The 57,671-nt window shown below is 53.7% G+C and carries 50 protein-coding genes (1 of these 50 running past the window's edge); 7 read left to right on the forward strand and 43 right to left on the reverse strand.

The window, feature by feature from the left end; translation table 11 throughout:
- Positions 1-278: 278 nt before the first annotated feature.
- The 4 genes from G5B47_RS22535 to deoC form a co-directional block, all read right to left on the reverse strand.
- Entirely contained in the window at positions 279-2,261 is a 1,983-nt protein-coding gene (locus G5B47_RS22535; RefSeq protein WP_165103149.1) for a heavy metal translocating P-type ATPase, read from the reverse strand.
- A 547-nt stretch (positions 2,262-2,808) separates the two neighbouring features.
- Positions 2,809-3,777, reverse strand: a complete 969-nt coding sequence (locus tag G5B47_RS22540) for a hypothetical protein (RefSeq protein WP_165103152.1) — start codon at positions 3,775-3,777, stop codon at positions 2,809-2,811.
- A 172-nt stretch (positions 3,778-3,949) separates the two neighbouring features.
- Positions 3,950-5,254 carry a homocysteine synthase gene (locus G5B47_RS22545; RefSeq protein ID WP_165103155.1) on the reverse strand — a complete coding sequence of 435 codons (1,305 nt, stop codon included), beginning with the start codon at positions 5,252-5,254 and terminating at the stop codon, positions 3,950-3,952.
- A gap of 169 nt (positions 5,255-5,423) precedes the next feature.
- Entirely contained in the window at positions 5,424-6,101 is a 678-nt protein-coding gene (gene deoC / locus G5B47_RS22550; RefSeq protein ID WP_165103157.1) for a deoxyribose-phosphate aldolase, read from the reverse strand.
- 307 nt (positions 6,102-6,408) lie between these two features.
- On the opposite strand from deoC, the gene G5B47_RS22555 reads away from it, so the two are divergent.
- Together G5B47_RS22555 and G5B47_RS22560 are read left to right on the forward strand one after the other, a co-directional pair.
- The gene (locus tag G5B47_RS22555) at positions 6,409-6,750 is read left to right on the forward strand and encodes a hypothetical protein (protein ID WP_165103160.1); all 342 of its coding nucleotides are present in this window, start codon (positions 6,409-6,411) and stop codon (positions 6,748-6,750) included.
- Positions 6,751-6,763: 13 nt separating this feature from the next.
- Positions 6,764-7,753 (forward strand): ketoacyl-ACP synthase III, encoded by a 990-nt coding sequence (locus G5B47_RS22560; protein ID WP_235957316.1) that lies wholly within the window; start codon positions 6,764-6,766, stop codon positions 7,751-7,753.
- Positions 7,754-7,863: 110 nt separating this feature from the next.
- Here G5B47_RS22560 and G5B47_RS22565 read toward each other — a convergent pair whose 3' ends face one another.
- The 4 genes from G5B47_RS22565 to G5B47_RS22580 all read right to left on the reverse strand — a co-directional run bounded on the left by G5B47_RS22565 (position 7,864) and on the right by G5B47_RS22580 (position 12,122).
- Entirely contained in the window at positions 7,864-8,694 is an 831-nt protein-coding gene (locus tag G5B47_RS22565) for a prohibitin family protein (protein WP_165103163.1), read from the reverse strand.
- A 199-nt stretch (positions 8,695-8,893) separates the two neighbouring features.
- Complete coding sequence (locus tag G5B47_RS22570; RefSeq protein WP_165103166.1) at positions 8,894-10,345, reverse strand: SulP family inorganic anion transporter; 1,452 nt, start codon at positions 10,343-10,345, stop codon at positions 8,894-8,896.
- Between the two features lie 263 nt (positions 10,346-10,608).
- Positions 10,609-10,896 carry an HPr family phosphocarrier protein gene (locus tag G5B47_RS22575; RefSeq protein ID WP_165103169.1) on the reverse strand — a complete coding sequence of 96 codons (288 nt, stop codon included), beginning with the start codon at positions 10,894-10,896 and terminating at the stop codon, positions 10,609-10,611.
- Positions 10,897-11,042: 146 nt separating this feature from the next.
- Positions 11,043-12,122, reverse strand: a complete 1,080-nt coding sequence (locus G5B47_RS22580) for a bifunctional 3-deoxy-7-phosphoheptulonate synthase/chorismate mutase (protein WP_165103172.1) — start codon at positions 12,120-12,122, stop codon at positions 11,043-11,045.
- 528 nt (positions 12,123-12,650) lie between these two features.
- Between G5B47_RS22580 and G5B47_RS22585 the strand changes: the two genes are divergently transcribed.
- The gene (locus G5B47_RS22585; protein ID WP_165103175.1) at positions 12,651-13,283 is read left to right on the forward strand and encodes a LysE family translocator; all 633 of its coding nucleotides are present in this window, start codon (positions 12,651-12,653) and stop codon (positions 13,281-13,283) included.
- On the opposite strand, the gene G5B47_RS22590 is transcribed toward G5B47_RS22585, so the two are convergent.
- On the reverse strand, positions 13,280-14,722 hold the full coding sequence (locus tag G5B47_RS22590) for an amino acid permease (protein WP_165103178.1): 1,443 nt from the start codon (positions 14,720-14,722) through the stop codon (positions 13,280-13,282). The genes G5B47_RS22585 and G5B47_RS22590 overlap by 4 nt on opposite strands.
- Positions 14,723-14,910: 188 nt before the next feature.
- Here G5B47_RS22590 and G5B47_RS25765 point away from each other — a divergent pair, with 188 nt between their 5' ends.
- On the forward strand, positions 14,911-15,081 hold the full coding sequence (locus G5B47_RS25765; protein WP_165103181.1) for a diguanylate cyclase domain-containing protein: 171 nt from the start codon (positions 14,911-14,913) through the stop codon (positions 15,079-15,081).
- Between the two features lie 108 nt (positions 15,082-15,189).
- Here G5B47_RS25765 and G5B47_RS22600 read toward each other — a convergent pair whose 3' ends face one another.
- From G5B47_RS22600 to G5B47_RS22680, 17 genes are all read right to left on the reverse strand, one after another.
- Positions 15,190-17,445, reverse strand: coding sequence for a PAS domain-containing hybrid sensor histidine kinase/response regulator (locus G5B47_RS22600; RefSeq protein ID WP_165103184.1), 2,256 nt, complete (start codon positions 17,443-17,445; stop codon positions 15,190-15,192).
- Positions 17,446-17,634: 189 nt separating this feature from the next.
- Positions 17,635-18,042 (reverse strand): response regulator, encoded by a 408-nt coding sequence (locus tag G5B47_RS22605; protein WP_165103187.1) that lies wholly within the window; start codon positions 18,040-18,042, stop codon positions 17,635-17,637.
- A gap of 137 nt (positions 18,043-18,179) precedes the next feature.
- Positions 18,180-18,854, reverse strand: a complete 675-nt coding sequence (locus tag G5B47_RS22610; RefSeq protein ID WP_165103190.1) for a Na-translocating system protein MpsC family protein — start codon at positions 18,852-18,854, stop codon at positions 18,180-18,182.
- Between the two features lie 274 nt (positions 18,855-19,128).
- Positions 19,129-20,193: an ABC transporter substrate-binding protein gene (locus G5B47_RS22615; RefSeq protein WP_165103193.1), complete on the reverse strand. Its 1,065-nt coding sequence runs from the start codon at positions 20,191-20,193 to the stop codon at positions 19,129-19,131.
- A 50-nt stretch (positions 20,194-20,243) separates the two neighbouring features.
- The gene (locus G5B47_RS22620) at positions 20,244-20,576 is read right to left on the reverse strand and encodes a 4Fe-4S dicluster domain-containing protein (RefSeq protein WP_165103195.1); all 333 of its coding nucleotides are present in this window, start codon (positions 20,574-20,576) and stop codon (positions 20,244-20,246) included.
- Complete coding sequence (locus G5B47_RS22625; protein ID WP_165103198.1) at positions 20,573-22,180, reverse strand: FAD-dependent oxidoreductase; 1,608 nt, start codon at positions 22,178-22,180, stop codon at positions 20,573-20,575. Before G5B47_RS22625 ends, G5B47_RS22620 begins: the two co-directional genes overlap by 4 nt.
- Before the next feature lie 39 nt (positions 22,181-22,219).
- Positions 22,220-23,098: an ABC transporter permease gene (locus tag G5B47_RS22630; RefSeq protein WP_328804633.1), complete on the reverse strand. Its 879-nt coding sequence runs from the start codon at positions 23,096-23,098 to the stop codon at positions 22,220-22,222.
- A gap of 23 nt (positions 23,099-23,121) precedes the next feature.
- The gene (locus G5B47_RS22635; protein ID WP_165103204.1) at positions 23,122-23,919 is read right to left on the reverse strand and encodes an ABC transporter permease; all 798 of its coding nucleotides are present in this window, start codon (positions 23,917-23,919) and stop codon (positions 23,122-23,124) included.
- A 68-nt stretch (positions 23,920-23,987) separates the two neighbouring features.
- On the reverse strand, positions 23,988-24,764 hold the full coding sequence (locus G5B47_RS22640) for an ABC transporter ATP-binding protein (RefSeq protein ID WP_165103207.1): 777 nt from the start codon (positions 24,762-24,764) through the stop codon (positions 23,988-23,990).
- A 298-nt stretch (positions 24,765-25,062) separates the two neighbouring features.
- Complete coding sequence (locus tag G5B47_RS22645; protein WP_165103210.1) at positions 25,063-26,307, reverse strand: radical SAM protein; 1,245 nt, start codon at positions 26,305-26,307, stop codon at positions 25,063-25,065.
- Complete coding sequence (locus G5B47_RS22650) at positions 26,258-27,658, reverse strand: nitrogenase component 1 (protein WP_165103212.1); 1,401 nt, start codon at positions 27,656-27,658, stop codon at positions 26,258-26,260. The genes G5B47_RS22645 and G5B47_RS22650 overlap by 50 nt, the downstream gene beginning before the upstream one ends.
- Position 27,659: 1 nt before the next feature.
- Complete coding sequence (locus G5B47_RS22655; protein WP_165103215.1) at positions 27,660-29,072, reverse strand: nitrogenase component 1; 1,413 nt, start codon at positions 29,070-29,072, stop codon at positions 27,660-27,662.
- A gap of 11 nt (positions 29,073-29,083) precedes the next feature.
- Entirely contained in the window at positions 29,084-29,950 is an 867-nt protein-coding gene (locus G5B47_RS22660; RefSeq protein WP_165103218.1) for a nucleotide-binding protein, read from the reverse strand.
- Positions 29,951-30,014: 64 nt separating this feature from the next.
- Positions 30,015-31,241 carry a methionine adenosyltransferase gene (metK, locus tag G5B47_RS22665; RefSeq protein WP_165103221.1) on the reverse strand — a complete coding sequence of 409 codons (1,227 nt, stop codon included), beginning with the start codon at positions 31,239-31,241 and terminating at the stop codon, positions 30,015-30,017.
- A gap of 355 nt (positions 31,242-31,596) precedes the next feature.
- Positions 31,597-32,532, reverse strand: a complete 936-nt coding sequence (locus G5B47_RS22670; protein ID WP_165103224.1) for an aminoglycoside phosphotransferase family protein — start codon at positions 32,530-32,532, stop codon at positions 31,597-31,599.
- Between the two features lie 96 nt (positions 32,533-32,628).
- Positions 32,629-33,492, reverse strand: coding sequence for a fumarylacetoacetate hydrolase family protein (locus G5B47_RS22675; RefSeq protein WP_165103227.1), 864 nt, complete (start codon positions 33,490-33,492; stop codon positions 32,629-32,631).
- A gap of 18 nt (positions 33,493-33,510) precedes the next feature.
- Positions 33,511-34,284, reverse strand: coding sequence for a Cof-type HAD-IIB family hydrolase (locus G5B47_RS22680; RefSeq protein ID WP_165103230.1), 774 nt, complete (start codon positions 34,282-34,284; stop codon positions 33,511-33,513).
- Positions 34,285-34,468: 184 nt separating this feature from the next.
- Here G5B47_RS22680 and G5B47_RS22685 point away from each other — a divergent pair, with 184 nt between their 5' ends.
- Together G5B47_RS22685 and G5B47_RS22690 are read left to right on the forward strand one after the other, a co-directional pair.
- Positions 34,469-35,563 carry an LLM class flavin-dependent oxidoreductase gene (locus tag G5B47_RS22685; RefSeq protein WP_165103232.1) on the forward strand — a complete coding sequence of 365 codons (1,095 nt, stop codon included), beginning with the start codon at positions 34,469-34,471 and terminating at the stop codon, positions 35,561-35,563.
- Between the two features lie 173 nt (positions 35,564-35,736).
- On the forward strand, positions 35,737-36,954 hold the full coding sequence (locus tag G5B47_RS22690; RefSeq protein WP_235957306.1) for an N-acetylmuramoyl-L-alanine amidase: 1,218 nt from the start codon (positions 35,737-35,739) through the stop codon (positions 36,952-36,954).
- A 97-nt stretch (positions 36,955-37,051) separates the two neighbouring features.
- Here the strand turns inward: G5B47_RS22690 and G5B47_RS22695 are convergent, their stop codons facing one another.
- The 6 genes from G5B47_RS22695 to G5B47_RS22720 form a co-directional block, all read right to left on the reverse strand.
- Complete coding sequence (locus G5B47_RS22695; RefSeq protein ID WP_165103235.1) at positions 37,052-38,080, reverse strand: NADH:flavin oxidoreductase/NADH oxidase; 1,029 nt, start codon at positions 38,078-38,080, stop codon at positions 37,052-37,054.
- A 323-nt stretch (positions 38,081-38,403) separates the two neighbouring features.
- Positions 38,404-41,646: a cellobiose phosphorylase gene (locus tag G5B47_RS22700; RefSeq protein ID WP_165103238.1), complete on the reverse strand. Its 3,243-nt coding sequence runs from the start codon at positions 41,644-41,646 to the stop codon at positions 38,404-38,406.
- Between the two features lie 329 nt (positions 41,647-41,975).
- Positions 41,976-42,983, reverse strand: coding sequence for a LacI family DNA-binding transcriptional regulator (locus G5B47_RS22705; RefSeq protein WP_165103241.1), 1,008 nt, complete (start codon positions 42,981-42,983; stop codon positions 41,976-41,978).
- 236 nt (positions 42,984-43,219) lie between these two features.
- Positions 43,220-43,843, reverse strand: a complete 624-nt coding sequence (locus G5B47_RS22710) for a hypothetical protein (protein ID WP_165103244.1) — start codon at positions 43,841-43,843, stop codon at positions 43,220-43,222.
- A 368-nt stretch (positions 43,844-44,211) separates the two neighbouring features.
- Complete coding sequence (locus G5B47_RS22715) at positions 44,212-44,559, reverse strand: hypothetical protein (protein WP_165103247.1); 348 nt, start codon at positions 44,557-44,559, stop codon at positions 44,212-44,214.
- A gap of 173 nt (positions 44,560-44,732) precedes the next feature.
- Positions 44,733-45,224 carry an NUDIX hydrolase gene (locus tag G5B47_RS22720; RefSeq protein ID WP_165103249.1) on the reverse strand — a complete coding sequence of 164 codons (492 nt, stop codon included), beginning with the start codon at positions 45,222-45,224 and terminating at the stop codon, positions 44,733-44,735.
- A gap of 287 nt (positions 45,225-45,511) precedes the next feature.
- Between G5B47_RS22720 and G5B47_RS22725 the strand changes: the two genes are divergently transcribed.
- Positions 45,512-46,537, forward strand: coding sequence for an aldo/keto reductase (locus G5B47_RS22725; protein WP_165103252.1), 1,026 nt, complete (start codon positions 45,512-45,514; stop codon positions 46,535-46,537).
- A 60-nt stretch (positions 46,538-46,597) separates the two neighbouring features.
- Here the strand turns inward: G5B47_RS22725 and G5B47_RS22730 are convergent, their stop codons facing one another.
- The 11 genes from G5B47_RS22730 to G5B47_RS25775 all read right to left on the reverse strand — a co-directional run.
- On the reverse strand, positions 46,598-46,996 hold the full coding sequence (locus G5B47_RS22730; RefSeq protein WP_235950253.1) for a MerR family transcriptional regulator: 399 nt from the start codon (positions 46,994-46,996) through the stop codon (positions 46,598-46,600).
- A gap of 110 nt (positions 46,997-47,106) precedes the next feature.
- The gene (locus tag G5B47_RS22735) at positions 47,107-48,531 is read right to left on the reverse strand and encodes an MFS transporter (RefSeq protein WP_165103255.1); all 1,425 of its coding nucleotides are present in this window, start codon (positions 48,529-48,531) and stop codon (positions 47,107-47,109) included.
- 171 nt (positions 48,532-48,702) lie between these two features.
- Entirely contained in the window at positions 48,703-49,287 is a 585-nt protein-coding gene (locus G5B47_RS22740; RefSeq protein WP_165103257.1) for a TetR/AcrR family transcriptional regulator, read from the reverse strand.
- Between the two features lie 82 nt (positions 49,288-49,369).
- On the reverse strand, positions 49,370-49,825 hold the full coding sequence (locus G5B47_RS22745) for a nuclear transport factor 2 family protein (RefSeq protein ID WP_165103260.1): 456 nt from the start codon (positions 49,823-49,825) through the stop codon (positions 49,370-49,372).
- Positions 49,826-50,618: 793 nt separating this feature from the next.
- Complete coding sequence (locus G5B47_RS22750) at positions 50,619-51,095, reverse strand: DUF4274 domain-containing protein (RefSeq protein ID WP_165103262.1); 477 nt, start codon at positions 51,093-51,095, stop codon at positions 50,619-50,621.
- 25 nt (positions 51,096-51,120) lie between these two features.
- Positions 51,121-51,639 (reverse strand): SecY-interacting protein Syd, encoded by a 519-nt coding sequence (locus tag G5B47_RS22755; RefSeq protein ID WP_206107503.1) that lies wholly within the window; start codon positions 51,637-51,639, stop codon positions 51,121-51,123.
- 85 nt (positions 51,640-51,724) lie between these two features.
- A complete protein-coding gene (locus G5B47_RS22760) occupies positions 51,725-52,225 on the reverse strand; it encodes an Imm6 family immunity protein (RefSeq protein ID WP_165103265.1) in 501 nt (166 codons plus the stop codon).
- A gap of 12 nt (positions 52,226-52,237) precedes the next feature.
- On the reverse strand, positions 52,238-54,682 hold the full coding sequence (locus tag G5B47_RS25770) for a hypothetical protein (RefSeq protein WP_235957308.1): 2,445 nt from the start codon (positions 54,680-54,682) through the stop codon (positions 52,238-52,240).
- A gap of 103 nt (positions 54,683-54,785) precedes the next feature.
- A complete protein-coding gene (locus G5B47_RS22770; protein ID WP_165103268.1) occupies positions 54,786-54,947 on the reverse strand; it encodes a hypothetical protein in 162 nt (53 codons plus the stop codon).
- 1,178 nt (positions 54,948-56,125) lie between these two features.
- Positions 56,126-56,593: a DUF600 domain-containing protein gene (locus G5B47_RS22775; protein WP_124697102.1), complete on the reverse strand. Its 468-nt coding sequence runs from the start codon at positions 56,591-56,593 to the stop codon at positions 56,126-56,128.
- Positions 56,594-56,604: 11 nt separating this feature from the next.
- Positions 56,605-57,671 carry the 3' end of a DNA/RNA non-specific endonuclease gene (locus tag G5B47_RS25775; RefSeq protein WP_235957310.1) on the reverse strand. Its footprint extends 1,327 nt past the window's final position, so 1,067 of the gene's 2,394 nt are visible here — the last part of the coding sequence; the start codon falls outside the window, past its right edge; it ends in the stop codon at positions 56,605-56,607.

The raw sequence follows: 57,671 nt of genomic DNA on the forward strand, positions 1-57,671 counted from the left end.
ATAGAAGTGCGAGCTCGTAAAATAGTACAATCTATAAGCTGCGCGCTTACCCTTGGCCTTATATTTCTACAGGAAAAGAACGCCTGAAGGCGATGCGGGATCGCCGGCTTCGGAAGCTTGAGTACAAAGGACGGCAGGGTGTTCCTCTTATTTAGAATTATTATAATGTAGAACCAATTATGATTGATACGGGTGAAATTGTCAATATGCCAGACTTGTCATCCGGGAACTATTTTGTGAACAATTTAATTTTTAAAAACTTTTGCTCCATCGATTCATTACCGCAGCAGCCGCAGTCCGTTCAAAATGACGAGAATGGTGCTGCCCTCATGACCGACGACGCCGAAAGGAAGCGCGATTCCCTCGGTAAAGTTGCTGATAATCAGCAGTGCGATGACGCTGATGGCAAAGGTCATATTCTGCTTCACGATCCGCTGGGAGCGGCGGGCGAGCGAAATGGTCGACGCAATCTCTTCAATATTGTCGTTCATCAGCACCACATCCGCGACTTCAAGCGCCGCGCCGCTGCCCTTCATGCCCATCCCCATGCCTACTGTCGCCTGCGCGAGTGCCGGTGCGTCGTTAACCCCGTCGCCGACCATGACCGTATGGCCGTACTGCTCACGCAGCGCGGCGATATGCTTCACCTTGTCTTCCGGCAGCAGATCGGCAAAGACGAGATCAACGCCCGTCTTCACACCGATGGCCTGAGCCGTGGCCGCCCGGTCGCCGGTCAGCATCGCCACCTTGATGCCCAGCTCCTGCAGCTTACGAACCGCTTCCTCCGCCTGCGGGCGCATCGTATCCATAAGCGCGACCATGCCGGCAATTTGGTCTCCGTCCAGAATAACGGATACGGTCTTGCCGTCTTTCTCGAGGGTCGCACGCTGCTCTCTCCAGAATGCCAGATCTTCTGCCCGCAGCGCAGGCTTACCGTCCTCCGTGCCCGCTTCATCCAGGATATTGGATTTGCCGACCTTCCACAGCTTTCCGGCAACGACGCCTTCGACCCCCCACCCGGTCAGAGAGCGGGAATCCTGTACGCTCCACATCTCCAGGCATTCATTCTCGGCTTCGCGTACAATCGCTTCGGCCAGAGGATGGCGGGACATGCTCTCGATGGAGGCGCTCACTCTCAGCAGCTCCAGCCGGTGGTATCCTTCACCGACGATAAAATCGGTAACTTCCGGTTTGCCCTCCGTCAACGTCCCCGTTTTGTCAAAAGCGACGACAGCGGTGCGCGCCATATTTTCCAGATGCGCTCCGCCCTTGAACAGAATGCCTTTGCGCGCGCTCCGAGAAATCGCGGACAGCATCGCGGGCATAATGGACGATACCAGCGCGCACGGCGAGGCGACAACGAGGAAGACCATCGCTTTATAGAACGTGTCGCTCCAGGACCAGTTCAGGACAAAAGGAGGCAGGAAAATAAGTGCAAGCGTCAGCGCGACTACGATCCGGGCGTAAATCGCCTCGAACTTCTTGATGAAACGCTGGCTCTCCGGAACCTCGGACTCAGCGTCCTCCACCATTTTGACGATTTTGGCAAACAGCGTATGCTCTGCTGATTTCGTGACTTCGATATACAGCGCGCCTTCGCCGTTCAGCGTACCCGCAAATACCTCATCCCCGTAATACTTCTCAACAGGCACCGATTCGCCTGTAATCGACGCCTGGTCGACCGACGATTCGCCCCGGTACACGGTACCGTCGGCGGGAATCAGCTCGCCCGGGCGCACCAGCAGCAGATCGCCGATGACCAAGTCGTCTATCGCCACTTCGTTCATAGCTCCCTGCTCAATGCGCAGCGCTGTCGCCGGCTTGAGCGCCATCAGCGAAGAGATGTCCTTACGGCTGCGGTCCATCGTATAGCTCTCCAGAGCACCGCTAAGGGCAAAGATAAAGATCAGCATCGCCCCTTCGTTCCAATATCCGATCGACGCCGCCCCAAGCGCCGCCGCGATCATCAGCAGGTTAACGTCGAGATCATGTTCCTTGACGAGGGTCTTCACTCCCTCCTTGGCTTTGATCCAGCCGCCTATCGTATAGGAGACGACATACAGGCAGACGGACAGCGCCGGCGACCAGCCGCTAAGGATCCAGGCCAGAAGCATAAGCAGCCCGCTTCCCAGCGCAGCCTGCATTTCTGTATTTTGAAGCATCGCCTTCGGATCGAATTTTCTTCCTTTGGGCGCTCCCGGTTTCTTGAACTGCTCGTCGTACGACGAGATGCGCGGCATGGATTTCGTAGCTTCTTGCATCGCAGACACCTTCCTTATGAATTGATTTGGATATTGGACTTTAGGGCTAATGATAATGAAAGCCATTCTTACAGCCCTTATAATGACACATGCTGCCCCGGCTCCGCCGGGACAGCATGGTGAATGAGAATGATAATCATTGTTTCTTCAGCACAAAATGTTTTCCTTGATGCAACTTTATAGTTATCATATACCCCGCCCTGGAAAATGTAAACCGGTGTACAAGCCCGAATTTTGCGGAGCCTCCCGAACAACGCGCTTCCGGGAGGCGTTTACAATGCGGCGGCTGCCTTAGCTAAAAGCGCTTAAACTTTGCTTGAACACTCCCCTCTGGCGGTCCCGGAAGTAGATGTTCTGGCCCGATGGAAGAACGCAAAAATGACCTCAAGCCTCCACAATCATGTGGAGGCTGAGGCCCTTTTAGACAGCCAAAATTCTCGTTTAAAGCGTGGGGCCAATCCTCCAAAAATGACGTTGGGGACAGCCCCTGCCCTTTGAAATTTACGCAGAAGGAAAATATGATCACCGCGGTTCCGGGCACCGCTTGTTACAGCCTGCCGGCGGCCGCATCCGTGCTCTCATGCCGGTCCATCCAGACCAGGCAAGCCGCCCGAAGCAGCGCCTCGGTCCGATGGGCGGCGCCGCAAAAAATCCCGTTCAGCCCGATCCGGTACAGATCGGCCAGCTCCGCCGCCGCCGGACCGCCCGCGGCGAGCACAACCGCCGCCGGCTTGATGCTCCGCACGGCGGCGAGGATGCGCTCCGCCGCGGGAGCGAAGCCCGCGGCGCTCTCCTCCGGCGCGGACCGGTCCACCGCGCCGTCCAGCACGAGGAAATCGGCGATGCGCCCGATTTCCGCCGCGGCGGCGGGATGGACATCCGGGGCGATCAGCGCCCCGATGCGGCACGCCGCCGCGAATCGGTGGCCGAGGGTCTGCTCGGCCACCGACTCCATGAATTCGCGCGCAGCGGCGAATTCGGCCGGGCTGGCGGGATACGGCGCCAGCAGATCCAGGCGGCAGTCGCCGCCCTCGCGCTGCCGGTCCTCCAGCGCCGTGAAAAGCGCTTCCAACAGTGTGTCCTGAAGCGCGGCGAGCCGGTCCGGGCGGGAGTCAAGCTCCGGGACGACGGGCAGGCTTACCGCCACCCATTCCCCGTCCGCCGATCCCAGCAGCGAGGCGGCTTCGTCGCGCAGCAGGTAATGGACCCGGCGAAGCGCCAGATCCGCTTCCGGTCCGGCCCCGCCGGCCAGCCAATCGCCAAACAATGAAGATAAAGGCGTCAGCCAGTCCTCGCTTCGGATCAGGCAGGGCCCTGCAGGAGCCGAGCCCGGTTCGCGGGTTAACGGCCGATCCTCCCGGCCCTCCGGGAGTACAAGGAAAGCCGGACGGGCTCCACGTAAAAAAGGCGGCAGATACGGGTCTTCCGTGCCAGCCGGCATTTCCGCAGCCGTTCCGGATGAATACGGGTATTCCACGCCTTTTCGTACACTATCCTGCCGTTGTTTATCCCCCATCTTTGCACCTACCTTATCGGTTATGGTTTGTAGCCGGACGCCGCCTAAGCGGCCATCCGGCTGTTATCCTTCTTGCGGTCTCTCTACATGAATACGGAGACGGAGCATGAAATATGCAAGTACGGGTCTTCCCTTTAAGGGTGATTTAACATCCGGCCGGCAGGCGTCTATCTTATCCGGCGATTACTCCCCGGCTGGCTGCAATCGCCTGCTGCAAATCGCCTAAAATGTCTTCAATCGCTTCCGTGCCGATCGACAGGCGGATCAGCTCGGGGGTCACGCCCGCCGACAGCTGTTCTTCGCTGGAAAGCTGCTGATGGGTTGTACTCGAGGGGTGAATGATCAGCGACTTGGAATCGCCGACATTCGCCAGGTGCGAGAACAGCTTCACATTCTCGATCACTCTGCGGCCCGCTTCGCTTCCTCCCTTGATGCCGAAGGTCAGGATCGCTCCCTGGCCTTTGGGCAAATACTTCTGCGCAAGCTCATAGGAAGGATGGCTCGGCAGCCCCGGATAGCTTACCCATTCCACATCCTCGTGGGCTTCCAGGAATTTGGCCACCTGCAGGGCGTTCTGGCTGTGGCGCTCCAGCCGCAGATGCAGCGTCTCGAGGCCTTGCAGCAGCAGCCAGGAATTAAATGGCGAGATCGAAGCGCCGATATCGCGAAGCAGTTGGACGCGCGCCTTGATGATATAGGCGATGGGGCCCAGGGCATCGGTATAGACCAGTCCGTGGTAGCTGGGGTCGGGCTCCGTCAGACCTGGAAATTTGCCGCTGGCTTTCCAGTCGAATTTGCCTCCGTCCACGATTACGCCGCCGATGGAGGTACCGTGGCCGCCGATGAACTTCGTTGCCGAATGAACGACAATATCGGCTCCGTGCTCGATCGGCCGAAGCAGATACGGGCTTGGGAACGTATTGTCGACGATGAGCGGTATGCCGTGCTCATGCGCGATGGCTGCCACCGCTTCGATATCCAGCACATCGCCCCGCGGGTTGCCGATCGTTTCCGCATATAGCGCTTTGGTATTCTCGGTGATGGCGCTGCGGAAATTGTCCGGGTTAGCCGAATCGACGAAATGGACATTGATGCCAAGCTTCGGAAGCGTCGTGGAGAACAGGTTGTAGGTCCCCCCGTACAGGCTTGAAGAGGATACGATTTCGTCTCCGGCTCCGGCGATGTTCAGAATAGAGAAGGAAATCGCAGCAGCACCCGAAGCGGTCGCAAGAGCCGCCGCGCCGCCTTCCAGCGCCGCAATCCGCTGCTCGAACACATCGGTCGTCGGATTCATCAGGCGCGTATAAATGTTACCGAATTCCTGAAGCCCGAACAGATTGGCGGCATGCTCCGCATCGCGGAAGCCGTAAGAGGTGGTTTGATACAGCGGAACGGCGCGGGAAAATGTAGTCGGGTCGATTTGCTGTCCGGCATGGACGGCTAGGGTTTCAAATGAAAGGCTGTTTTGTTCTGGCATATTCGATTCCTCCCTTTTTTTCCCTATTCTCTCACAAAGAATTCCGTTTGAAAAGACTTATTCTTATTATCCCGCTGAGAATTATAAGAAAAGTTACAAATTATAAAAAAAGCCGCGGCCAAAGAGGCTTTTCCTCTTATAGCCGCAGCTTGTCCAGCGCGTAAAACGATCAATATCCGGCAATATTCTGCTCGCCTTTGGCAATCGCGACGCCGCCGCTCGTTCCGATCCGGCTGGCTCCCGCTCCGACCATCGCCAGGGCGTCTTCCGCGCTGCGAACTCCGCCGGAGGCCTTGACCCCGATGTCCGGCCCAACGGTTCTGCGCATGAGCGCAATATCCTCCTTGGTCGCGCCGCCGGTGGAGAAGCCGGTCGATGTCTTCACATAATCAGCTCCGGCTGCCACCGACAGCTTGCAGGCGCGGACCTTCTCTTCTTCCGTAAGCAGACTGGTCTCGATAATGACCTTGGTCAGCGCCTTTCCGCGGGCGGCTTCCACCACGGCGGCGATATCGCGCTTCACCAGCTCGTCGTCACCGTCTTTAAGTGCGCCGATATTGATGACCATATCGACCTCTTCCGCTCCGTTAGCGATAGCGTTCGCCGTTTCATAAGCCTTGGTCTCCGGCGTCGAAGCTCCCAGCGGAAAGCCGATTACGGTGCATACCTTCACCTCCGGCGTATCCTTGAGCACTTCATGGGCGACGGAAACCCAGGCCGGATTGACGCATACGGAGGCGAACTTGTAGCTTTTGGCTTCCTCGGCCAGTTTTACAATATCTTCTTTACGGGCATCCGCTTTAAGCAGCGTATGATCGATCATCCGAGTCAGGTTGGTTACACTCATATACAATTTCCTCCATAACGTAGATAGTGATTTGCTCACTCCCTGTAATCATACCAACTAGGCTCCTTTTTGCAAAGCAGACGGCTTTGAAGGACAGCTCGCCAGGCACTTTATCCCGGATTATCAAAACCGATGGATAAAACGGCCCAGAGAAATTAGCAAAATTTCGACTGAAATGAATTTTTTGTTAATTGTTGTCTTTTCCGAATTAGAAAATATAGGTATAATGTAGCAAGTGTCCTCAAATTTTCGATATATTTCAATTTTTAATTCTATTTTTAATAGAGAGAGGAGATTGTCACATCAAATGGGAAGCTTTAAATTCGAAACCAGTCCGGCTTCGCGCGCGCTGAATGTTGTCGTGGAAGGTTCTTTCTCACAGGAAGATGCCGCACGTTTCGTTGCTGCCTACAACGATTCCGTAAGCAAGTTCAATCCTAAAGATTACGATATCGTGCTGGATTGCACGACGCTGAACGTCACCGCTCCCGGGGTCGTCCCCATGCTGGAACAGTGCTACTTGATGTACAAGGAATCGGGCTTCAAGAACGTCGTCTTTACGATTGCCAAAAATCCTGTTCTCAAAATGCAGCTTGGCCGTATAGCGCGTACGACTAACCTTGCGAATTACGAGATCAGAGAGGTCTAGGGAGGTGTTTCCTCTGGAGCATATTGCGATTCGCCAGGCCGCCTATTATCACCCGGAAAAAGTCGTGCACAACGATTATTATTTGAATCATTTTAAAAGCAGAGGCAAGGATATTGCCCGCTTTTTGCAAGTGATGGGCAGGGAGCAGAGATATATCGCCGCCGAAGGAGAGAACGCGCTGACCATGGGGTATCAGGCTGCGAGGAAGGTGCTTTCGGATGCCGGAATTGCAAGCGAGGACCTTGATATGATTGTCTTCTCGTCTCAGACGCCGGAATATACATATCCTACCAACGCGCTGCTGCTGCATCATATGCTTCGCGGCAAATCCCGCACGATTACACTCGACTCCAACGCGAACTGCGCTGGCATGGTGGCTGCGGTAGAACAGGCTAGCCGTTATATGCAGTCGAACCCCCATGTTCGCTATGCTCTGGTCGTAGGAAGCGACCTCAGCTCGGTGAACTGCAACCCCGAAGATGAAATCACATTACCCAATTTCGGAGATGCCGCGGCAGCCGTCATTTTGGAGCGCCGCGCCGAAGGACCGGGCTTCATTGACTCCTTGTACTATACCGATTCCGATGACTGCGAGAATATCATGTTCCCGGCATGCGGCCTGTCCAATATCTATAACCCCGAAATGACACCTGAGCAAATACGGATTTCCTGGAAGCCGTTTGACGGCACCTGCGTGGTTGAACCGGCAGCGGCCGATATCGAGGAAGTGATGCGGCGCAACGGGCTGACTCTGGACGACATTGCAGCCTTCTGCCTGTCGCAGTTCTCGCTGAAAAATATCGAGCTGATCTGCGAAAAGCTGGGCGCCGATATGGATAAATTCATCTATGTGGGAGACGAGTTTGGCTATACGGGGACAAGCAGCCCTTTTATTGCGCTGCAGCGGGGCATTGAACACGGGAGCATCAAACGGGGCGATTACATTTTCTTCTGGTCGGTGGGAGCCGGCTGGCAGCTTCCGACCGTTCTTTTTCAATATTAAATGGCCTTCTACAACTATTAACAAAGAACCTCCGGCGGCGTCTAGCCGTTATCGGAGGTTCTTTGTTTAGGGTCAAAGCCGGGGGAATAACGCACCGGACTTATACCGGATTATTTTCCGGCCAGAGAATTGAGGTCAATAAACGGAGTCGCGCCTCCGGTAACGGACGGCAGTTTCCCGTCCCATTTATCGAGCGCTTTTTCCTGGACCTCGATCTGCTTCAGCTGTACCAGCTCGGGCGTCACTTCCTGCTTCTTCAGTTTAAGCGACTGGGCTTCGGCCTGAGCCTGGGCGATTTTTTGCTTGGCCTCGATTTCGATCCGCTTCAGATCGTTCTCCGCTTTCAGCGCCTGCTGCTGGGCCACCTGTTTTGCTTCAATCGAATCGTTAAACGCTTCGGAGAATTTGAAATTGACAATGTTGATGTCGTTCACAATCAAATCGTATTTTGCCAGCCGGTTCTTCAAATGATCGCTAATCTCGCCGGCAACCACGTCGCGGCGGGTAATAAGGTCCTCCGCAGGATACCTGGCCGTAACTTCCTTGACGATTTCCTGAATGGCCGGATTGATGATCACCGAATCGAAGTTGCCGCCGATATTGTTCATCAGATTGTACGCCGACTCCTTGTTCACCGAATAGTTCACCGCTACATGCGTTGATACGGGCTGAAGATCCTTCGACGAAGCCGAGGTGTCGGTTTCCGCCTTGGTTACCTGCGTGTTGACCTGGATGATGGTCTGGATAAACGGAAGCTTGAAATGAATCCCCGGTGATAAAACATTGTCGTTCAGCTTCCCGAACGTCTTGTACAGCCCTACATGCCCGTATTCGACCGAGGAAAATGCATTCCCCCCGATCAGCAGCACGATAAGCCCGGCCGCGACAGCGCCGATGATTCTTCCGGAACGAAACGATCGCAGCTTTGGATTGGTTGCCATATTCACAAACATTCCCCCTAATGTTTTGCGGGAAGCCCCGAAGCGGGATGCTGTTTCGGCGTCCAAAGTCACTCTGCCCGGTTCTGCCGGCCTTCCGCTATAACCAAGTATACGACTGGGATGAGTAAAAGGTCGCATTCTGTGTATGACAAAATTAAAAAAACGCCCCTATAAAGGGACGTCGTTGGTACAACTAACGTTAGTGGCCGCCAGTCATCCGTAATCCTACCCGGCTTACGAGCCTGGAGCTTTCTTCGTTCATGCCTACGATCATTACTTTTTTACCGTGCTGTTCATACTTCTCCATGGTCCTTGCGATGGCGTTCACCGCCGATTGATCCCAAATATGCGAATGCGAGAAATCGATGACAATGTTGTCCGGATCGGTCTCATAACCGAATTCATTGATAAAATGACTCATCGTGCCGAAGAACAGCTGACCCGATACGGTGTATGTCCTCGTGCCGTTATCCGTTCCTACCATCATGCGGATGGAAGCCATCTTCCAGGCAAAAGTCAGAGCGCTCAACAGCACGCCGAGAAGCACGCCGATGGACAGATTATGCGTAGCCACAACCGATATGACGGTAACGAGCATGACGAGCGCATCGCTCAGCGGAACGCGGACAAGTGATTTCAGCGAGCCCCACTCAAAGGTGCTCACCGACACCATGATCATGACACCGACCAGCGCGGCCATCGGGATCTGCTTGACCACATCCCCAAGCACCAGAATCAGGAAGAGCAAAAAGATGCCCGACACAAAGGTGGACAGCCGCGTGCGGCCGCCGGATTTCATATTGACCATCGACTGGCCGATCATGGCGCAGCCCGCCATTCCTCCGAAGAAGCCAGTCACGATATTCGCCAGGCCCTGACCCTTGGCTTCCCGGTTCTTGTCGCTCCCGGTACTGGTGATATCGTCTATAAGCGTGGCTGTCATCAGCGATTCAAGCAGCCCTACGACTGCAAGCGACAGGGAATACGGCAATATAATGAGCAGCGTATCCAGCGTAAGCGGCGCCTGCGGAAGATGGAACAGCGGCAAGGACGCCGTTATATGCCCCATATCTCCCACCGTATTGACATCAAGATGCAGAAAGATGGTCAGCGAGGATACGATAATAATCGCGATCAGAGCCGAAGGCACAGCCTTCGTCAATCTTGGCGCAGTATAGATAATAATAAGGGTCAGGGCAACAAGAATATACATAAGCGGGCCCTGTCCGCTGAAATGGGTCAGCTGCGACATAAAGATAAGAATGGCCAGAGCGTTTACGAAACCGGTCATTACCGGCTGCGGCAAAAACGTAATAAAGCGTCCCAGCTTCAACATACCCATCAGAATCTGAAAAATGCCGCAGAGAATCGTGGCCGCGAACAAATACTCGATTCCGTGATTCAGGACAAGGCTGCCGACCAGCAGCGCCATCGCTCCCGTCGCGGCGGAGATGATGCCGGGCCGTCCTCCCGCGATTGCCGTTACGACAGCAATACAGAACGACGCGTATAAGCCCACCATCGGACTGACTCCCGCCAAAATCGAAAAGGCGATAGCCTCCGGTATAAGCGCAACGGCTACCGTCATTCCCGACAGAATATCGGTTCGGGTATTCGATAACCAACCATTATTCAATTTGCTTTGCTTCAATGAAAAGGTTCCCTCCTGCAGTTTAAATTTTTGAGTTTAACAGGTCCGGTGCAACGCTAATACCGTTCATTATACCGGACCCGCCATTACAGCCACAATCAGAGGCCGTTCCATTGTAAGCGTTCGTTTCAGGGTTTCCCTTTCATTTTCACCAGTTTTCTGCCGTATCCGACAAATTTAAAAAAAGAGGCCCCCGCAGCCATTTCATGGCTTGCAGGGACCCTCTTACCCGTTCTTTGTCCTGTTCTGTTACAAATCGGCATTTAAACCATTTCCCCCGCCTTTAGGACGACATCGCCGCTTTGGCGGGAATCCATAATCTCGCACATAAAGTCCAGCGCTTCTTCTTCGTCCTTGCCTTTGGTGCGGATGGTGATGACAAAGCCTTTTTTGAGCGGAGACAGCATCATTCCCAGCAAGCTTTTCACATCGATGATCGCATCCGGCTTCAGCAGTATAATCTCGGAGAGGTAACGTCCCGCTTTAATCGATATGCTCTTGAGGTCATCGGAGGAGAAGTCGCGGGTCAAAGTAATATCGTGCACGCGCATTAGCAGATCCCTCCCAAGGTTGTTACCTCAAATTTTAACATCGGGAGCGTCGGCTTGAAAGGGAGTCCGGCCCAGTATTCATGACAAAATCGGGAAACCTTCATCCGCCGGCTTCTAAAGTGCGGTCTCGGCACGCTCTGCGGGCATTATTGGCGGTAAAGTCCGGACGCCTTCACTTCGTCGAAGAACGTGTTGAACTCGTCGAAATTAAGCTGCTGCGCCGCGTCGGACAGCGCCGTCGCCGGATCGGGATGAACCTCGACCATAATGCCGTCGGCTCCCGCCGCAAGGGCAGCCTTTGCGCATGGTGCAAGAATGTCCTTGCGCCCGGTGGAATGGGTAACGTCGACCAGCACCGGCAGGTGGCTCTCCTGCTTCAGAATCGGCACGGCGGAAATGTCGAGCGTGTTGCGCGTCCATTTCTCGTAGGTGCGGATGCCGCGTTCAATCAGCATGACCTGCGTATTGCCGCGGGACATAATGTACTCGGCCGCGTGCAGGAACTCCTCCATCGTCGCCGCGAGTCCGCGCTTCAGCAGTACGGGTTTGTTCACTTCGCCCGCCGCCTTCAGCAGCTCGAAGTTCTGCATGTTCCGCGCGCCGATCTGAATGATATCGACATAGTCGAGCGAAGGCTCGATATGCGCCGGGTCCACGATTTCACTGATGGTCAGCAGGCCGTATTCATCTGCGGCTTCGCGCAGGATGCGCAGTCCGTCCATGCCAAGACCCTGGAAATCATACGGCGAGGTGCGGGGCTTGAACGCACCGCCGCGCATAACGCGCACGCCCGCCTTTTGCAGCGCCGCGGCTACCGCGCGGGTCTGCTGCTCGCTCTCGACCGAGCAGGGGCCGGCCACCATCAGCGAAGCGCTGCCGCCGACCACAACGTCTCCGGGAAGGAGAATAACCGTGTCTTCCTTGCGGGTCTTGCGGCTGACAAGCAGGCTCTTCTTATGCTCGGCGCTTTGCAGATCAAGCGATGCCTTGAAGATCTGCTTGAACAGCGTGCGGATCGTGCTTTCCGTGAACGGTCCCTTGTTCTCGGCAACGAGCTTATCCAGCATCTTCTTTTCCCGTTCGGGATCGAATTTCGGTACGCCCTGCTTCTCTTTGACAGCTCCAATTTCACGGACAATCTCCGCCCGCTCCGAAATCAGCGTAAGCAGCTCGCTGTTGATCTCATCCAGCCGGTTTCTCAGGTTTTCCAGTTCAGCATTACTCATAACTATTTCTACACTCCTTCTTATTCTTTTATAACAACGCAAAAAAGCTCTCCGTCAAGGGACGAGGAGCCGTGGTACCACCCTTATTTAGAGCCGTTCTTCACAAGGCGAAGGAAATCAGCTCTGTCTTTAGCCCGGTAACGCGGGGCGCGGAATTCCCTACGCATGCCAAGTAAAAAGGCACTTCAGGAACCGACTACGAAGTGAACTTCGGCGGCAATCGTATCCGGGGCAGCTCTCAGTCTTTGGCATGCCTTCCCTGTTCGGACCCGCAGGTTTACCGCTTACTCTCTTCGTCAACGTCTTTGCTTTATGATTACGGATGCCGTCCAGACGGCAGCGAGTCGTTTCTTCTGGTATCTTAATGGATATTGTCGCCCGATGCAATGGTTCTGACCAACGCATTAAAGCATTAATACTGCAAAACTTTATCTTAAGTCCCTTTTCCCAAAAAATGTAGTACATGTCCACTCCGCCGAATAGGATAAGTTGTACGCAACCCATCCGGCTTAAAGAGGAGACGAAACCGTGGACATTTTTATCGGCTACATTTTTCTTGGCATATCGCTCTCGGCACCTATCGGGCCCATTAACGCCGCACAGTTGGACAAAGGTATCCGGAGCGGCTTCTGGCATGCCTGGCTTGTCGGGCTCGGGGCCATCTGCGCGGACATTTTATATATGCTGCTTGTCTATTTCGGCGTCATTCAACTGCTGGAGTCCCCGTATGTCAAAGCTTTTCTTTGGCTGTTCGGTTTTTTGGTGCTGGTGTACACCGGAATCGAGAGCATTAAGGATGCCGGCCGCAACACGTTCCCGGGGCAGACAAGAGATGATGCCAGCCTTAGCAAATCGCTGCTTTCCGGATTTCTGATGTCCCTGTTCAATCCGCTGTCGATCCTCTTCTGGCTCGGCATTTACGGTTCTGTACTGGCCAAAGCGGCTGCGGAGTACCCGATGCGTCAGCTTCTCTTTTACAGCGGCGGCATCGTGCTCGGGATTCTTCTCTGGGATATCAGCATGGCGGGAGCGGCCAGCTTTTTTCGCAGATTCTTGACCGCCCGCGTATTAAAAGGCTTGTCCATCCTATCCGGGCTGGCGCTGATCGGCTTTGGGCTGTACTTCGGCAAGGAAGCGGTCAGGATTATCTTTTTCCACTAAAGCCGCGATTTGCGCAGCCAAATGCCCTTGATCCGGAAGCTGGGTCCACCGCTTAACCGCCCATGCAGGGGAGCAGCAGCCGGTGTTTCCGGCTTGTCCTCCTCTGTTTCGTCGCCGCTGCGCCTTTTGCGCATACGCTGGACAATTGCGTCGCAGCCCGCAATAAGGGCCACAAGCAGCAGGCTGACGAAGAAGCCCGGCCGGCTCTCGTGATGAAAGATCGTCCCGGATACCGCCGCAGCGATCAGTATAAGCCCGCACCAGCGCTTGACGCCGCTGAGTCTGAAGGGCTTTAACAGCCTGGCTGAAGACAGCAAAATAAACGACCAGTTGTAGAGCAGCATAAGACCCGCAGCCGTGGTGATGTATTCATACACCTTTCCCGGCATCAGGCGAGACATGACGATGGTCGCCGCAAGACCTGCCGCAATCAGGCTCAGCGCGGGCACCGGATATTTGTTCTTCAGCTTCCGCGAGAACAGCTTGGGAGCGTCTCCCTCCTGCGCAAGCGTGATGATCATGGAAGTGACGGCATAGAGCGAAGCGGTCATCGTGGAGAAGCCGGCAATGATCAGTACCCCGTTAAAGACATGGGGAACAAAAGCCAGATGGTCGCTGCTTAAGGCCAGCACGAACGGGCTCTCCTTCGAATTAAACCGGGAATGGGGCACCATGATGATCGCCAGGGCGATCGACAGGACATACACGCCCGCGAGCAGAAGCAGCATGATCTTCCCAGCTTTCGGGGCTTCCTCCGGCTTCTTAAGCCGGTAAGACATAATGCCGAGCGCCTCAATTCCGCCATAAGCGTAAAAGGCAAAGATAAAAGACGACCACAGCCCCATCCCGCCGCTTGGAAACCATTCTTTGGCCGTCAGCGGCAGATTCGGCTTAAACCGCCCTCCATCGATCCACCCCATAAGCAGCCCCGCCGCCAGTACCAGAAACATGACGATCGCGGCCATTTTGACTACGGCAAGCACATGCTCCACCCGGTCAAAGCCCTTATTGCCGAAAAAGACAATAATCAGGCCGAGCAAACCGAAACCGGCGGCGAAAATCCACATCGGAACGGAAGGGAACCAGAACCTTGAGAATATGGACAACGCCGTAAGCTGACTCCCCATAATGAGCAGCTCGGAGCACCAATACACATGCCCGCTTCCGAATCCCGCCCATCCCCCGAATGCCTTCTGGGCATAGGAACGGAAAGAGCCCTGCTCGGGATGATCAGCGGTCATTCGGGACAGCGCGTCGAAGACGACGTAGGTTCCGGCTGCAGCCAGAAGATAAGTAATCAGCACAGACGGTCCGCCAATCTTAATCGCAAGGCCAGAACCGAGAAAATAGCCCGTGCCGATCGTTCCCGCCACCCCGAGCAGGGACAACTGCCACCATTTGAGCTTTCCGCCGCCTTTTGAAGATGATTGATTGTCCATAATTCCATCCTCGCTTGAAGTAAATTGCATGCTGAATTTAGAATGCCTATGTTTGGCTTTTTTCATGTGCAAGCTATTAATATTCTAAAGATGATGGCCGAAGCGGACCGGACCGGCCTGAAAGTATTGCCGTCCGCTGGGGCGGCGATGAATTTTAACTCTGCGGGCTCTGCTCCGGCTATGAAGAGGTGGAAGCCATCAAGCACCGGCTTAAATCGGCGATTGTCGGATTGTCTGCGGACATGAATCTGCCTGTCAATATTTCCATGGGCTACGCCCTTTATCCTGACGACAACTCCACCCTCTCCGTACTGATCACTCTGGCCGACAGCAATATGTATAACGAGAAAAAGGCCTAAGGCTGGCTCTATCCGCAAAAAAAAGAGACGATAACGATTAACCGTTACTCGTCTCTTCGCTTAACTTTCAGAGCTGCCGGGTTCCCGGTCCAGCTCTCCCGCTGCTTCTCAAAAAAACTTCCCGATCATTTTCCGGATCGTCTCGCTTCTTACCGGCTTGCTGATATATTCATCCATCCCCGCCGCCAGACAACGCTCCCGGTCATCCTTCAAGGCGTTGGCCGTAATTGCAATAATCACCGGAATCTTCTCCGGTGGGAGCGTGTCCTTGACAACCTTGACCGCTTCCAGCCCGTTCATGCCCGGCATCTGGACATCCATAAAAGCAAGATCGTATCTCTCGCCGTTCAGCGCGTAAACAGCCTGAAGCCCGTCAGAAACGATGGATACGGAATGGCCCCGTTTCTCCAGCATTTTTCTCAGGACAATCTGGTTGACTTCATTATCCTCGGCCACCAGAATCCGCAGAGAGCGGTCCGATCCTCCTTCGCGCGGCGTATCCTTTACCAGTCTGATCCTGCCCTGCTCAGCCTTCCGGAAGACGACCGTAAACACGAAGGTCGTTCCTTGCTCCGAATCCTCAAGTCTGATGCTGCCGCCCATCAAGCCGACCAGTCTTTTCGCGATGGCAAGTCCCAGTCCCGTTCCCTCATACTGCCGCTGCATAAAGCGATCCGGCTGGTAGAACGGCTCGAACAGCCTTTCCCGCTGATTCTCCGGGATGCCGACGCCGGTATCGGATACCTTGACTTCAAGCTTTACCTGATCCCGGCCGATGATTTCTGCCACCCGTACCTGGACGGTTACTCCCCCGGTATTGGTAAATTTGACTGCGTTGCCCACTAGGTTCATCAGAATCTGCTTCAGACGTTCGCTGTCCCCTCTCACAAATTCCGGGATCTCCGGATCGACTGAAATCCGCAGCGTCAGTCCCTTGCTCTCCGCTTTATGGGCAAGCACCATAACCGCCGATTCGATGCACGGCCTCAGTTCAAAACGTTCCTCCTGCAATTCGGTGCGTCCCGCTTCGATTTTGGAGAGATCGAGAATATCGTTGATGATCGAGAGCAGCGTATCGCCGCTTTTTCGAATGATCTCCAAATACTCCCGCATGGGAGAGTCGGGCGGACTCATATCCAGCAGCAGGTCCGCCATGCCGATCACTCCATTCATCGGAGTGCGGATTTCATGGCTCATCACCGCCAGAAACTCGCTTTTGGCCTGATTCATGCTCTCGGCGAGTTCCTTTTCAATCATCAGCTTTTTCTGCTCGGTTATATCTTTGGCGATAATATAAAAACCGGATTTGGTATTGTTAATAATAATGGGCGCTACCGTCGCAATGACTTCGACATAGTGGCCGTCCTTATGGCGAATACGGTCGATATCTTTGAACGTATGCTCTGCCGAAAAAGCGAGAATGTCGTCTACATACTCTTCTCCGACAAGCATCGACACATTCATTCCGGTCAGTTCCGAGATGCTGTATCCTGTCATCTGACAGACCCGCTCATTCCCGTTGATCATATTCCCCAGCAAGTCGATCGAGATGATCGCATCGTGATTATATTTTTTCAGCGAGGTGTATCTCTCCAGCATTTCCTGCAGCTGCCGCTCCACGACTTTGCGCTCTGTCATATCACGTCCGACGGCCAGCACATTTCGGCTATCCCCGTCCTCCACAATACGAATCGTGAAATCAAGCCATATGTAGCGGCCTTCCTTATGCCGTACGCGCAGCTGGACGCTTTGGCGTTTCATCAGCTCCGGGCTGGTGACAAGCTGCACATCATCCGGATGCAAAAGGTCATAGTTTCGCTTCCCGAGCAATTCCTCCGGCTGATACCCGAGTAATTCAGAAATGGAAGGGGAGCAGTACAGGCACACCCGGTCAATCGAAGTGTAATAGATGATATCTCGCATATTGGCGGCAATGGAGCGGTACAGCTCGTCATCGCCAGGCAGTCCTTTTGGGTACGGGACATCCGGCTTGGAGACAGGGAGCAGATTGACAATGAAATACCGGGACGACTGAACCTCGGACTCTTCGATTAACGTCAGCCGCAGCCGCACCCATACAGGCTCCCCTTCCTTTGAAACCATCCGAAGCTCTTGATCCTGGAAGGTAGCAGTTCCTTCATTTAGAAGCCGAATCATCCGTTCCGCTGCAGGTACATCATCCGGGAGTATTACGCTTGTGAAGCTGCGCTCAAGCAGTTCTTGTTTGCTAAGCCCAAGAATGCCGGTAACGGCAGAATTGATGTCTGTCCATTTCGCATCGACGGAAAGAAAGCCTTCTCCGACAGCCGCCGTCAAGAAAGCCTGTTCAAAACGGGAATAGCCATCCGTATATTTTCTCAGCAATTGCTCCACCTGCCCGTCTGTGGAATGAAAAAATATGTTGAAATTTATCATTTAAAAACTTTATTATTAATATCTTGTATATCCGGGCGAAAGTCAAATGCAAATCCCGTTCCTTTCAGCCAATCCGAGCCTGCTGCCTGCGGTTTATCATCATGCGCTCCCCCAGAGCTTTCTTGTTCCAGATGATGTTCAGCAGCCGGTAAAACGGCCTGCTCCCCCGGCAAGCAGATTAAGTACGGTTTCTGTGAATGTTCTTACATGAATCGGCTTGGTAACATACCCCGCAAACCCCGCCTGCTGAGCTTTGGCGATATCGGACAATTGGGCAAATGCGCTGATGGCCAGGACCGGAACATGGCGCGTGTATTCCCCGTGCCGCAGGTGTTCCAGCGTCTCAAATCCGTTCAGCCCCGGAAGGCCAATATCCAGAATGATGAGGTCCGGCCGCTGCTGCTTTGCCATTTCAATTCCGTGCTCCCCCGTTTCGGCTTCCAGAAGCAGGACGTCAGGCAGATTTTTTTTGAAAAGATGATGAATCAGCGCCATATTCAGCGGATTGTCTTCCACATACAGGACCTTTTGCGAACGTACTTCCATTCACTTTCCCCCTTACAGCGGTCCCGGCCATTCCAGGATTTCCGTAAAAATGAAAAAACCGAAGAAAGGGGACTATCCCCTTCCTTCGGCTTATGTTCGGCTCATTTGCATGTCCGACTCATTCCCGCCTGAACCATCTATGAATTGAACGTAAACGCGATAACGCTGTTATCTTTATTGAAATCCCAGTCCACATAAATATCGGCCAGTTCCTTGCCGAACAGCTGCGCAATGGTGGTGGTCTCCAAATAACGCTTCTCCATCTTTCGCTTGGTCGTCTTTAGTGTATTCTCGTAGCCAAGATCGATCAGCTCTTTCTCCAGCGGAATCAGAATACCTTCGCGTTTGACGATCAGGGTGCGGGGATTAATCCACCACGAGGTTGTCCGGTCCGGGAACCTTTGTACCTTGCGGCTTACTTCATTAATCTGGTTATGAACCTCGTCCTGTCCCTCATAGTCGTCCGTGAAGGCTTCACCGCCCTTGATCAGAGCCACAATCATACCTGATGCATTATGTATACCCCAATCATAAAAAATCTCTGTAATCTCTATCTTCATTTCGCTCTTTATATATGAGGACAATTCGGGAAGAAGAGACTTCATCAGCAGCTCTCGAGTGTAGCGAAAGGCCTGCTCCTCCTCTTTACTGAGCAAGAAACGCTCTACCGGTCCCATAAAATTTCGGATGTGCAGCGCAATGCATTGCTTCGCAATTGAAGCGTATACGGACTCGGGACCTCTCCCGAACCGCTCTCTAAGCAATCTTCCCGTGTAACTGGAAAGCTGTCCCGCCAGGTCTATAGTACTCATACATTTTCCTCCAGCATCAATTTCTCTAGTTTCTTGGCAAGCCCTGGGGGAGGCAGTCCGTCTGCTGAAAAAACGGTATGCTAACTAAGTATAATATCTTCCGGGCGCTTCGTATATAGAAAAATACACCCGGTTTTGCGGGACGAGGTCCATGCTTCCAAATGCCTCTGTCCGTTCGCCAAAAATGAGGAGGTTACCGCATACACAGAAGGACAGGCCGGTAAAATCCGGCCTGTCCTTTGTATTCAATCCTGATTTCGAACCGAAGGAAATGCTATTTCAGCTGCCAATCGCTGATGTTGAAATCTTTTTTGGCCAGCTTTTCTTCCACCAGGAAGTTCTTCGTGCCTTCAAGCAGCGAAAGTCCGTCATCCGTAAAAGCGGTATCCTTCAAATCTTCGGTCGGGCTTACCTGCTTGACGATATCCGGCGTAGTGTTCCCGATCTCGGCAAGGAACTTGTAATATTCATCCTGATGCTGCTTCAGATCGGCCAGCGCTTTCTCGCGCGCCTCGTTCCAGACCTTCGGGAAGTCCGGGAATTTCGCCAAATAATCCTCCGAAACCACGGTCACGCTGGAGCCAAGAAGATCAGGGTGCTTGGAGGAATCGTCCAAAGCCGGATACCCGTCGGAAATTTGCTTGACCGCCTGAACGCCGGTATTGGTCGTCGCATCGATGTCGCCGCGCGCTAGGGCCGCGGTAGCGTCCGGAATGAGCATATGCACGAGCTTGTAATCCGTCACCCCTTCTTGCTTAAGCAGTCCCACAAGATAGCGGTGCATGAAAGATCCCTTCTGGGTGGCTATGGTCTTGCCCTGCAGATCCTTTACCGTCTTCGGGCCATCCTTCTTGCCAATGATATAGCCGACCGTATGGGCAGATCCTTGGCCGATCAGGCGGGTCTTGGCGCCGCCGGCATAAGCGATAATGGCGGGTGTATCGCCAAGCGACCCGAAATCGAGCCGGCCGCTGATCAGCGATTCCGTCTGGTCCGGTCCATTCGGGAAGCTGGTCAGCTTCACTTCCGTAATGCCGTGTTTCTTGAGCTCCTCCTGAATGATGCCCTTATAGAAGCCCCAGCCTTCCGCCCCACCGGGAAGATTCAGCTTGTTGGCCCCGATGAAGCCGTAATTCAGCACCGAAGGAACACTGCTCTTGGCGCTGTTCCCGCTGCCCGCCGCCTCCGCCTTATCCGCCTCTCTCGTACTGCTGCCTGCGGAATTCCCGCCGCTTCCGCAAGCGGAAACGGCCAGCATCATCACGACCATACTTGCGAGAAGCACGAAGCGAAAGCCCCGTGCCCAGCCCCCCAGAATCTCTCTATACACCTTTGCCATCCTCTATTCTCCCCTTATAATAGGTATTTGCTCCTGCGAGCCTTGGGCAGCTAGAATGCTGCCCGGTGCGATAACTGAACCATAAAGCTATGGCTGGCCACAGGCGTTCTTCCTCTTCCCCAGCCCACTTTCTCCCGGTACCCGCCAAGTAGCCCCTGCTCCGCAACCTCCGTTTCCGTAATGCCTGTCGCAGCTTCCGAGTCCGGCGCCACATACAGGGCATCCACCGGGCAGTACAGCTCGCACATAAAGCAGGTCTGGCAATCGCTTTGCCTTGCAATGACAGGAACCTTGCCGCCTGACTGGTCGAACACGTTGGTCGGGCAGACCGACACGCATTGATTGCAGCCGACGCACCGGTCCGCGCTGATGACTTCAATCACGACAGCACACGCTCCTTTGCCGACAACTCGGGCTTCACCCAGACGGTATCCAATCCGCCGCTGATTAACCGGTAATGCTGGTTGTCATCGATCGCTTTGTGGTCCTCGCGTTTATGCATGCCTCTCGTTTCCGTCCGGGCGAGCGCCGAGGAGTACATCCAGCGGGCCGTCGCTGTCATGGCCGCCGTTTCCCGGAGCTTCACGCCTTCGGCAGTAAGCTCCACTTCCTGACCGCGCTGCTCTTTCCACAGCCGGTCGAGCCGTCCGAGGGAAGCCTCCAGGCGTTCCCCGGTACGGAACATATTGATGTCGTAAGGCGCAACCTCCGCCTGAACGGCAGCGGTGTATTCCTGTGCCCGCGAGCCTGCTGCGGGCCTCACTTTCTTGTGCGTCAGCTCGGAGGAGGAAAGTCCGACCGGCGCGCGTCCCGCTGCATGCCGGCCAAGGCTCAGCGCATAGCCGGCGGCTCCCTCTCCGGCGAAGGAGCCGGAGGACATGGCCCAGGCGGCATTGTGGCTGCCGCCGCCGGTGAAGCCGCCGCAGATCAGCTCGCGGGTTGCGGCATCCCCGGCGGCGTAGAGTCCGGGCACGCCCGTCCCGCAAGACTCATCCGTAATCCGGATGCCGCCGGTGCCGCGGACAGTACCTTCCAGCCGAAGCGTTACAGGGAAGGCGTCCTTGAACGGATTGATGCCGAGCCGGTCAAAGGGCAGGAAGAAATTCGTCTGCGCCACCCGCAGGAGGGGCTGCAAATCCTCTGGCGCCTGATCCAACCGGGCGAAGACCTTCCGCCCCGCCAGGAGATTCCGGGCAATGACGGAGCGCCCTTTCTTGGAGCCCGCGCCTTCCACAACGGTTCCGTCCTCATAATAGAAGCTGGCATAACTGTAATACGCCGTCTTGGTTACGGAGGAGAATGTCGGGCAAATGGCATAGGCGTTGGAGAACTCCATCCCCGACATCGCCGCGCCCGCCTCGGCGGCGAGCAGAAGCCCGTCTCCGGTCAGCACGTTGCAGCCCAGCGCCTTGCTCAGGAACGCGCAGCCCCCGGTTGCGATTACAACCGCTCCGGCGATGACCCTCCACGGTTCCCCGCTCTGCGTCTGCACGCCGGATGCGCCGGCTACGCCGTGCCCGTCCGCCAGCAGCTCCAGCGCCGGGCTGTGGTCAAGAATGGTAACGCCCGCCTTTTTCACCAGCTTGCGCATCAGCCTCATATATTCCGGCCCCTGCAGACTGCGGCGGTGGGGATTGCCGAATTCATCCACCGGGAACGGGTATCCCGACAAGCTGAGCCGGTTCATATTCTCATACGTCCGCTGAAGCACCCGGTCCATCCAGCTGTTCTCCGCCAAACTGCCGCCCAGAATGAAACGGCTTGCCTTTGCTTTTTCGCGAAGCTCCTTATCGGGCTCCACATACCAGACGCCCGTACCGGACGGAGCGGTAGCGCCGCTGGAGCCGCAATAGCCTTTGTCGGCCAGCACAACCTTGGCCCCTTTGGCCGAAGCGGTCAGCGCGGCCCAAGTTCCGGCCGGACCTCCGCCAATGACGAGCACATCCGCTTTTAACTCCAGTGAACCCTTTTTTACCGTTTCATTCATTGTTGTTACCTCCTCCGAAATCTTGGTTGTGGAATGGATTTATCCCCGGTAGCTGTCCCGCCAGAATAAAAACCTGCGCTCCAGTACCCGGAAAATCGAATCAATCAGCTTACCGACGAAGGCGAAAATGAGAATCCCGACAAAGATAACTTCCGTACTGGAGTTTTGCTTCGCTTCATTAATAAGGAAGCCGACGCCCGATTGCGAGCCGATCAGTTCGGCAACGACCAGGCTGATCCAGGCCACCGCCAGCGACAAGCGCAGGCCCAGAAGAATGTTCGGCAGCGCCCCCGGAAGGATAAGCCGCCGCAGCTGCTGGTACGGGCTGAAGCCAAGTACCCTTCCGACCTCCAGCAGCTTATGGTCCACATGCCGGATGCCCATAAAAGTATTGAGGTAAAGCGGAAAAAAAGAGCCGCTGATGATAATGGCCACTTTGGACACTTCCCCGAAGCCGAACCAAAGGATGATCAGCGGGGCAATCGCCAGATGGGGAACTAGTCGCAGCACCTGAACGCTCGGGTCAAGCAAGTATTCGGCCCTGCGGAACAGGCCTGTCAGGATGCCAAGCAGCAGGCCCGCTGCTCCGCCGATCAGAAAGCCGAGGAACGCCCGTTCAAGGCTGACCCCGAGATGATGCGCAAGCTCGCCCGATACCGCCAGGCGGGCAAAAGAGCGGACGATGGTAAGCGGTGTCGGCAGAAATTCCGGCGATACCCAGCCGGCGCTTCCGGCGGTCTGCCAAAGCGCAACCGTCAGTATCGGCAGTATCGCGCCGGCCCCGAGGTCGGATAGATACGGCTTCCAGGAAACCGGCCGGCGGGATGCCGCCGCTGTTCCGCGCACCGCTTTGAACCTGCTTCTTCCTTCCCTCACGCCCGTTCCAGGCTGGGCAATAACTTTGGCTCCTTCACTCACTCTCATTCTCTCCTTTCTATCCGCTATAAGCTTGCTTTCCAGCGGAGCAGCCGATGTTCAATCAGACGCATGGCCGTATCGCTCAGCAGACCGCAGACCGCGAAGATGATAATGCCGACGAACACCACCGGCGTATCGGCAAACTGGCGGGCGTCCGACATCATATAGCCGATCCCCGATGTGGACGCAATCAGCTCCGCAACGACCAGACCGAGCCAGGAGAGCCCGGCCGACAGGCGGGCGCCAAGCATAATATGCGGCACCGCTCCCGGGAGCACGAGCTTGAAAATCTGCTTCGTCCTGCTGAAGCCAAGCACCCGGGACACCTCGAACAGCTTGTTATCCACACCGCGAATTCCCATAAAGGTGTTAATATAGAGCGGGAAAAACGCAGCTTTGGCAATCAGCAGCACCTTCGATTCCTCCCCGATGCCGAACCAGAGGATGAACAGCGGGACTACCGCGAGGCTAGGAATCATCCGGATCATCTGCAGCGAAGGATCAAGCAGCTTCTCCGAGCGTCTGAACAGTCCGACCAGAATCCCAAGTGTAAGCCCAAGCCCCCCGCCGAGCAGAAAACCGAGCAGGACCCGAACGGCGCTGACCCGGAGATTGCTCCATAAATCCCCCGAGGCCGCAAGTGAAGCAAAAGAGGCGGCTATCGTATACGGCGTCGGAAACAGCAGATCCGAAATCAAGCCGTAATGCCCCAGCGCCTGCCACAGCGCCAGAACGGTTACCGGCAGCAGCAGACCGAGCAGGACTTGAGCCCCCTTTCCGGGCTTGCCTCCGGCTTCAATGGCGGCGGCACGGTTGCTCATGAATCATTCCCTCCTTCTCTTCGAATAAAATATATAATTCCAATCAGTTAAATCGGATAAAGGGCCGGTCAAATCCCTGCTCCGTCGGTTAACTCCAGCTCTTCCACCTTTTCGAACTCGCTAAGCACCTTCAGCCGAAGCTCCTGAAAAGAGGCGGTCGCTTTTTTCCGGGGATACGGAAGGTCGATGCGGACGATTTTCCGGATTTTACCCGGCCGCGGTTCCAGAATAACCACCCGGTTGCCCAGAAAGACCGCCTCGTCGATATCGTGGGTCACAAAGATCATCGTTGTCCGGTTGGTCCGCCAAATATCCAGCAGCACCGACTGCATATGCGCCCGGGTAAACGCGTCCAGCGCGCCGAACGGCTCGTCGAGCAGGAGGATTTTCGGATTCCGCAGGAGCGCCCGGGCAATCGCCACCCGCTGGGCCATGCCTCCGGACAGTTCGCGGGGGTACGACTTCTCAAAGCCCTTCAGCTTCACCAGCTCGATCAGCTCATCCACCTTCTTGCGGACTCCGGGATCGCGCAGTGACAGGTCGGAAGCGATATTCTTCTCCACGGTCAGCCAGGGAAAGAGGCGATGCTCCTGAAAAATAAACCCCTTGTCAATGCCTGGACCGTCAATCCTCGTCCCTCCCAGCGTCACCGTCCCGCTATAACCCCCGTCCAGACCGGCGACGATGCGCAGCAGTGTGCTTTTGCCGCAGCCGCTTGGACCAATCACGGTAATAAATTCCCCTTCTTCCACATGAAGCTCGACATTATGCAGCGCCTGCACCGGACCGCCCGCGGTTTCGAACGTCTTATTCAGATTGGAAATGTCCAGCAGCGTTTGTCCCATACCGTTCCTCCTTTTCTATTGAACCCGAAGCTTAATTGATTTGCGCAAAAAAACAGAGGTATCGCGCCTACCAGGACGCAACACCTCTGTATGAACAGTCGGCATACTGTGATTTAATTCATATTATTTTTATGCGATTTGTGATTATTAAGGTATCACCGATTTAAGAGGCTGTCAACGAAAAAAATAAAATTCGCGACAGCGGCCAAAAGCGCTCGGTTTATTAATTCTTATATTTTGAAAAAGACCGCCCGATCCCAATCAGGCAGTCCTCTTCTAAAGTTGGTTCACCGCTATGCTATGCTATCCGATCGCTCTCTTTCCCGTTCACTCCGGCATACTCGCCAAACGCGGGAACAAGCTCCTCGTCGATCGCGAACAAATCGTGAATCAGGAAATTCGGGCTTGGCGCAATATCGAAGTAGTCCTTGTAAGTAAAGCCGTATCTCTTAAAAATCTCATGGCATTTATAGGCCATATCCAGATGCCATTCCGAGCGCGGGGTCCGGTGACCTTCCAGCGCCGATCCGGGGTTCGGCGTCCAGGCCCCGGTCAGGGACAGCACACCGATGGAAGCGAAGTACTCCACACCCGCAAGCGTCGTCTTCTTCGGCTCGATACCCGCAACAAAGCCGGATCTGACCTTGCCTTTGCCAAATACCTTGGCCGCGTACTCGATCGCCTTGATCCAGTGCTCCCGGCCGCCGCATTCCGCCACCTTGCCCGGAAGAATCGCCGCGTAGAAGGCCGGGTCCCACATCTCCAGGTTCATCGCCAGCGTGCGGAAGCCCGCTTCCTTGTAGCGGTCGATAATGCCAAGATCCAGCGGCGCGCCGATAACGGCGGTGCCGTTGAAATCCTGAAGGCCGGTGCTCTCCTGAATCGCTTCGGCGACGTCGATGTAATAATCGACCTCCCGCCGCTCGGGCACAAAGCCTCCGGTCAGGTTCGTATGCGTGACCCCGTCCAACCGGTAGGCGGCCGCTACCGCTTCCCCGATCTGCTTCGGATTTTTCCATTTGATGCCCTGAATTTCCGAGTACGTATCCTTGGTCGCGTTGATGTTACAGAACAGGCAGTCCTGCCCCTTTTCCTTAAGCGAGCATTCATTGCTGTAGGCAATGGAAACCGTTCCACCTCCCGTATACCCTGGAGAATACCCGGCAATCCGCGAGAATGGCGTGCCGTCGGACGCGCTCAGCCCATAATATTTGGGGCGCTTGTCAAACGATACGGGAAACAGCTCTTTGCCTTTATGCGTAAGCACGTACTCGCCGCCGTCAAGGACAACCCGGAAGTCCGATCTGCTGTCCCAGTGAAAGGCGACCCGCAGACCTCCGGGCGTGGTGTAGCCGGTGGGCAGGTCGAAGCCTTCGTGAGTCTCGTGGTCCATTTCAAAGCATAGATGAACCTGCTCCTGAATCTCTCCGCCCAGATCGAGATTGCGGAATATGGCCGGATTGGCCGCCACACCCTCGATATTCACTTCATTTTTAATTTTCAATTCCTGATAAAGCTGGCTTCTGACTTGCTCCCTGCTCATTCTGTTCACTCCCCGCACCCGTTTGATATGGCAAATGTCCTGAATCCGCCCCCAGAATACCGCTTCCCAAATCCTCCAGCAGCGTGAACACGCCGTCAAAGCCGGCGTACCCTTTCGTCAGCACGATCCGGTCCGAAACCGGAAACGATACCGGGACGAACGGGATGCCTGTTCGCTCCGCCGCGCGGCGCTCAATCGAGCTCCCGAGCAGCAGCTCTATCTCCTTGTACAGCACCAGTTCCTCAATGATCTTGGCGTCGCTCTCAAATACAATTTCTGCTTCCGAACCCGGCTGCCATTCCTCCCACTGACGGATGATGGCGCTGCGGGACGGCTCCGGAATGTCGTCGGTAAGGACGATCAGGGAAGGCAGCAGGCCGAGCGGATCGGTCAGAAAACGGGCTATGCCGAGCACGGATGCGCTCTCGCCGACCAGGGCGAATTTTTTCTGAAAGCCGTACTTGTAGTATGCGTCCAGAAAATGCAGGATGTAGTGCCGCTCCTTCTGTTCCTTGAGACTGATCCATGCCTCTACCGCCTCCTGCTCCAGATCCAGCTGCTTCCCAATGCAGCGCAGCCATTCTCCCGTCTGCAGGGCGCCTACCGGATATCCGTCGAAGTGAACGTAAGGAATGCCCGCGTTTCTTTCCAGCCACTCGCAGATTGGAAGACTGTGCGGGGAGAAAGAAACATTGAGAGCCGCATCAAAAAGGGTTGCCCATTCTCCCTTGTCCGCATCCGGCCCAAACAACACATTCACGGCTGCGCCGATGCCCTCCAGGCTGTCCTTGAGACCTTTCAGATTTCCCCGCCAGAACACATCCTGCTCCGGAATGATGCCGAACAGATTCACCAGACGGCCGTTCTTGCTGCCGGAGGGCTCGGCCAGCTTGTCGAATTGGCGCAGTATGCCGGTTACCACCGCCGTATATCCGTTATGGACGCTTCCTTTAAACCCGGGGGTACTGACGTGAATCGCTTTGTATTGCTGCTCCTGCAGCTCCTTGGTCATCGCCGGGACATCGTCGCCGACCAGCTCAGGCGTGCACCCGGTCAGTACCACGTAGAAGTCGCCTTCCTTAATTTTTACCGCATTTTTGAGCTGCTCCCTAAGCCTTGAGCTTCCTCCGAACACAACCTGTCTTTCCAGAAAATTGGTTGAAGGAAGTCCGAGGCCGCCCGTCCAGCCGGACCCTCCGCCTCCGCTAAGGCTGCTGACTCCGGCATACTGCTGCACGCCGCAGCCCAGAGTGGAATGGATGATCGGGACAGCGCCCTCTATCGACTTGATCGTCTGAACAGCTCCATGCAGCATGCAGCTGTTCCGGTTTCCCGCCGTTGTCTCTCCCATCCTATTTCACCTCCTGCTTGATATGCCAGTTGACGCTTTTGCTCAGCCAGCCCGCCCGGTAAGAGGAGCTTCCAGCGCTTAAATAGCGGCTGAGCGACGGGTTGCGCAGCGCTTTGGTCAAAAGCGGGGCCAGCTCTTGAACGCCCCCGAAGCCATACACGTCCACGGAATCGACGGCCGCCGCCGCGATTCCCGCTCTGGCCGCCCACACGGCTGCTTCACCTCGCCCGATATAAAGATCGGGCTTTAATTTCCCCAGCGCGTTGATTTTCTCGAAAGGCTGCCCCTGCTGGATGAATACCTGCGGATTACTCCGGCCGGCCCATTCCCGTAGTCTTACGACATGCGAGCTATCGGCGTGAGTCAAACTTAATGCAGCCACTTTTCCGCCCAGCTCTTCCACGAATTCGGCTACTCCGAAGGCTTGCTCTGGAGGAAGGTCGATAAAGACGGAAGCACCATCCAGCCGGTGCCACTCCAAGTCTGTAACCGCCGCAGCTTTAGCCTCTTCGATATAGGCGCGGACCTGTTCGGCAGAGCCAGCGGCACCTGCGGATCTGGCGGCGGCCAGCAGCCACCGCTCCGTTCCGGCAAGGCCGATCGGGGCTGTTTCCTCCAGGTGAACGATCCCGTGGGCCTCTTCCAGCCATTCCAGCAGGAAACGGGAATCGTCCTTATCGATGGCAATGGAGGCGAAGGCATTCAGCGATTGCTTCAGCGCTGCAATCGATAGACTCCCAGACAGGTTGTTATACGAAATACCCGCTCCGTCCAAGTCTCGAATAATATGACTTGTCTTCGTTCCAGCTGTGCCGATCAGGTTAACGGCCGGAAGAGGGAGCGCATCGGGATCTTTTTTCAATACGTACTTGGCCAGCGCATGGAACACCAGATCATACCCGTACACGGCCGTTTTGGAGCGGAAGCCCGCGGCATATACCGGGACTACCGGAATGCCGTACTGATCCTCCTTCTCCGTCGCGGCAGACTGGATATCGTCATTATTAATGGCTACAACCGGCGTTGCCAGGATGAAGATGATCTCGGGACGCCAGGTCCGGTACGCCCGATCGACCGCTTCCCTAAGCTTGTCGTCTGCCCCCAGAATCGAGTCATTCTCTTCAATATTCGTAATCAGCCAGGGGCTGCCTCCAGCCCTGAGCTCATCTTCAAGCTTGATCGCACCGCACCCCGGCGGACTGTGAATAATGGTGACGCTGCCGCGAATGCGGCCAAGAAGCCGGATTGCGCCAATCACCTCGTCGTCTCCTGTTTCCGAATAGGTGCGGATTCGTTGTCTCGTCTCTTCCTTCTCCAGTTCATCCGCCAAAGCGGCGCTGTCGCCGTAGAAAGCGGTCAGCGCCCCCCTGCGCTTTTCCCTCGTCCGGGGAAGCCGTTGTCTGATTTCGTTCATGGTTCGTCTCCTCAGCGCCCAGCGGCAGAGAAGGAAGCCGCCTCCTGATTGATGGCATCTCCCCAGCTTCTGGCCCAATCTCGCAGATCGGTGACATTCAGCGGGCTTGGAACAGACAAGTTCTCATTCTCCGCCACATAAGCGGCCAGTTTCCGGTAAACATCCGCTTGTTCGGAGCCGGGATTCGCTTCGATCACGGTTTTGCCGTACAGCTCGCTCTGGGCGACTACCGGCGAACGGGGAACGAAGCCTGCAACCGATGCCCCCGTCCGGCTCGCGAAATCCGTAATCAGCGACTCGGGATACCCGGGCAAAATACTGTTCCCGATAATGCCGCCGAGCTTTGCTCCTCCGGATGGAGCGTATTTGCCGATCGCCTTGAACAGATTGTTGGCGGCATAGATCGCCATGAAATCCGAGGAGCTGACGACATAAGCTCTGTCGGTAATGCCATCGCGGATCGGCACGGCGAAGCCGCCGCACACTACGTCTCCCAAGACATCGTAGAGCACATAATCGGCCTCGTATTCCTCGAATACATTCAGCTCCTGAAGCAGGCCCACGGCTGCGTTGATGCCGCGCCCTGCGCAGCCGACACCCGGAACCGGACCGCCCGCTTCAATGCAGAGCACGCCCTTGAAGCCAACCGCGGACACGTCCTGCAGCTTCACATTGGCGCTGTCCCGCAGGCTGTCGATTACCGTAGGCAGATAGTCGCCGCCTCTCAGCGTATTGGTGGAATCGCTCTTGGGATCGCATCCGATCTGGATTACCCGGTGGCCCGCTTCGGCGAGAGCGGCGCTGATGTTGGATGTGGTCGTCGATTTTCCAATGCCGCCCTTCCCGTAGATTGCAATATGCTTGGTCCTTTTAGCCATTTTTTATCCCCCTGTCTGTATATCCTCTTGTCTGCCGGCTGCTGCTCCGGCTTCAGATCTGTGATTATTTCGCGGAAGAGGTTTCCACTGCCTGAACCGCAAACTTCGCGGCTGTGGCTTTCAATGTCTCCGCTTTATCCGTACGCTCCCACGGCAAATTCAGATCGCTTCTTCCAAAATGTCCATAAGCCGCCGTCTGTCTGTAGATCGGCCGTTTGAGATCAAGCGCCTTGATAATGGCACCCGGTCTCAGATCGAACGTATCCTTCACGATTTCCGAGATCCGGTCGTCGGATATGATTCCGGTGCCGAAGCTGTTCACCGTTACGGATACCGGGCTGGCAACGCCGATGGCGTAGGCGAGCTGAATTTCGGCTCTGCGGGCCAGACCGGCCGCCACGATATTTTTGGCTACATAACGGGCAGCGTAAGCCGCGCTCCGGTCCACCTTCGTCGGGTCCTTTCCGCTGAACGCGCCCCCGCCATGCCGGGCGTAGCCGCCGTAAGTGTCGACGATGATCTTTCTGCCGGTCAGTCCGGCGTCGCCGTTCGGCCCGCCGACAACGAACCGTCCCGTCGGATTAATATAATATTTGGTATTCTCGTCCAGCAGATTTTCCGGAACCGTAGGCTCCACCACATGCTGAACAATATCCTTCCAAATCTGATCCAGCCCAATTTCCGGGGCATGCTGCGTCGAGACGACAATGGTATCCACCCGGACGGCCCGGTCATCTTCATATTCAACCGTTACCTGCGTCTTGCCGTCCGGCCGCAGATAAGGCAGCAATCCGCTCTTTCTCGCTTCCGTAAGTCTTCTGGCCAGGCGATGGGCAAGGGAAATCGGCAGCGGGAACAGCTCCGGCGTCTCATCCGTTGCATAGCCGAACATCAGCCCCTGATCGCCCGCTCCGATCTCGCCGCCGTTCTCTTCCGCATTCTCGAGCTGTCTGGTTTCCAGCGCGTTGTCCACGCCTCTGGCAATATCGGCCGATTGTTCGTCGAGCGAGCTGATAATACCGCAGGAGTTGCCGTCAAAGCCGAGGTCGGAATGGTTGTAGCCGATCTGCACGATCGTTTCGCGGGCGATCGCGGGAATATTGACATTCGCCGAGGTCGAGATTTCGCCGGCAATGAGAACGAGCCCCGTAGTCACCGCCACCTCGCAGGCTACTCTCCCGTCGGGATCCTGCTCCAGGATCGAGTCCAGTACAGCGTCCGATATTTGGTCGCAAATTTTATCCGGATGCCCTTCCGTGACGGACTCCGATGTAAACAGGTACTTTGTCATTGCTTTTACCTCTTTTCATTGTGATATTATTCACACTTATCAACAGCAGGCAGCAGACTCACTCTAAACCCGGAGCAAACAAAGAAAGGCTCTGAAGATGACAGCAGCAGTACCCAAAAAGAGCACAGCGCCGTTCTGCAGAGCCTCCGGTGATCCGGTCAACTTTTCCTACTAAGTTTATAGGATTAATACATATATTAAGTGCGCCCGGGAAAGTTTGTCAATAAGATAATTTACACAATTCGCCTTGCTTTCGGGTTGTCGGGAACGATAAAAAAGCCTTCCCCTGTCCGTTAGGGAAAGACCTGTTGCAGCCGGAAACCGGCATGTCCTTCATACTTTCTTCACCTTTCAATTATCCGCCCAATCGTCTTATCAAGCTCGCCTGGTAGCGTTCAATCCGCTCCGTCACGATCCGGCTGGTCAAATCGGTTATCCCAAACGCCGCCCAGCCCCCATACACCTGCGGAGGGCCTTCTCCCAGACCGTCGAACAAGGACAGCAGATCCCAGTAAGGATGATAGGTGAACGCGTCTCCCACATAATCAAGATAAGCCTGCAAAAAAGCATCCGCCGCCTCCACGCCATACAGCTGCGCCAAATTCAGCCGGCAGTGCCCCACATCGGCTCCCGCCGGTCCCAGACATGCGTTCGGCCAGTCGACGATCCCGCTGACGGCGTCTCCCTGCCACAGCACGTTGGCCGGATGGTAATCGCGGTGGATGAAACGCGGCTCATACTCCGGCCGGTTATTCTTGACGAAGCTCACCGCTTCGGCCCAGCCATCCCGGCGCCCGGTCCAGGCGGGCGGCTTCAGGGCGTCGATATCGGTATATGAGAAATACGTCCAGGGAAAATCGCCGGCCGGAACGGCATGCACCTCCGCCAGCGCTTTCGCCAGTCCCTCCAGCCAGCTCTGCATATCCAGCGGCTTCAGAATGACTTCTCCGGGCAGCATCGTCATGAGCACGGCCGGAAGACCGCAAGCGCCGCCGTCCAGATCCGCGCCCAGCAGCTTCGGCGAAGGGACCCGGCCCAGACCGGACCGGGCAAGCGCATCCGATTCATGGGCGGCCAAACGGGGCTCCTGGCTCAGCCATTGCTCATTGTCGTACAGGCGAATTACTGCATCCCGCGATTCCGGACCGTCCTCCAGCCGCACCTGATATAAAGCGGAGGACGTACTGCCCGGAAGACGCCGGACTTCCCTAACGCGGACGGGCCGGCTCCCCACTCCCGCGATCCATTCCAGCGCCCGCTCCGGCAGGCCGCCCGAGTATCCATTTTGCATGGTTCTCTCCCCTGTTCTTATGGCGAATCGAATGGAATGCTTCATTCCGTTAGTAGCACAAAAGAAAACCACTCCTGGCAGAACCGTTACTCCAAACTACTCCAGCCGGTTCTCCAGCGTTCCCAGCCCTTCGATGCTAACCGCCAGTTCATCCCCGGAACGCAGCCACGTCTGCTCTGCCTTGGGCTTCCCGAGAATCACGCCTTCCGGCGTGCCGGTGAAGATCAGATCCCCCGGTTCCAGCGTCATATATTCCGAAATATAGCTGATCAGCTCCGCGCAGCCGAAGATCATGTCCCGCGTATTCGCAAACTGGCGCAGCTCTCCGTTCACCCGGCACTCGATGCCCAGGCTGCCGGGATCGACTTCATCGGCCGTAACAACGTAAGGACCGACCGGGGCAAACCCGTCCAGCGATTTGCCAAGCAGCCACTGGCCTGTGCGGAACTGCAACTCTCTCGCGGACAGATCATTGCCCACAGCATAGCCGAACACGCAGGAAAGCGCCTCCTCCTTCGTCACCCCGGACGTCCGCTTTCCGATGACCAGCACAAGCTCCGCTTCGTAATCGATCTGCGACGCGACGCGCGGCAGGGCAATCGTCTCCCGGTGGGCGGCCAGACTGTTGTTGAATTTGCTGAACAGCACCGGAACCGAGGGCGTTTCCAGCCCCGATTCCTCCGCATGGCTTCGGTAGTTCAATCCGACGCAAATGATTTTTTGGGGACGCGTAACGCATGGCGCATACACGATCTCCTCTTCCCTCAGCCACAGCGAATTGCCGCGAACAAGCTGTTGAAGCTGGGGAACGGCCGCGGCGCTGTCCTTAATCACATCTTCCATTAGAACAGGAACCTCAAGCCCGCTGCCGCGGGCCGTTAATTCCACATCCATAATGCCTTGTTCTGTCTTCACACCAAGTTTTACCTGTCCGTCCTTTATAAATTGAAGCAGCTTCATAGCTAACCCCTCCCCCTGCTAAATCAAACCGGCTTTGACCAGTCCGTTATAAATGCCGCCTTCGTTTACATGGTCGGTCACGTAATCGGCATAGGGGATCAGTTCTTCATGCGAGTTCCCCATGGCGATGCCCAGCCCGGCCGACTCCAGCATTTCCTTATCGTTCAGGCCGTCGCCAAACGCAACCGACTCCTCGCGGCTGATGCCCAGCGTGTCCAGCATCGCCTCGATCCCCTTCGCCTTGGAGCTTCCCGGCGGAAGCACGTCCATGGCGAGAGGATGCCAGCGGATCAGCCGAAGGCGGGACAGCAGCTCTTCATACAAGGATTCCTCATGGCTTTCGCAGTGGAGGAACATCTGGTAAATCTCATTGTTTTTCCAGAAGCCGGGGTCAAAGCCCGGATGATCCACTTTAAGCGTATTCACGGATTCGGTTATGTACGGGTGGTTCTCGCTGTCCGCGTAATAGGTGTGCTCGCCCTGAAACACCAGCGAATGCTTGTGCCGGCCCGCCAGATCAATCAGCGCCTGGATCGTTTCCTTGGCCAAGGGCTGCTTGTACAAGGTCTTGCCCTTATACACGACATAGGCCCCGTTCAGGCATACATAGGAGTCAATGCCCAGCTTGTTTAGCAAAGGCTTGATAAAATAAGGCGCGCGCCCCGTGGCGATAACCGGCTCCACGCCGTTTTCCTTTAGCCTGGAAACAGCTTCAAGCGTATCCGCCGGAATCTCCTTCTCCTCGTTCACCAACGTTCCGTCGATATCGAAAAATACAATTTTATAGGCCATCTGCTCCTGCTCCCATCCATTCGCCGTTACTTATATTCCCGGCGTTCTTTTCTCCGCTTCTTGCGCCTCCTAAACTTATCACGATTTATTTGCGGCGGGCAATAAACTTGCGGCGCCCCGCCCGGAAACTGGTATAATAATCAAAACTATTATGTTCACAGACCCGGAAAAAGGAGCCTTTTTCATGACCAATCCCAACCATGAACCGGTGCTGCCCGAAAGCAGCTTTGAATTCGGGGTGTATACGCTCGGAGATATCGTCGCCGATCCCGTATCGGGACAAACCGTAAGCCAGCACCGCCGCCTTCAGGATATCATAGCCGCCGCCAAGCTGGCGGACGAGGCCGGACTCGACGTGTTCGGCGTAGGGGAGCATCACCGGCTGGATTTTGCCGTCTCTTCGGTTCCCGTCGTGCTTGCCGCGATTTCGCAGGTAACGAGCCGGATCAAGCTGTCCAGCACAACCATGGTGCTCGGCACCCTCGATCCGGTGCGGCTGTTCGAGGATTTCGCCACCCTGGACCTGCTGTCGGACGGTCGCGCGGAAATTATGGCCGGACGCGGCGCGTTTACGGAATCCTTCCCTTTATTTGGCTACGACCTGAACGACTACCAGCAGCTGTTCGCGGAGAATCTCAATCTCCTTCAGAAGCTTGGCGAGCAGGAAATCGCGAACTGGGAAGGTGCCTTCCGCCCGCCGCTGAAGGACGCTGAAATTTCGCCCCGTCCCCTGCAGGCGAAGCTTCCACTCTGGATCGGCGTCGGCGGCACGCCGGCCAGTGCGGAAAGAGCCGGGCAGCTTGGAACCGGTATGGCGATCGCCATCCTTTCCGGCAGTCCGGAGCGGTTTCGGCATCTGGCTGACCTGTACCGCCAGGCGGGAGCCGCAGCCGGCCATCCGCAGAAGAATCTCAAGGTAGCCGTCACCAGTCACGGATATGTCGCCAAGACCTCGGGGCAGGCGCTTGACGATTTTTACCCATATTATGTAAACTATCTGAACGGCTTCATGGCCCGGCCCGGAAAGGAGTTCCGGTTCACACGCGAGGATTTCGAAGCGTACACGCGGCCAGATGAAGCGCTGGCAGTTGGAAGTCCGCAGCAGATCATCGAGAAAATTCTGTACCAGCATGAGCTGTTCGGACATACCCGCTTTATGGCCCAGATGGATGTCGGCGGCATGCCTTTTGCCAAAGTCGCCTCCGCCATCGAGCTCCTTGCGTCGGAAGTCGCGCCTGTTGTCCGCCGGGAAATCGCCCGCAAGAACGGTACATCCTGATTCCCGTCCCGCACTTAACGACTGGCTCTCCCGGCGGCAGGATTTCGGCTGATCCCTTAGGCCCGCTTCTTTAAGACGCTGGCATCAATTTGGCGAGCTTTGGGTTTTCTTTTGCCCTGGGACGGGTAAAGGGTAAAGATCAACAGGAACTTCATCATAAAGCGAGGCTAAATATGAACAAGCATATACATAGTTTTCCCGGGTTCGGCCCGGACAATCGGGACAGAGGCAATCGCTCTGAAAAGCGCAGCGGGTTCGCTGCGCTGAAGCGGCTTGCCTGGCTGGCCGCCGGGATGTCCGTAACGATTCTCGGCCTCGCCCTGAGCTCGTACACGGTCCGGGCGGACAGCTACACCGCCAAGGTGTACGCTACCTCACTGAATGTCCGCAGCGAACCGGCGAACGGAGCGGCGGTCAAAGGATCGGTCAAAGGCGGATCGCTCGTCACCGTGACCGAGGAGCAGCATGGCTGGGCCCGAATTTCAGCCGGAAATATGACCGGCTGGGTTGCCGGATATTACCTGAAGAAGGCCGGCGGTTCGGCGGCTTCCGCGCAGACATCCGGCACATTGCCGAAGACGCTTGCGGCCGGCGGCGGCCGTTCCACGGCGACGGTTACGGCCGACTCGCTGCGCATCCGCAGCGGTCCCGGAACCGGCTATGAGGCCGTTGGATCGCTTAAAGCCCGCGATGTTGTGACCGTTCTCTCCCGCCGGTCCGGCTGGCTAAGCATACGGACCCCAAGCGGAGCCGCCGGCTGGATCGCGGAACCGTACGTAACCGCCGGCTCATCGCCGTCCGCTGCCGGAGTACGCCCGGTAAACGCCAGCAGGTCAACGTCGGCCGGCCTTCGCGGCAAGCGGATTGTCGTCGATCCGGGCCATGGCGGAGACGATCCGGGAATGATCGGCACGACCTTTGGCACAATGGAGAAGGACCTCAATCTGCAGACAGCGCTGTACCTGCGGGATTACCTGACGGCGGCGGGCGCGGATGTGACCATGACGCGCACCCGGGGCGATCAACGGCCTTCGCTGTCCAGCCGGGCGCGGCTGGCCCCGGAGGTCTCGGCGGACGCTTTTATCAGCGTGCATTACAATTCCTCCCCCAAAAAGATATCGGGCACGCTGACGTTCTTCTACTCCGAGTCCGATGACCTGATGCTGGCCCGCTCCATCGAGCATCGGCTGGGCGATGGCATCGGCCTGAAGAGCAACGGGGTATCCTTCGGCGATTATCATATTCTGAGGGAGAACGAAACGCCCGCGGCCCTGGTCGAACTGGGCTTCCTCACCAGCCCGGGCGATGAATCCCTCGTCCGCAAGACGTCGTACCAGAAAAAAGCGGCAAAGGCTATCGCGAAAGGCATTGCCGATTATTTTTCAAATTAGGCTATCAACACAAAAACCCCGGCCCAAGAGATGATCTTGAAACGGGGTTTTGGCTATGCGGACTTCCTGGCACGAACGGCTTGCGGGGCCGAACGTATCAGATAACGAAGCCGCGCTCGTACTGTCTGGGAATTTCCGTCTCCTTACGCAGCTCGGCTGCAGCCGTCAGAGGCCAGTAAGGGTTCTTTAGCATGCCGCGTCCGACGGCAACCAGATCCGCGTCACCATTGCCGATAACCGCGTTGGCAAGCGCGGGTTCGTCCAGACGGCCGACCGCGATGACCGGAACGTTCAGGCCTTCCTTGATCGCTCTTGCAAGCGGCACCTGGTAAGCGGCATGCGTGCCCGGACGGCCGGCCGCGGTGATCGGCCCTTCTCCGCCGGCGCTGATATGGAAAATGTCTACGCCCGCTTCCTTGAATGCCTTGCTGAATTCCAGGCTTTCCTTAATGCCATATCCGCCTTCGACGTACTCCTGAGCGGAAATACGCAGAATGAGCGGCATGTCTTCAGGCATTTCGCCTTTGACCGCGGCGATGACTTCACGCCCGAATTTCGTCAGATCCTTCCCGTACTCGTCCTCTCTCCGGTTGGTGAGCGGAGAGGTGAACTGGTGGATCAAATATCCGTGAGCGCCGTGCAGCTCAATGGTATCGAAGCCTACCTGAACCGCGCGGTGCGCCGCCAGCCGGAACTTCTCTACCATCTCTTTCACTTCCTCAGTCGTCAGCTCGCGCGGCGTCTTCGACTTCTCGTCGAACGGAACCGGCGATGAGGAGACGGGAATCGCCGCGTCCTCCGCCTTGCGGCCGGCGTGGGCAATTTGAATGCCGACCTTCGCGCCATACCGGTGGCTGTCCTCCACTATGCGGGCAAGCGCCGGAATTTGTTCGTCAGACCACAGCCCGAGATCATAATCTGTAATCCGGCCATCGGGCTCGACATCGGTCATTTCGATAATAATGAGCCCCGTCCCGCCGATCGCCCGGCTGACATAGTGGGTATGATGCCACTCATTAGCAATCCCGTCTTTATTCGTTACCGAATACTGGCACATCGGTGGCAGAACAATCCGGTTCTTGAGCTCAAGTCCTTTAATTTTGTAGGGAGTAAATAAATCGGTCAATGGAATCGCTCCTTATATGCAAAATGCATGTTCATGCATATGGTATCGTATGCAGGCAGCGAAAGTCAACTTGCCAACCGGCAATCATTCTTTTTCCTAACTATAACATCCACAGATGCTTGATTAAAAACCGCCCTGCTATTCGCAGCGGCGGTCCTTGGCTTAAGGGTTATGTGGCATAATGAAAAAGTTCGTATCGGCGTCTCCAGCTCCTGGAGGTTCCCGGGGGAAGCTCCAGCAAAATATTGGTCCTGCATGGGCCGGTCCTGCATAAGCCAGGACGGCAAGGAACCGTTCGCCGGTCCCCCGCCCTGTGCCGACAGCTATCCGAGCAGGACCTCCAGCTCAGGGTACAGGCCGCTGCGCACACCTTCCGCAATCGCCCCCGCCAGCTCGCAGCCCTCCACCCGGGTCTCGCTACCCGCCTTATCCCTCAGCGTGATGCTGCGGACGGACACGCCTGCGTCCCCAAACGTATCGGCACGCCGTTCATTGAGATAGGTCACCTCTGCGGAGCCGAGAAAGCGGAACGACAACCGGCCATCTTCGCTAAACAGCCAGCCTGGCAGAACCGGTTCAAGCCGGAGAATCAGCTCCTCGCCAGGACCCAGCCGGAAAGGCTGCTTCCCGGCCATCATCAGCATCCAGATGCTGATGAACTCAGCGGTCGAACCGCTGAGCCGGGCCACGTATCCTCTTCCGTGAACGGTCGGGTCCGGATTGACTCCGCTTGCCAGAAAGGATGAATTCTCCAGGGTGCTGCGCCCGTATACGGCCGGGTCCTGGAACGGGATAAGCGTATTTCTGAATTCCACGAAGAAGGGCCCGGTCAGACCAGTCTTCAGAAGCTCCAGCAAATATTTGTAGGACATATGCAAAAAGATCGATTCCCGCTCCAGCCACCCCGGCGTGAACGCCCGGATTCGGCCGATTTCCTGCGGTTGTTCCTCAAGGCTTACCGAGGTTTTGTACATTTTGAGCTTCTCGTCGTAGAGGCCGCTTGCTCTTACCGCCCTGTAAATCTCCTCCGCCTGTCCGGGACTGTCCACCGTCTTCAGCATGTGAACGGGCCCTTCAAGAAAAGCCGGCAGCGCTTCGGCGCGGAAGCGGCTTACGGTGACGGCGGGCAGACCGCATCCGGCGATGACCGGATTACCGTTGTTGTCCGTTAAAGAGGCGTATTCCTCCGCTTCGAAACGGAAGTAAGTAGGGACAAGCCCGCCCCCCAGCTCCAGAGCCTTGGCGATGCCTTGTTCCAGTCTCTGAAGGAATAACTGGTAAATCGTCTGAAGCGTGGAATACGATACCGGTGTCTCCCGGCCGGTGATTCCGAAGCGGACCATCTCCCGATACCGTTCGCGCGCCGAGGCGGTCTGATCCCAGCATTCGAAGTCGGTCAGCTTGTTCTTCATCCGGAGGGAGACGATTTCGTACACCCAAATCAGCAGATTATACATTTCCTCCGGGAGCACGGCGCTGCGGGCGGCAAAATCATTATGCTTCCGCATATCTGACAGCGTTTTCAAAATAAAGTTGATGAGACGTTTCAGCTCAAAGGTCTCTCCCATACCCGAACCGAACAATCCGGGAAGCCCGTTCATGGCGTCGTTCCACCCTGGCTTGTTGCCCTCCATTTCTATGCCCATTCCGTAAGGATCGAGCGTGGACATTTTGATCAGGGCCAGCGACAGCATTTTGACAAACAGGTTCGAACGGTATACCTCCCCGTACCCGCTCCCGGTCTTCAGCCACCGGGTATCTTCCATGCCGATTCCGAAGCGGACCAGCTTCTCCTCATCATGAACGGCCGCGCCATACTGGCGGACCTTCCCGTTCTTCAGCACGGTTTTTTCGCTGCGCGGCAGAACCCTTGAAGGACTGTCAAAGAACAGGCAGGTGCCTGGTGAGAACAGCAGCTCTTCCATTTTGTCCGGAAACACCGCCCGGTAGCTCTCCACCAAATCCAAATTGTATGTCCAGTGGTCGATCCAATAGCCTTCGCCGAAATTCGCTTCAATGCTCTGCTCCGACAGGCCGATCAGCTTCTCCAGAAACTCTTCTTCCCCAATCTGCAGCCGTACCCCGTTGTCCTCGATAAAATGGATGACCCTCCCCGGAGTGAAGGGGCCCGCCGTCAGTTCCGCAAGCTCGCTTCGATGACTGTCCACCGCGGACTCCAGCCATTCGGCCAGCTCATTCCGCCGTTTTCCCGGCACCCGGAAGGTGCTCCCTTTGACCAGCAGCGGGTTGTACCCGTCCGCCTGGATCAGGCTGAAGAACATATAAATGTTGAACGCTCCCGAATCCGGATTAAAAAACACATCGTTCCGCCGGTTCTGATTCATATCCCGAAAGTTGCCGTTGCCCTGGGAATAATACTCCGGAGCGATGGAGAAGAAATTGTAATCCCGCTCCAAATCCCCGTGCTTTCGGGAAAACAGATGGTACACTTTGGCCTCTTTGCCTTTGCCGAACAGAATCGGAGTACCGCCCCTGAGCACATTGTCCAGATAGCTCTGCCTGCAGTAGGCATCAAACAGCGGCGACGAAGAGGACGTATGCATATCATCCGTGAGCCGTTCCGCAAGCTTTTCGGCTTCTTCGCGTTTCCGGCGAAAATATTCCCGTGAGCAGAGGTGCCCGGCCCGGGAGTTCATCACCTCGATATCGTTCGTATGGCCGATCAGGGTATACAGGTTCACGCTTTGACCCGGAGCCAGCTCCGCCGATTTGCCGGCAAACCCGCAGGGAACCTTGTTCGCCGTAATCTGCGGCCGGTTCAGAAGCTCCGCCAAGGAAGTTTTGGCGAATTCGGAAGGATAGAATAGCGAGGTATTATAGCCAAAAATCGTCTCGTAATCGACCAGAGGAGGAATAAGACGTTCCTCGTCGCTGAACGAGAGGCAAAAGTGCCCGCTTGCAAATTCACTGATTTCGGCTTCATCTTTGGTGCTTGAACGGAGTTTAAAAAAAGGAATGGCACGCTCCAGATTATAAACCTCCATCCAGCTGCGGAGCAGATTACCCATCGCCTTGTAACCGGCATTGTCGACCCCGTAAGGCAAAATTTCGGGAAGGCCGTCCAGAACCTCCAGCGAGAGAGGCGAGCCGTCCAGATTTACAATCTCCACATGTCTGGCCAGCGCGGCGAACCCTTCGTCCGGCACGTTGAAATACACGACTTTGACCTGCAATTTCAGCGTCCGGTTGATCTCCTCAATGGCTAGTTCGTTGCGCCCGATTCTCATCGTCCGTTTCACGGCGGGGTTCTCCCCCAAGTCCTGAAACGGCTCATAGACGGAAGAATTTCCCCCCAGCTTGATGAAGGTGCGGAATCCGTTCACCGCCACGTTCTTATAGCTGATGCTTGCCGGTGAGAACTCCATGATCGGAGAGTTTTTGTCCCTGATGCCGAAGCTGGCAATTCCCTGCCCGCGATTAACATAGAAAGCCCATAAAGGAATCCCCTTCCGTCCGGCCAGGCCGGGAAGAAAGCTTGAGAACGTCTTGGCCTGATCGAACTCCTCAATAACAAAATTCCGGTCCTCAAAATAATAGGCTGGCATCTTTTACCCTCTCTTTCCGTAAGTACCGTCTGTTATCCGCAGGGTACCGTCTGATCAAAGAAAGAACCGTTACCGCACACCGCCACACCGCCTGAATCGGGACTTTCAGGAACCGCTACCTGCCGCCATTACGTCATTACATCATCAGACCATTGGAGCGAAGTTTCATGCAGACAAACCATACTCGAAATCGGTTTCGAAAAAAGCCGCGCAGACATCCCCGGAAGTCCCGACAACCGGAAAGCCGCTGTGCCGGTCAAACGCTGCGTCAGTCAAACGCTGTACGGCTCACTGTACCACCCGCTGTATACCTGCAATGGGCTTCACCGCTACACGGCCCGGCACGAATCCCGTATTACCAGCTCCACGGGGATAACGACCGATTCCGGAGCACAGACCGTTTCAATGGAATGGATCAGCATCTTCGCCGCGCGGCTGCCCATCTCTTGCACATTCTGGCGAATCGTGGTCAGCGCTGGATTGACCAGCCCGGCGGCCTCGATATCGTCGAACCCGATCACGGAAATATGCTCCGGCACCTGCAGGCCGCGGCTGCGAATCGCTTTAATCGCTCCGAGAGCGAGATTATCTCCTGCAGCCAGCACAGCCGTCGGCGGCTGCTCCAGGTCAAGCAGCCGATTCATCGCCTCATATCCGCTCTCCAGTGAAAAAAAGCCGCCGCCCCTAGGTATATACTCCTCTCGCCTCCCAAGCTTCAGCCGGTTCATCGCCATCGTGTACCCCAGCTGCCGCTGCTGTCCCGCAAACGTATCCGTTCCGCCGGAAATATGGGCGATCTGGCGGTGCCCCAGCTCATACAGATACTGCACCGCCAGAAAGCTGCCATTGATATTATCGGAACAGATCGTTCCCGCCTGCGACGACTCGAAATCCAGCAGGAAGCAGGGAATTCCGCTCTCCAGCAGCTCCTGAAGGCCCGGGTCCTTCCGGTCGGCCATAATGACGATAACGCCGTCGACGCTTCTGAATCTGCAATGCTCCAAATAGCTGCTGCTCTTGCCGCCAATATTGCCCGAGATGAACATCAGGTCGTACCCTTCAGCCTCCGCCGTCTTCTTGAAGCTGTCAATGACGCCGTTGAAGAACGGATGGCGAATCCCCACACCGGTAGGTTCGTTGAACAGGATCCCGATCGTCCACGATCTCTTGGTCATTAATGTCCGGGCATGCGAATTGGGCAAATACCCCATCTCCTTGGCGGCGTCCAAAATTTTGCCCCGGGTCTTGGCGCTGACATCATTGTAATTGTTGAACACCTTCGACACGGTGGTCGGAGAATAACCCGTCCGTTTGGCAATGTCGTAAATGGTAATCAAGCCTGTTCACCTCCCTCTTTCGAAATGGGTTTCGTTGTTCATTCGAGGAAATTGTAATTGCTTTCATTGGAAAAGTCAATAACTAAAACTTTAGACAGTATGGGCGTCCGGGATGCCAATGTTACCGAAAACTCTCGATAAAAGGCGGCCCTGTCTTAATAAGGATAGGAGTGTGATTTGCGGGGAAAAAAGGTTCAGGAAGGGGAATGGGGAAGCCCTATTCCCCTTCCCGAGCGCTAGTGCGCGTTTTTGCCGGAATGATAGTATTTCTGCTTATATTCTTCAAAAGTGATGTTGTCCGTACGGCCCTGGACATAAGATTCATGAAGGAACTTCCAATAGTCCACCAGGTCCGCGTGTCTTCCCTGATAGCCCGCCGGAATCTTGTACAAGTATTCCAGTGACTTCTCATCGTCTCCGTCCTGTCCGTAAATGTTGTACTGGGCAAGGTTGTACATCGCCGTAAGATCTTCGCTTGGATTGGGCACTTGTTCGAAGATCTTGACAATGGAGCTGTATTCCTCACTCTCCAGCGCCTTGTCGACCGCAGCCCATACTTCCTGATTTTCATGAGCCGCGGAGCCGCTCGTCCCTCCTGACTCTTTGTCTGGAGACGCCGGAGCGCTTGCCGAGGGTGCCGATGCGGCCGCCGATGGAGCCGGGCTGGTGTCCGGCGCACTGCTTGGACTCGCTGCGGGCCCGGATGCCCCGCTTGACGGAGCCGCCGATTCCCCAGCCGCCACAGCCGGAGTCTCCTCTGCCCCGGGTTTCGGGTCTCCAGCTGTCCCGTTCCCGCAGCCGGCAGAGGCTAGCAATAACGTAAGCATCCCGGCAACAGCTATGCTTTGAAGTATTTTCATAGTCAATGACCCCTACTTTTTTTTATCCTATCTTAACACTAATATAAGATGAACTTGAAATAAATTAGAAGAAGGAGTAACAAAGGGGAAGTTTGGAACTGTAGGAGCGATAGCGATCGCCTGAAAGCTTTCCGGAGGAAAGCTCGCTTCGAAAGCATAGGCTGTCTCCGGATTTCATCCGCGAGAAGCGGTTTAAATCAAGAAATCTGGAGATGGGCAGCGGCCGGAAGTCCAAACGTTCCTCGTAGTTACGACTGATATCTGATGGGAAAATCTTAAGTTCAACTTATATAGCAAACAAACAAAAACCAGCCATGCACGAGCGTGCATCGACCGGTTGCTTGTCCGAAATGGGTTTGGCTATTTTTTTAAAATGCAATTTCTACCGAGCCGTCTTCATAAATATCGACCCGCTGGGCGCACAGCAGCATGCCCAATCCGTTCGCGAAGCCCTTCTCTCTTATATCCCGTTCTCTGCGTTCCCATCTCTCGCGGTCATGAATGATGTCGTACAGGTAGTAGAATTCCGCTTCGTTGGCAGCCTTCATCTTCTCTACAAAAATAAAGTCGTCTCCGAACAGCGCTTTGAACCAGCCGGCTGCCTCTTCATGTGTCGAAAACTGGGGAAGATCGGTCTGGAACTGTTTGGTCAGAAAATTTTGCTGCAATCTGCCCTTCTTCTCATAATAACCTGCAAGCGTCTCTGCATTAATCATCAAGATGCCTCCTCTTGTTAACCTATTCTTTCGCCATTTTGGAATCCACCAAAAACCAGCAATTTTTATGAAAATTTTATCGTATTTCTGAAAATGATGATGTGATTTAGCGCATGTGCGGGGAATGCCTGTACAAGATGAGCCGAAATATAACTCAGAGTCCTTATCCTGCTTCATAAGCCGTCCCTTAAGCGATAGCATCCATCCCCGCATAATTTCGGATGATACAGAGCCACTGGATATTCATTGCCCGCTATAAGGTTGTTAACGATTTGCGAGATAACTCCCGCGTCCCGCCATTCACTGGGGTCCAATTCCAATAATTCGGATAAAGCGGCCCATCTGCTGTCTACACCGATGTTTTCTTCCAGTTGAGGCGAGCCGCCGGTAATTCCCCCGGTAAAATGAAACAAAATGACGGGATCGCCCAAGCTGCTGACAAAATGATAGATTCCCGTCGCCGCCATAAGTCTGACCTCGTACCCGGTTTCCTCCTTCACTTCCCGGCGCGCGGCGTCCGGAATAGCTTCTCCCGGTTCGATCCGGCCGGATGGAAAGTTCCACTTATCCCGGACGGACGGTTTATTTTCCTTGATCACCAGCACCTTGCCGTCCTCACGAAAGATTGAAACGCTGACGACCAGTACGGTTTTTGATGTGTTCATAACATTCCCCTCTGCGAATAACTTTGGCGAAGTGATCCGGCTGACCAGTCAGGGCAAAAATAATTGGAATACGGCTCTGATGGAGCATCCCAGATCATACCGGTCTGGTTTGAGTTCAGCAGCATTCTGATTCCGATATTCTTCGATTAATGTTATCATTCATTCCCCGCTTCATCTCGTGATTTCAAATTCCTAAATCCGACTAAATACCTCCTTTACCTAGAGTAAACTCTAGCCATTATGATGATTTTGCAAAGACAAAATCAACCATCAAGGAGAGATGATGCATGAAATACAAACTGCTAGGCGGTACTGGTCTGATGGTGTCGGAATTCTGTCTGGGTACGATGACGTTCGGTGGCAAAAATGATCCAATGAGCTCGGTAATGGGCGCTCTGGATGATCAAGCGGCAGGTTTGCTTGTGAATGAAGCGCTTGAAGCAGGGATTAATTTTTTTGATACCGCTAATGTATACGGCGTAGGTGAATCGGAAGAGATTCTCGGACGTTCGCTCAAAGGCAAGCGGCATGAAGCGGTGATCGCGACCAAGGTAAGATTCCGGATGGGACCGGGCCCGAACGACGCCGGATTATCGAGAGGCCATATTATCCGGCAGGCGGAAGAAAGCCTGAAGCGTCTTGGTACAGATTATATCGACCTGTATCAGATTCACGGCCCCGACCCGCTTACGGACTGGGAAGAAACGCTGCGTGCGCTGGACGATCTCGTTCGCAGCGGCAAGGTTCGGTATATCGGCTGCTCGAACCTGCAGGGCTGGCAGATGATGAAGGCGAACGGCATTTCCCGGCAGCTGGGCCTTAATGCCTTCCAGACGACCCAATCCTATTATTCGCTCGCCGGACGCGACGTTGAGCGGGAGATTATCCCCGTGCTTCAGGATCAGAAGATGGGCCTCCTCGTGTGGAGTCCGTTGGCCGGCGGATTTCTGTCGGGCAAGTATACCCGGGACAACCAAGGCGGGGCGGATGACCGGCGCAACAAATTCGACTTCCCTCCGGTTGACCGGGAAAAGGGCTATGTCTTGATTGATATTTTGCAGGAAATCGCCAAGGCGCGGGAAACCTCGGTCGCTCGCATCGCGCTGGCCTGGCTTCTGAATCAACCGACCGTCACGAGCGTGATTGTCGGCGCCAAGCGGCCCGACCAGCTTCGGGACAATCTTGGAGCTTCCGGTATTGTTTTGAACGAGGGGGAGCTGTCCCGACTGGATCAAGCCAGCCGTCTGCAGCCGGAGTATCCTCTATGGAACCCTGCCGTTTATATCGAAGACCGTTATATGAATCCGCAATAATTCGCCAGAAAAAAAAGGGATGAGCCGAAGTACTTCGGTTCGTCCCTTTTGATTTTAAGTTCATCCTGTTTGTCCGTCGCTCTGGACTTTGTCTTTGGCTTCGGAGTACATGCCGATCTTGAAGTCAATCATCCCGATATAGGACATCAGAGTATTGACCTGATCTTGAATGGTCTTCTTCTGCAGCTCAAGCATTTGTATACGCTCTTCAATGGTTGCGTCGCCTTTCACGGTAAGCTCGACAAATTCCTTCAGCTGTGAAATGGACATGCCCGTATCACGGAGGCAGCATATGAAGTTCAGCCACTCGATATGTTCATCCTCATAAATGCGGATGCCGCTTTCGTTTCGTTTGATGAACGGCAGAATGCCTTCTTTTTCATAATATCTCAAGGTATGGATCGACAAATTCGACTTCTCGGCAACTTGACCGATCGTATATTGCATGTTGAGGCTCATCTTCTTGACCTCCTTATTATTAAGGGTAAACGTCCTTAAAATGCGACACCTTAATTATAGGACCTAGAGTAAGCTCGAAGTCAAGTGTTCAGAAGGGAACTCGGCGGGCTTTACTCTTGCAGCGACCCCGCTTCCATAACAGCGGCATTTTTTTGCTTAAGCGCAAGGAACGATACAAGAATGCCAATAATCGCAATCACAGCGTCAATAATGAATGCCATGTGGATCGCTCCGGTTAAATCCGAGGGCTCCATCGTTTCCAGAGTAGCGTTAGTGCCGAGGCTTGCAGATATAATGGCCATAATGACAGCCAATCCAACCGCTCCGCCGATTTGCTGCCCGGTAGAAACGATAGCGGATGCGACACCCTGCTCTTTCATATCAATTCCCGAGCTTGCCGCAATGAACATTGTTGTAAAAATAAAGGCCTGACCGATACCAATAATAACGGTGCCCGGAATAATCCCCCATGCCGATCCATGCTCAGAGAGCTGGGTGAGCAGCATGAACCCGATTGCGCCAAGTCCCATGCCGCTTGCAATGGTACCTGCCGCCCCTACCTTTGCCAGCATTTTATTAATCAACTTCGCACCTGCAAAAGCACTAATGGTCAGCGGCAGGAAGCTTAATCCGGATTGGATGGCAGAGTAATGCAGCACCTCTTGCGTGTATAGCGTGAGGAAATAGTATAACGTACCGAATGAAGCGGAGAACAACGCTGCGGTAATCGCGGCCCCGGTCAAACTCCGTATACGAAACAGTCTGAAAGGGATCAAAGGATCTTTCGTGCGTTTTTCAATGACTACGAACATTAGAAGGAGAATAACGCCGATAATGCCAGGAATAATTGCTGATGGATGAAGCCAGCCAACGACCGGGGCTTGAATAAGATAATTTACTATCAAGATCATGCCGGCTGTTACGGAAATCGCGCCTAATGCGTCAAAATGGCGTTTTACCGCTGCCGCCTTGCTCTCCACAAGCATGATCGGAGCGAGGATAATAACGAAAACAGCTATTGGTACATTGACAAAAAAGGTGGCTTCCCAGCCGATAAAGCTTGTTAACACGCCGCCAAGCAATAACCCGATGGACATGCCCACTCCACCCATTGCCGCCCAAATGCCTAATGCACGGTTGCGTTCCGGGCCTTCTTCAAAATTGGACATGATGAGCGACAGCGTAGCCGGCGACAGCAGCGCACCGCCTATGCCTTGGAGTCCCCTTGCCATAATGAGGAACAGCTGAGAGTCTGCCAGACCGCCAAGCAGAGAGCCTAAACCGAAGATCCCCATGGCAATGATGAACATCCGCCTTCTGCCCAGTAAATCGGACAATCTTCCACCGATAAGCAGGAAGCCTCCAAAGGCCAGGGAAAACGCGCTGATGACCCATTGCAGCTGGTTCGCACTAAATCCTAAGTCTGCTGCAAGTGAAGGCAGAGCTACAAAAATAATCGTGTAATCAAGAGCCAAAATTAATTGGGACAGTGCCAGAATCGTCAATGCCAATCCTTTGTGTCTAGTCGAATTCATGAAATCCGCTCCTTTTCTTTATCAGACCTTTCAGTCTATTTAATATAGCGGGAATAGGGTCAATAAATCGCCCACTCTACCCCCGAACTCCATTACGTAAGACTCCACCACTTTCCAGACCAATCGATCTGAAAATCCGAAAATAAATTGAAGCGTCTTTTTTGCGCTCCATTAATTGTCCAGCTTAGAAAGCGTAACGGCAGCAATATCATCCAAAACTTTAGGATCGGTAGTTAATTTAACCACTTGGGTTAGAGCATATCTCTCATGGTACAAATACCGTGCAAGACCAAGCAAATCACGGGTTCCGCTTAGTTCACCCTGATTTCGGGCGCGAACCAGCGCATCATAGAAGGCTTGGATCAAACTCGTCATATCCCGTTCAAAAAACGCTGCGATTTCCGGATCATGAGGAACTTGATCGATGGCGCTGTGCATAATGAAGCATTCCTTACGGCGGAGATCATCTTGCAGAACGGCCACAATTTCATGAAAAATATCAGCAAACGCTTTTTTTACCGAACCTGGGCGCTCCAAATACGAAATGACCGCATCCGATTTCTCAATCACATAATGTTTTACCGCCTTGATGAAGAGATCCCGCTTGGTGCCGTAGGTGTCGTATAGACTTTGACGCGCTATGCCTAACCCATCGAGTAAATTTTGCAGCGAAGTGCCTTCGTAACCGTAATGCCCGAATATCTCCATGGCCTTGTGCAGAGCTAGCGTTGTATCAAATTCCTTACTTCTTGCCATTGCCTAACAAGCACTCCTCCCTTGTAACATTCATATTATTTTTCCAGATCGTTCAGTCAATTATTGATAAAAAAATGATGGGTTACGCTGAGAATTGAACGGCTTGATTCATGCTGCCAACCGATTCGATCGCCACCAGCGGATTCCAGAAATCCCGATAGCGTGTAATGAGGCCGTCTTTCGTTTCAACCACACTGATGTACGTCTGATTGTAAGGGTTCCCTGTTTCTCTGTGCTTCCCGGTGGATTTGAATTCCGCAATCACAAGCTCGGGATCGACAGCCGGATGGAACTCCAGTTCTGTAAATTGCACCTCGAAGTGTTTCGGGAAGTTCTGCATATATTCGTACATGTCGGCTTTGCCTTGTTTGAATTCAGGGAATCCTGCCGGGCCGTAAGGGAACTCCAGGATACCATCTTCGTGCCAAAGATTGACCCATGCTTCAATATCTCCGCCCGACAAATATTTCAAGTGATTCCAAAAGGTCTCTTGCGCCCGCTCGCGAATAGCTCCTGCTGTAAGTTTGTTGTTGTTCATTTTTATTTCCTCCTTTTAATTTGACTATTCAGTCTGTAATGTTTAAAAAAATAAAACCTTGCATTAAGTATTATAATTTCCGTGCCTGCAGTTCTTGTAGTCCACCTCCTTGTGATTTCATATTAACCTTTCCGGATCGTTTAGTCAATAATTATTTTTGTTGATTTTAGGCAATCCATTTCATTTTTGAAGCACATTACCACGCTTCCAGTGGCGTTAAGCTCTTGCTGGACTCTCCACTTCCGACATAAGAGATATTGACGCTGTACTTCCTGTTCATCGTAGCCGTTCTGTAGCATCACATTCAGGATGGCGTGGGGGATGGAATCGGTGTATCCATACAAGCAACTACGTAACCTTTCCCATGAGATGTCATAAAGGACAACAAACGCCCGATGGGTTAGTCCCAGCTTCTGAATGCACTCTTTAACAGGATGATTCTCCTTTCGAGATGTTTTCCCTTATAGGTTAGACACTCTACAGGCAGGAATCACACCAGACATACAGAAGCATAGGACGATTCTTGAATTTGTCACATCGGAATAACCCATCAATAACAAGACAGCCTAGATAATAACGGTAAATCCCGAATGCACTCGATTAGATTGCCACATCCTGCCGCACTATTTGGATGATATTCCGATTCGGTTCAATCTTAGCAGGGCATGAATAACTGAAATTGCTTGGCTTCGTTATCTCCCGCCCGCTTAATTGGTGGTGCGTGGTGCGCAGCGGGACAGTCACTCTCATCATGATGTCTTCGTTCGGCACTGGATAGCTCTCACATGATACACTAGAGGACTGGGATTGCTACATCATCACCAGGAGACTTATCCAAAAAGACTTCAGGAATACTAGGGTTTGATTTTCTCAGTTTAAAGGCTTGTACTTTTGTTAGTGGTGGTGTAAAAGATATCGTCTTGTTAGGGAAGTCGTCATCAACTATCCTATCAAACAAGTTACTAATTAAATCTTTCCATTCACTTTGGGCGGACTCAGAAACAGCATCTTTTGATTCGAGCACACGATAACCATCTGCTCGATAAAACAACAGCAGACCAGTACCTAAGTCGCAATTTCCATTACCCAGTATAGCCTCAGGAATTTCAAAGCCACTGTTCCAGTTAAAGTTAGCGGCAAGGATATGGAGTTCCAGAGGACTCATATTTTTGATTTCTGCAATAATATTGCTATTTTCCTCAGCATATAATAGGTCTTTTAGCTCCTGTAGTTCTTCGCCATGCGTATCGGATGTTTTCTTATTTGTCATCGGTCTATCAATCCGCTTTGTAAATTTATCTTTTTAGCCGTAAAGTTGTAATTAATTGCTTAATACCCTCTGAGATTACTTCAAATGAATTTCTTTCAAAGTCCTCAAGTTTTACAGAACCATTTTCATTATCAACTACAACAATAAGCCCATTACCCTCTATGCCTATAGGGATATGCTCAAGTTTGTTATTGTGGTTATTCTTGTATCCCATAAGCATGTTTCTGTAAGATTCAATATCTGCCTTTGGCAGTACCGATTCTAGTTTTATATAGTGGTCTTTAATAAACCCATCTAAATCTGCAAACCAATATGAATTGAAATATTCGATAACAGACGGATGAATTCTGATACCTAAGTTCTCTTCTAGTGATTTGAAATCATTAATATCTTTTTTTTTGACAGGTCTCCAAGAGATATACTCATCCTCGTCAACTTCTCCAACATAAATAAGGGAATCAACATCTTCATCGAATGGTATTTTAAATAAAAAATCCAATCCTTCATCCGCAATTTCTTTCCTTAACGAAAAGTAGTGATTCATAGCTTCCTTTATAGACAAAAATATCACCCTAAAGCCACTACCCCACCGATAAGACCAAAACAGTTGGTAGCAGTTAAACTATATTTTATAAATTCTTCAAAACTTCAGTCCTCAAATCACTCATATTATCCTCAACCTTGAACTCAGTCAATAAAGAATTCATTCGTAGAATGTAATTGCCTGAATCCACTACACATTTTTCAAAACAATCAATAAAATGATCTACTAATGTGTCATCTACTAATGCAATTGGTTCTGGATAATACTTTACACCTTCTCTTTCATATGCTTTTCGACTAGTATATGCAACTGCATCAATAATACAGTTCCAAGCTATCTTATCTACTTCATTGTCTGACATTTCTTGGATTATAGTTATACCATTTTCCTCATCATCTAACAAATCGTAGAGAATATCCCCTATATTATCTTTTTCCCTCAACCAGTCCCAACATTTACTAATAACGTCTTGAGCAACTTTTTGGTCTTCCTTTCGAGAAAATACTGATAGTACTTTTTCTGAAAGACCAAGAAAAAAAATCACTTTACCATCGTCTGTGAAACTATCAAAGTTTGTATAAGTCATATTAACCTCCAACTAATCAATATATTCTCCATTTTTTATCTTTAGATTAAGCCTACCAGTTACTTTTATGCTTTCATCAATCTCCGATGTAACTTCGATTATTAGGTTTGGATATTTTATACTTAACTGCTTTAACACACCAGGCAACACCTTATCGTTGCCTAGTCCCTGATAACATTTTCTACATACACCAGCAGGATTCGATTGATGAAGTCTTAATATTCCTACTACATCTTTTGGATCTATTCCTGCTTTTATAACTGCTGAATCAAATTCATTTAATACTCCCTCCTCAGCATGCCTAGTGAACAATGGGTTATTTGCAGGAGCTTTAATATTTCTATCGGGCATTACTTCATCTAAATCAGGTAATCCTGCTTCTTTTCGTACTTTCGGTGACCCTCCTTCAAAGGTCAAATCTTCCAAACCTTTTACATCTGTTTTACCAACTGCAACTGTTTCAGTTTCTGGAACATTCCACTTTTTCCTTAGAGCATCTATTTCAGTATTACCAACATCAATCCTAGGAGCTTCCCCCGTACTCTTAGTCCCCCACCCCTCCGATTTCCGTACCTCCGGCACCGTAAAGTCGGGATGGGACGAGCCCGGTACAGTTAGGCCCTCCGGTGTCGCCAGCCTGGGCGGAAGCCCCCACCCGGAGAGGGAACCTGATGTTTTCTTCTCCTGCAGCAGCAACCTCAGCGCCTTGGCATCACTCTTAACCATCCATTTGACACCCTGCAGCGCTTTGCCCACCGGGATTGCATTTGTCGCGGTATTCCCCGCTGCGTGTCCCAGCGCATACGCCCGCTGCTCCGGCGTCATCTCCCGGAACGCTTCGATCTTTCCTTCGCCCCACCCCTGCAGTTCCTTTATACTTTCCACCGGGTGACGAAGTTTCTTTGCTCCCTGCTCCATCAGGCTTCCAATCGCCTCGCCCGTTTGGATCGGGTGCCGCAGCACCTGATACGCTCCCTCTGCCAGACCAACGACCCCGTCCACTGCTCCGTTCACCGAGCCCGTCAGAAACGAGGCCGTCACGTTCATCCACTGCGGCACCTTCCCCGCCTGGCTCCAGTCCTTCTCCTCCTGCACCGCAAAGTAGGCTTCACTGTATTTCAGACCTAACCCTTCCCGCAGAGATGGCGGCACCAGGTCGAATGTTTCCGGATCGTAGCCCTGACTCCACACATAACGCAGGAAATCACTCTCCGATTGGCCGTCCGCATTCAGCGTAAGGCTTTTCTGTTTCCTGGCATACTGCATCACCAGCATTTGCAGCAGATCACTGTTGATCCGCTCCGCCGGCAGATCTCCGCTCAGCAGCGCCAGCGCCCGAGACACCGCCGTGCGGCGATCCACGGCCGCCTCCGGCTCGCGCGCGGCTCCGTATTGCAGCAGCGCAGACACCAGGTCCGGCGTGAACGTATCTTCGTCCATCTCTAGCGCATAGCCCTGTGCCTTTAGCGCTTTCCGCAGCCGCTTCACTTCCGTTTCCGGCAGCTTCCCGTACAGCGCAGCGATAGCTTCCAGCTCCTGCCGCTCCGCCACTGCCTGCCGCACCGATAACGCAATCGCTTCATAATGGGAATGCGCCCACTGGCGGTACGCGGCATTGGCCATCGCGGCCGTGAGCACCAACTGCAGTTCCTTCTCCTCCGGCAGCGGCGACCTATCCGCGGCCAGCGGATTGTACCGGCAGGCCGTAAGCGGAGGAGACGGGACATCGCCGGGGATCACCGCCGTCGCTTCAAGCACCGCTGCCGAAATCCCCTTCATCTCGAGCGAAGTCCGCAGCGTATCCGCATACCGCAGCGCTTCCTTCTCGTAAGCCGCGTTGCCGAAGGCCCGGTAGACCTCCGCTGCCGTCCGGCTGCGCGCCAGCTCTTTCAACTGCTCCCGAATCTCCCGCAGCTGCTTCCGGGCGGAAACACGTTCCATTTCCGTACCCTCCTGCAGTTTGCGGATCAGCGCGGCGATGATTTCGTCGGTCCATATCGGCTCCAATCCATAGACCAGCTCGGCATCGGCGCCGGCGGACAGCCCCTCTTTCAGCCGCTCCCCCGGGAAAAGAAACACCGGAAAGCGGGCAACCGGCCCGCCGAGACCGCTAAACGTCTTCCATTCCGGCGACCTCGGTAATAGCGACGCATCCACAAGCGCCTTAGCCCGGCGTTCCGACTCCCGGTAACGGCCAACTGTCCACTCCAGATTTTGGGCATGCCGGCGCAAAATCCGGTCCCCTTGTTCCCCGGCGGCCATTACCTCACGCAAGTGGTCTTCCGCTTCCCGCACACTCTGGCGGACATACGGCTCCGTGTACTCGCTTCCGGTTTGCGCAAGCAGCCTGCCGGTGCTCCGGTTCATTTCGGACAACTTGCCCTCCAGGCTGCGGCGAATGCGCTGGATGCCGGCGGATAACACCAGCAGGCGCTCAAGATCCACTTTTTGTATCATGCTTGTTCCCCTCTTTTTTGTACAAGTCACCTCTCCTGTTGTCAACTCGTGATTGCGGCCCTTCCTTAATCTACTTGTTGCTTTTGAATATGAACGCCTAATCTCAGTTATTCAAATCGTCGTACATGGAGCCTTTCACGGTTACTTCAATCTCGTCCAGCGGCTTGACGCCGACCAGCTTGCCCAATTTGTTATAGGCGTTACTGCTGTCTCCAAGCTCTACATCCGCGATCCAGGCTTTGACATAATACTTGCCGTCCGACATAGGTTAGTCACTCTACAGGCAGGAATCACACTCAGACATACAGAAACATAAGACGATTCTAGAATTTGTCACATCGGAATAAATCCATCAATAACCAGCAGCTTAGACAACAACGGTAAAGCCTTACTGCATTCAATTGTTTTCCGCATCACGTCATACTATGGAGACAATCTTCTAATTGAAGCAATAACCATGAAAAACTGGATATGCCTAGCTCCGTTCTTCCCCACCAGCCCAACCAGCGTTGCGTGGTGCGTAATGGTGGGGGCAGGCATAAAAAAACAGGTCAATCACGATGGTATCTGACCATAATCAACCTGTTTGATGTAACGGCATTTCGTTATTCAGGTTATAATATGTGCTAATGGTTGAATGATGGGTTCATTCGGCACTGGGCAGCCCATAACCCATAATACCAACTATTACACTCAATAATTTACTCGTACTGCACACTACCAATAAAAACGTAGTTATAACCGTCTCTTTTAACTTCTTTAATATCACAATTATATTCATAGTTATATATAAGGATTGCAGAGTTTATGTCTGGAGGAAGTTCATTAACTAGCAATGACTCGAAGCCTGGAATGACAATTCTCCATAAGAGATATTGCCGCTGTGCTTCCTGTTCATCATAGCCATACTGTAGCATGACATTCAAGATGGCACGGGGGATGGAATCAGTGTAGCCGTACAAGCAACTACGAAACCTTTCCCATGAGTTGTTATACAAGACTACAAACGCCCCTATGTGTTAGCCCTAGCTTCTGAATGCATTCTTTAACGGGATGATTCATGGATGATTGCTCCTTTCGAGATGTTCTCCCTTATTAGGTTAGACACTCTACAGGCAGGAATCACATCAGACATACAGAAGCATAGAGCGATTTTTGAATCTTGAATTTGTCACATCGGAATAATCCATGGATAACAAGACAGCCTAGATATTAACGGTAACTCCCGAATGGATTCGATAAAATTGCCGCATCCTGCCGCACTATTTGGATGCTATTTCCGATTCGGTTTAATCTTCGCAGGGAAGAATAATCAAATTTACTTGGCTTCGTTATCTCCCGCCCGCTTAATACGTGTTGCGTGGTGCGTTTGTATGACATTGGATTGAAAAATACGCCGTTTTACGTTTTGGTAGATCAGCTTGCGCAACCAACTTGCAGCGGCTACAATTTCCCGCCCATTTCCTCAAACCACTCATCGAAAATATGCCCAGCTGTTTTTACTGGATCATTTGAGTATTTAATTTCGTAGCTATATTGAGCTTCCAATTTATTTCTTGAAACATCATAAATCAGTTTCATTTCCGTAGGCATATCTCTGTTGAATTTCTGACACAAGTCCTTAATTTTACGTAAATTTTGATTGCAAATATTAAGCACTGCGATCTGCCGTTCTTTTGACACATTGTAAATAGGCTGCGAATGACGATCATCTGTTTCGACAGCAGTATTTAATTTGTGCTTTTCAACAATCTGACCGTTTATTTTATAAAATACATCAGAACTAAATTGATCAAATTCATTTGTAGCGTAAATATAGATCATCTCTGCTTTATTACTTACGTATTCCATACAAATCGAAACCATATCCGCCTGTAGTTCCGAGAAGTAATCTTCAAATACCTTTGTCATATTATTACCTCCTAATTGACCAGATCAACAACCTTAATCTTGCCATCAATCTCATAGATCACATTAAAACTAGACGGTCTAAGTGAATCCCCTTCGTAATTTACTTTTACTTCAACTGATACATGCTTAGGAGGATTTGATTGTAACGCTTTTGCCCATTCATTTTCTATTTTTTTGTACTCGCTTAGATTAATTTTACTTGACTGGGAGACAAGGTTATCAATCTCTGGTGAACCACCAAATCTATCCCCAGCCAGATGGCCTGCATGGTCGCCGGGCTCTTTGCCTGGTGTATTTGAATCATGTGGCAATCGCTCTTCTCTAGTAGTCAATTTTAGATCATCAGCGGTAAACTTTTCAATCCTACCAAGATGGTCTGTTTCATAATCATATTGGTGCTCACCCGCTTTATACTTCGCATTCGGTATTAGTTCCCCCGTATCATCAATAGGATTATCAACAAAAGTCTTATCAGGAACTTTACCCGTCCCCTCAATCCCCCACCCCTCCGATTTCCGTACCTCCGGCACCGTAAAGTCGGGATGGGACGAGCCCGGTACAGTTAGGCCCTCCGGTGTCGCCAGCCTGGGCGGAAGCCCCCACCCGGAGAGGGAGCCTGATGTTTTCTTCTCCTGCAGCAGCAACCTCAGCGCCTTGGCATCACTCTTAACCATCCATTTGACACCCTGCAGCGCTTTGCCCACCGGGATTGCATTTGTCGCGGTATTCCCCGCTGCGTGTCCCAGCGCATACGCCCGCTGCTCCGGCGTCATCTCCCGGAACGCTTCGATCTTTCCTTCGCCCCACCCCTGCAGTTCCTTTATACTTTCCACCGGGTGACGAAGTTTCTTTGCTCCCTGCTCCATCAGGCTTCCAATCGCCTCGCCCGTTTGGATCGGGTGCCGCAGCACCTGATACGCTCCCTCTGCCAGACCAACGACCCCGTCCACTGCTCCGTTCACCGAGCCCGTCAGAAACGAGGCCGTCACGTTCATCCACTGCGGCACCTTCCCCGCCTGGCTCCAGTCCTTCTCCTCCTGCACCGCAAAGTAGGCTTCACTGTATTTCAGACCTAACC

This window comes from Paenibacillus apii, from assembly GCF_011043685.1.
GTDB classification, from domain to species: domain Bacteria; phylum Bacillota; class Bacilli; order Paenibacillales; family Paenibacillaceae; genus Paenibacillus_AQ; species Paenibacillus_AQ sabinae.

Coding starts and splice junctions, on each gene's coding strand:
- G5B47_RS22535 (WP_165103149.1), bottom strand. CDS start 2,261: ATGCAAGAAGCTACGAAATCCATGCCGCGCATCTCGTCGTACGACGAG.
- G5B47_RS22540 (WP_165103152.1), bottom strand. CDS start 3,777: ATGGGGGATAAACAACGGCAGGATAGTGTACGAAAAGGCGTGGAATAC.
- G5B47_RS22545 (WP_165103155.1), bottom strand. CDS start 5,254: ATGCCAGAACAAAACAGCCTTTCATTTGAAACCCTAGCCGTCCATGCC.
- deoC (WP_165103157.1), bottom strand. CDS start 6,101: ATGAGTGTAACCAACCTGACTCGGATGATCGATCATACGCTGCTTAAA.
- G5B47_RS22555 (WP_165103160.1), top strand. CDS start 6,409: ATGGGAAGCTTTAAATTCGAAACCAGTCCGGCTTCGCGCGCGCTGAAT.
- G5B47_RS22565 (WP_165103163.1), bottom strand. CDS start 8,694: ATGGCAACCAATCCAAAGCTGCGATCGTTTCGTTCCGGAAGAATCATC.
- G5B47_RS22575 (WP_165103169.1), bottom strand. CDS start 10,896: ATGCGCGTGCACGATATTACTTTGACCCGCGACTTCTCCTCCGATGAC.
- G5B47_RS22580 (WP_165103172.1), bottom strand. CDS start 12,122: ATGAGTAATGCTGAACTGGAAAACCTGAGAAACCGGCTGGATGAGATC.
- G5B47_RS22590 (WP_165103178.1), bottom strand. CDS start 14,722: ATGGACAATCAATCATCTTCAAAAGGCGGCGGAAAGCTCAAATGGTGG.
- G5B47_RS22605 (WP_165103187.1), bottom strand. CDS start 18,042: ATGGAAGTACGTTCGCAAAAGGTCCTGTATGTGGAAGACAATCCGCTG.
- G5B47_RS22610 (WP_165103190.1), bottom strand. CDS start 18,854: ATGAGTACTATAGACCTGGCGGGACAGCTTTCCAGTTACACGGGAAGA.
- G5B47_RS22615 (WP_165103193.1), bottom strand. CDS start 20,193: ATGGCAAAGGTGTATAGAGAGATTCTGGGGGGCTGGGCACGGGGCTTT.
- G5B47_RS22625 (WP_165103198.1), bottom strand. CDS start 22,180: ATGAATGAAACGGTAAAAAAGGGTTCACTGGAGTTAAAAGCGGATGTG.
- G5B47_RS22635 (WP_165103204.1), bottom strand. CDS start 23,919: ATGAGCAACCGTGCCGCCGCCATTGAAGCCGGAGGCAAGCCCGGAAAG.
- G5B47_RS22640 (WP_165103207.1), bottom strand. CDS start 24,764: ATGGGACAAACGCTGCTGGACATTTCCAATCTGAATAAGACGTTCGAA.
- G5B47_RS22645 (WP_165103210.1), bottom strand. CDS start 26,307: ATGAGCAGGGAGCAAGTCAGAAGCCAGCTTTATCAGGAATTGAAAATT.
- G5B47_RS22650 (WP_165103212.1), bottom strand. CDS start 27,658: ATGGGAGAGACAACGGCGGGAAACCGGAACAGCTGCATGCTGCATGGA.
- G5B47_RS22655 (WP_165103215.1), bottom strand. CDS start 29,072: ATGAACGAAATCAGACAACGGCTTCCCCGGACGAGGGAAAAGCGCAGG.
- G5B47_RS22660 (WP_165103218.1), bottom strand. CDS start 29,950: ATGGCTAAAAGGACCAAGCATATTGCAATCTACGGGAAGGGCGGCATT.
- metK (WP_165103221.1), bottom strand. CDS start 31,241: ATGACAAAGTACCTGTTTACATCGGAGTCCGTCACGGAAGGGCATCCG.
- G5B47_RS22670 (WP_165103224.1), bottom strand. CDS start 32,532: ATGCAAAATGGATACTCGGGCGGCCTGCCGGAGCGGGCGCTGGAATGG.
- G5B47_RS22675 (WP_165103227.1), bottom strand. CDS start 33,492: ATGAAGCTGCTTCAATTTATAAAGGACGGACAGGTAAAACTTGGTGTG.
- G5B47_RS22680 (WP_165103230.1), bottom strand. CDS start 34,284: ATGGCCTATAAAATTGTATTTTTCGATATCGACGGAACGTTGGTGAAC.
- G5B47_RS22685 (WP_165103232.1), top strand. CDS start 34,469: ATGACCAATCCCAACCATGAACCGGTGCTGCCCGAAAGCAGCTTTGAA.
- G5B47_RS22690 (WP_235957306.1), top strand. CDS start 35,737: ATGAACAAGCATATACATAGTTTTCCCGGGTTCGGCCCGGACAATCGG.
- G5B47_RS22700 (WP_165103238.1), bottom strand. CDS start 41,646: ATGCCAGCCTATTATTTTGAGGACCGGAATTTTGTTATTGAGGAGTTC.
- G5B47_RS22710 (WP_165103244.1), bottom strand. CDS start 43,843: ATGAAAATACTTCAAAGCATAGCTGTTGCCGGGATGCTTACGTTATTG.
- G5B47_RS22715 (WP_165103247.1), bottom strand. CDS start 44,559: ATGATTAATGCAGAGACGCTTGCAGGTTATTATGAGAAGAAGGGCAGA.
- G5B47_RS22720 (WP_165103249.1), bottom strand. CDS start 45,224: ATGAACACATCAAAAACCGTACTGGTCGTCAGCGTTTCAATCTTTCGT.
- G5B47_RS22725 (WP_165103252.1), top strand. CDS start 45,512: ATGAAATACAAACTGCTAGGCGGTACTGGTCTGATGGTGTCGGAATTC.
- G5B47_RS22730 (WP_235950253.1), bottom strand. CDS start 46,996: ATGAGCCTCAACATGCAATATACGATCGGTCAAGTTGCCGAGAAGTCG.
- G5B47_RS22735 (WP_165103255.1), bottom strand. CDS start 48,531: ATGAATTCGACTAGACACAAAGGATTGGCATTGACGATTCTGGCACTG.
- G5B47_RS22740 (WP_165103257.1), bottom strand. CDS start 49,287: ATGGCAAGAAGTAAGGAATTTGATACAACGCTAGCTCTGCACAAGGCC.
- G5B47_RS22745 (WP_165103260.1), bottom strand. CDS start 49,825: ATGAACAACAACAAACTTACAGCAGGAGCTATTCGCGAGCGGGCGCAA.
- G5B47_RS22750 (WP_165103262.1), bottom strand. CDS start 51,095: ATGACAAATAAGAAAACATCCGATACGCATGGCGAAGAACTACAGGAG.
- G5B47_RS22755 (WP_206107503.1), bottom strand. CDS start 51,639: ATGAATCACTACTTTTCGTTAAGGAAAGAAATTGCGGATGAAGGATTG.
- G5B47_RS22760 (WP_165103265.1), bottom strand. CDS start 52,225: ATGACTTATACAAACTTTGATAGTTTCACAGACGATGGTAAAGTGATT.
- G5B47_RS25770 (WP_235957308.1), bottom strand. CDS start 54,682: ATGATACAAAAAGTGGATCTTGAGCGCCTGCTGGTGTTATCCGCCGGC.
- G5B47_RS22770 (WP_165103268.1), bottom strand. CDS start 54,947: ATGTCGGACGGCAAGTATTATGTCAAAGCCTGGATCGCGGATGTAGAG.
- G5B47_RS22775 (WP_124697102.1), bottom strand. CDS start 56,593: ATGACAAAGGTATTTGAAGATTACTTCTCGGAACTACAGGCGGATATG.